Annotated in this window: 41 protein-coding genes and 3 pseudogenes (2 of these 44 cut by a window edge); 27 read left to right on the top strand and 17 right to left on the bottom strand. The window is 57.2% G+C overall.

The features are described from left to right. Positions 1–623, bottom strand: the 5' portion of a protein-coding gene (locus RYC17_RS15255; protein WP_011168082.1) for a VacJ family lipoprotein. Its footprint begins 190 nt before the window's first position; only the first 623 of its 813 coding nucleotides appear in the window; it begins with the start codon at positions 621–623; its stop codon lies off the left edge, out of view. Continuing rightward, a pseudogene (locus RYC17_RS15250) lies at positions 616–1,914 on the bottom strand (serine/threonine protein kinase). Before RYC17_RS15250 ends, RYC17_RS15255 begins: the two are co-directional and overlap by 8 nt. Positions 1,915–3,087: 1,173 nt before the next feature. On the opposite strand from RYC17_RS15250, the gene RYC17_RS15245 reads away from it, so the two are divergent. From RYC17_RS15245 to RYC17_RS15235, 3 genes are all read left to right on the top strand, one after another. Next, positions 3,088–3,942 (top strand): glycine betaine ABC transporter substrate-binding protein, encoded by an 855-nt coding sequence (locus RYC17_RS15245; RefSeq protein WP_002552551.1) that lies wholly within the window; start codon positions 3,088–3,090, stop codon positions 3,940–3,942. Between the two features lie 236 nt (positions 3,943–4,178). Continuing rightward, positions 4,179–4,490 (top strand): DUF485 domain-containing protein, encoded by a 312-nt coding sequence (locus RYC17_RS15240; RefSeq protein ID WP_002552552.1) that lies wholly within the window; start codon positions 4,179–4,181, stop codon positions 4,488–4,490. Then, entirely contained in the window at positions 4,487–6,145 is a 1,659-nt protein-coding gene (locus tag RYC17_RS15235; protein WP_058400151.1) for a cation acetate symporter, read from the top strand. The genes RYC17_RS15240 and RYC17_RS15235 overlap by 4 nt, the downstream gene beginning before the upstream one ends. 105 nt (positions 6,146–6,250) lie before the next feature. Here the strand turns inward: RYC17_RS15235 and RYC17_RS15230 are convergent, their stop codons facing one another. Further along, entirely contained in the window at positions 6,251–6,409 is a 159-nt protein-coding gene (locus RYC17_RS15230) for a DUF3309 family protein (RefSeq protein ID WP_002552554.1), read from the bottom strand. 314 nt (positions 6,410–6,723) lie between these two features. On the opposite strand from RYC17_RS15230, the gene RYC17_RS15225 reads away from it, so the two are divergent. From RYC17_RS15225 to csrA, 4 genes are all read left to right on the top strand, one after another. Continuing rightward, on the top strand, positions 6,724–7,101 hold the full coding sequence (locus RYC17_RS15225; RefSeq protein WP_316890833.1) for a DUF2784 domain-containing protein: 378 nt from the start codon (positions 6,724–6,726) through the stop codon (positions 7,099–7,101). 103 nt (positions 7,102–7,204) lie between these two features. After that, positions 7,205–8,020: an SDR family oxidoreductase gene (locus RYC17_RS15220; RefSeq protein WP_054071108.1), complete on the top strand. Its 816-nt coding sequence runs from the start codon at positions 7,205–7,207 to the stop codon at positions 8,018–8,020. Between the two features lie 363 nt (positions 8,021–8,383). Further along, complete coding sequence (locus tag RYC17_RS15215; RefSeq protein ID WP_011168084.1) at positions 8,384–8,716, top strand: YnfA family protein; 333 nt, start codon at positions 8,384–8,386, stop codon at positions 8,714–8,716. A 170-nt stretch (positions 8,717–8,886) separates the two neighbouring features. Beyond that, positions 8,887–9,081, top strand: a complete 195-nt coding sequence (csrA, locus tag RYC17_RS15210) for a carbon storage regulator CsrA (protein WP_002552557.1) — start codon at positions 8,887–8,889, stop codon at positions 9,079–9,081. 47 nt (positions 9,082–9,128) lie between these two features. On the opposite strand, the gene RYC17_RS15205 is transcribed toward csrA, so the two are convergent. The 4 genes from RYC17_RS15205 to RYC17_RS15190 all read right to left on the bottom strand — a co-directional run bounded on the left by RYC17_RS15205 (position 9,129) and on the right by RYC17_RS15190 (position 14,225). Next, a complete protein-coding gene (locus RYC17_RS15205; RefSeq protein ID WP_316903641.1) occupies positions 9,129–9,356 on the bottom strand; it encodes a YheU family protein in 228 nt (75 codons plus the stop codon). Between the two features lie 67 nt (positions 9,357–9,423). Next, the gene (locus RYC17_RS15200; protein WP_002552559.1) at positions 9,424–10,620 is read right to left on the bottom strand and encodes an osmoprotectant NAGGN system M42 family peptidase; all 1,197 of its coding nucleotides are present in this window, start codon (positions 10,618–10,620) and stop codon (positions 9,424–9,426) included. 80 nt (positions 10,621–10,700) lie between these two features. Then, positions 10,701–12,449 (bottom strand): N-acetylglutaminylglutamine synthetase, encoded by a 1,749-nt coding sequence (ngg, locus tag RYC17_RS15195; RefSeq protein ID WP_054071106.1) that lies wholly within the window; start codon positions 12,447–12,449, stop codon positions 10,701–10,703. A 3-nt stretch (positions 12,450–12,452) separates the two neighbouring features. Next, positions 12,453–14,225, bottom strand: a complete 1,773-nt coding sequence (locus tag RYC17_RS15190; protein ID WP_044322414.1) for an N-acetylglutaminylglutamine amidotransferase — start codon at positions 14,223–14,225, stop codon at positions 12,453–12,455. Between the two features lie 283 nt (positions 14,226–14,508). Here RYC17_RS15190 and RYC17_RS15185 point away from each other — a divergent pair, with 283 nt between their 5' ends. Next, a complete protein-coding gene (locus tag RYC17_RS15185) occupies positions 14,509–14,691 on the top strand; it encodes a type II toxin-antitoxin system HicA family toxin (RefSeq protein WP_003434313.1) in 183 nt (60 codons plus the stop codon). A 35-nt stretch (positions 14,692–14,726) separates the two neighbouring features. After that, a complete protein-coding gene (locus RYC17_RS15180; protein WP_058400155.1) occupies positions 14,727–15,131 on the top strand; it encodes a type II toxin-antitoxin system HicB family antitoxin in 405 nt (134 codons plus the stop codon). A 16-nt stretch (positions 15,132–15,147) separates the two neighbouring features. On the opposite strand, the gene RYC17_RS15175 is transcribed toward RYC17_RS15180, so the two are convergent. The 4 genes from RYC17_RS15175 to mnmC form a co-directional block, all read right to left on the bottom strand. Next, positions 15,148–16,227, bottom strand: coding sequence for a lipocalin-like domain-containing protein (locus RYC17_RS15175; protein WP_316889553.1), 1,080 nt, complete (start codon positions 16,225–16,227; stop codon positions 15,148–15,150). After that, complete coding sequence (locus RYC17_RS15170) at positions 16,217–18,697, bottom strand: ABC transporter permease (RefSeq protein ID WP_316889551.1); 2,481 nt, start codon at positions 18,695–18,697, stop codon at positions 16,217–16,219. The genes RYC17_RS15175 and RYC17_RS15170 overlap by 11 nt, the downstream gene beginning before the upstream one ends. Further along, positions 18,697–19,365, bottom strand: a complete 669-nt coding sequence (locus RYC17_RS15165) for an ABC transporter ATP-binding protein (RefSeq protein WP_058400158.1) — start codon at positions 19,363–19,365, stop codon at positions 18,697–18,699. The genes RYC17_RS15170 and RYC17_RS15165 overlap by 1 nt, the downstream gene beginning before the upstream one ends. Positions 19,366–19,539: 174 nt before the next feature. Beyond that, positions 19,540–21,522, bottom strand: coding sequence for a bifunctional tRNA (5-methylaminomethyl-2-thiouridine)(34)-methyltransferase MnmD/FAD-dependent 5-carboxymethylaminomethyl-2-thiouridine(34) oxidoreductase MnmC (gene mnmC, locus RYC17_RS15160; RefSeq protein ID WP_316903639.1), 1,983 nt, complete (start codon positions 21,520–21,522; stop codon positions 19,540–19,542). Between the two features lie 163 nt (positions 21,523–21,685). Here mnmC and pap point away from each other — a divergent pair, with 163 nt between their 5' ends. Next, on the top strand, positions 21,686–23,182 hold the full coding sequence (gene pap / locus RYC17_RS15155; protein ID WP_058400160.1) for a polyphosphate:AMP phosphotransferase: 1,497 nt from the start codon (positions 21,686–21,688) through the stop codon (positions 23,180–23,182). A gap of 52 nt (positions 23,183–23,234) precedes the next feature. Here pap and RYC17_RS15150 read toward each other — a convergent pair whose 3' ends face one another. Both RYC17_RS15150 and RYC17_RS15145 read right to left on the bottom strand, forming a co-directional pair. Further along, complete coding sequence (locus RYC17_RS15150) at positions 23,235–23,639, bottom strand: YbaN family protein (RefSeq protein ID WP_058400161.1); 405 nt, start codon at positions 23,637–23,639, stop codon at positions 23,235–23,237. Positions 23,640–23,649: 10 nt separating this feature from the next. Next, complete coding sequence (locus RYC17_RS15145; protein ID WP_002552569.1) at positions 23,650–24,237, bottom strand: YecA family protein; 588 nt, start codon at positions 24,235–24,237, stop codon at positions 23,650–23,652. 176 nt (positions 24,238–24,413) lie between these two features. Here RYC17_RS15145 and recQ point away from each other — a divergent pair, with 176 nt between their 5' ends. From recQ to RYC17_RS15130, 3 genes are all read left to right on the top strand, one after another. Next, positions 24,414–26,543 carry a DNA helicase RecQ gene (gene recQ, locus RYC17_RS15140; RefSeq protein WP_005746239.1) on the top strand — a complete coding sequence of 710 codons (2,130 nt, stop codon included), beginning with the start codon at positions 24,414–24,416 and terminating at the stop codon, positions 26,541–26,543. Between the two features lie 93 nt (positions 26,544–26,636). After that, positions 26,637–27,071, top strand: a complete 435-nt coding sequence (locus RYC17_RS15135) for a MarR family transcriptional regulator (RefSeq protein WP_002552570.1) — start codon at positions 26,637–26,639, stop codon at positions 27,069–27,071. 95 nt (positions 27,072–27,166) lie between these two features. Continuing rightward, entirely contained in the window at positions 27,167–29,374 is a 2,208-nt protein-coding gene (locus tag RYC17_RS15130; RefSeq protein ID WP_316889546.1) for a FimV/HubP family polar landmark protein, read from the top strand. A 39-nt stretch (positions 29,375–29,413) separates the two neighbouring features. Here the strand turns inward: RYC17_RS15130 and RYC17_RS15125 are convergent, their stop codons facing one another. Next, on the bottom strand, positions 29,414–29,758 hold the full coding sequence (locus RYC17_RS15125) for a topoisomerase DNA-binding C4 zinc finger domain-containing protein (protein WP_219169875.1): 345 nt from the start codon (positions 29,756–29,758) through the stop codon (positions 29,414–29,416). A gap of 248 nt (positions 29,759–30,006) precedes the next feature. Between RYC17_RS15125 and RYC17_RS26970 the strand changes: the two are divergent. The 5 genes and pseudogenes from RYC17_RS26970 to RYC17_RS15105 all read left to right on the top strand — a co-directional run. After that, positions 30,007–30,288: pseudogene (locus tag RYC17_RS26970) on the top strand (PAS domain-containing protein); the annotation flags it as partial. A gap of 249 nt (positions 30,289–30,537) precedes the next feature. Continuing rightward, positions 30,538–31,572 carry a methyl-accepting chemotaxis protein gene (locus RYC17_RS15120; protein WP_410478316.1) on the top strand — a complete coding sequence of 345 codons (1,035 nt, stop codon included), beginning with the start codon at positions 30,538–30,540 and terminating at the stop codon, positions 31,570–31,572. A gap of 1,458 nt (positions 31,573–33,030) precedes the next feature. Next, entirely contained in the window at positions 33,031–36,036 is a 3,006-nt protein-coding gene (locus tag RYC17_RS15115) for an autotransporter domain-containing protein (protein ID WP_316903637.1), read from the top strand. A gap of 105 nt (positions 36,037–36,141) precedes the next feature. After that, entirely contained in the window at positions 36,142–39,258 is a 3,117-nt protein-coding gene (locus RYC17_RS15110; protein WP_316903636.1) for an autotransporter domain-containing protein, read from the top strand. A gap of 358 nt (positions 39,259–39,616) precedes the next feature. Next, positions 39,617–39,907: a hypothetical protein gene (locus RYC17_RS15105; protein ID WP_057404088.1), complete on the top strand. Its 291-nt coding sequence runs from the start codon at positions 39,617–39,619 to the stop codon at positions 39,905–39,907. 52 nt (positions 39,908–39,959) lie between these two features. Here RYC17_RS15105 and RYC17_RS15100 read toward each other — a convergent pair whose 3' ends face one another. Then, entirely contained in the window at positions 39,960–40,535 is a 576-nt protein-coding gene (locus RYC17_RS15100; RefSeq protein WP_316903635.1) for a Bro-N domain-containing protein, read from the bottom strand. A gap of 430 nt (positions 40,536–40,965) precedes the next feature. Here RYC17_RS15100 and RYC17_RS15095 point away from each other — a divergent pair. The 8 genes and pseudogenes from RYC17_RS15095 to RYC17_RS15060 all read left to right on the top strand — a co-directional run. Next, positions 40,966–41,157: pseudogene (locus RYC17_RS15095) on the top strand (ATPase); the annotation flags it as partial. 143 nt (positions 41,158–41,300) lie between these two features. Next, positions 41,301–41,483, top strand: coding sequence for a methylation-associated defense system helix-turn-helix domain-containing protein MAD1 (mads1, locus tag RYC17_RS15090; RefSeq protein ID WP_316891722.1), 183 nt, complete (start codon positions 41,301–41,303; stop codon positions 41,481–41,483). 97 nt (positions 41,484–41,580) lie between these two features. Continuing rightward, positions 41,581–43,107, top strand: coding sequence for a DNA cytosine methyltransferase (locus RYC17_RS15085; protein ID WP_316903634.1), 1,527 nt, complete (start codon positions 41,581–41,583; stop codon positions 43,105–43,107). A 2-nt stretch (positions 43,108–43,109) separates the two neighbouring features. Further along, on the top strand, positions 43,110–43,541 hold the full coding sequence (locus RYC17_RS15080) for a very short patch repair endonuclease (protein ID WP_316891726.1): 432 nt from the start codon (positions 43,110–43,112) through the stop codon (positions 43,539–43,541). Further along, positions 43,519–45,033 carry an ATP-binding protein gene (locus tag RYC17_RS15075; RefSeq protein WP_316891727.1) on the top strand — a complete coding sequence of 505 codons (1,515 nt, stop codon included), beginning with the start codon at positions 43,519–43,521 and terminating at the stop codon, positions 45,031–45,033. The genes RYC17_RS15080 and RYC17_RS15075 overlap by 23 nt, the downstream gene beginning before the upstream one ends. Next, positions 45,034–47,796, top strand: coding sequence for a Z1 domain-containing protein (locus tag RYC17_RS15070; RefSeq protein WP_316903633.1), 2,763 nt, complete (start codon positions 45,034–45,036; stop codon positions 47,794–47,796). It abuts the gene before it with no gap. Beyond that, entirely contained in the window at positions 47,786–48,802 is a 1,017-nt protein-coding gene (locus RYC17_RS15065; RefSeq protein WP_316903631.1) for a PD-(D/E)XK motif protein, read from the top strand. Before RYC17_RS15070 ends, RYC17_RS15065 begins: the two co-directional genes overlap by 11 nt. Continuing rightward, positions 48,802–50,862, top strand: a complete 2,061-nt coding sequence (locus RYC17_RS15060; RefSeq protein WP_316903630.1) for an AIPR family protein — start codon at positions 48,802–48,804, stop codon at positions 50,860–50,862. Before RYC17_RS15065 ends, RYC17_RS15060 begins: the two co-directional genes overlap by 1 nt. Positions 50,863–52,003: 1,141 nt before the next feature. Here the strand turns inward: RYC17_RS15060 and RYC17_RS15055 are convergent. Further along, on the bottom strand, positions 52,004–53,251 hold the full coding sequence (locus RYC17_RS15055; protein ID WP_002554639.1) for a ribonucleotide-diphosphate reductase subunit beta: 1,248 nt from the start codon (positions 53,249–53,251) through the stop codon (positions 52,004–52,006). A gap of 253 nt (positions 53,252–53,504) precedes the next feature. Then, entirely contained in the window at positions 53,505–56,417 is a 2,913-nt protein-coding gene (locus tag RYC17_RS15050) for a ribonucleoside-diphosphate reductase subunit alpha (RefSeq protein ID WP_122281885.1), read from the bottom strand. Between the two features lie 685 nt (positions 56,418–57,102). Here RYC17_RS15050 and RYC17_RS15045 point away from each other — a divergent pair. Beyond that, on the top strand, positions 57,103–57,671 hold the 5' portion of the coding sequence (locus tag RYC17_RS15045; RefSeq protein WP_161796206.1) for a response regulator transcription factor. It continues 199 nt past the right edge of the window; only the first 569 of its 768 coding nucleotides appear in the window; the start codon lies at positions 57,103–57,105; its stop codon lies off the right edge, out of view.

The following is a 57,671-nucleotide window of genomic DNA, read 5'->3' as shown; positions in this document are numbered from 1 at the left end:
GTGTAGTCGAACAGCATGCCGCCAGTGTCACGCAGGTTCGATGGGCCGAACAATGGCAACACCAGATAAGGGCCGGCGGGAACACCATAGAAGCCCAGCGTCTGACCGAAGTCTTCGCTCTGGCGCGGTAGCCCCATCATGGTCGCCGGGTCCCACAGACCGGCGATGCCGATGGTGGTGTTGAGCAGCAGACGGCCAGTGGTGTCCAGCGAACGCTCGCCCTTGAACTGCAGCAGGCTGTTCAGCAGGTTGGAGATGTCGCCCAGGTTACTGAAAAAGTTGCTCACGCCGCTGCGCACGAAGCCGGGTGTGATGTAGCGATAGCCGTCCACGACCGGCAGGAACACCCATTCATCAAAGCGGTAGTTGAAGTGGTACACCCGACGGTTCCAGGATTCCAGCGGGTCGTAGACTTCCAGCGCGTTGATGGAGGCGCGCTCGAACTCACGCTGATCCAGCCCCGGGTTGAATTGCAACGACTTCAGCGGCTGGGTGAAACCGTCAGCATCGGTCTGACGGGCCACAGTGGCCGGGTGCTGAGCCTTGTTGCTGGTATCCGCGTCAGCGGCCTGGACTGTGCCGGCACAGAGCAGAGCGGCAAGAAGTAAAAGACGTTTAGCCACGGAAAAACTCCAGCATGGCGTCGGTGTTGACGCGGTAATTAAGGTTGCCGCAATGCCCGCCGTACGGATAAACGGTCAGACGATCCCCGAAGGTCTTGCGCAGGAAGCCCAGATCACCCGAGCCCAGAATCACATCGTCAGCGTTGTGCATGACGGCAATCTTGGTGTTGCTGTGCAGGTAATCCTTGAGGGCGTAAAGGCTGACCTGATCGACCAGCTGCAGCAGGCTACCGCCGTCAGTGCGGGCGCGCCACATCGGAATGACCTGTTCGGTCAGGTAGCAATCGAAGTCTCATTGCAGGGCACGCTTGAGGAACGGCGTCAGGCTGGTGCCTTCAGAAATAGGGAATTTCGGTGGCGTGATCAGACCGCGGCGGTTGATCAGGTCCGAGGTGAACGCGATGTCGGCAGACGAGAAGCGGAACGAGGTACCGATCAGCATCGCCATCTGCTCGTTGGTCAAATGCTGCTTGGACTGCTGGAAGTCGAACAGCAGTGCATCGTTAAGGTCGATGTAACCCTTTTGCCGGAAGTAACGGGTCAGCTTGGCCAGCACCAGTTCATAGAACGTGGTGGTGTTGTTGATGCCCTTGACGTTGGTTTGCACCAGTTTGTCGAGGTTGCTGATCGAGGTGTAAAGGTTGACCGGCGGGTTGAGCAGCAGCACTTTCTTGAAGTTGAAGCTGCGGCGGGTTTCATCCAGCTTGCTGACGAAGGCGGCATTCAGTGCGCCGAGGCTGTAACCGGTCAGGTAATAGTCGGTCACCGGCAATTGCGCCTGCTGGGCACGAATGGCCTGCATGACGCGATAAATGTCTTCTGCGTCGTCGGTGGACACGCCAGGAGTGGCAAAGCGCGATGCCGAACTCATGAAGTCGTAGCTGGTGGGCGAAGACAGCTGTACGACGTGGTAGCCCGCGCCGTAATAGAGCTTTTTCAGGAATTCATTGATGGTGCTGTTATACGGCGCGCCGGTGCCGGCGATCAGGAAAATCAGCGGGGCAGCGTGGTCCTGCTTCGCCAGGCGATAGTGCAGCTTTTTTACCGCCCAGAAGTTGTCCGGCAGGGTGAATTCGCGCTCGGGATGCAGGTTCAGGGTGTAGACGTCCTGATCGATGTCTTCATCGTCAGGCAGATCGGGGCGCAGATCGGGCGGGGTGGTCGCAATGGTCGCTTCAAACGGATTAGTCAGCGGGTAGCCATAGGTGGCAGAGTCGACGGTGGTTGCCAGAGCGGACGCACTTAAACACAAGCCACCTATAACGGTAGCGAAGCGCAGAAAACGGAGCATGACTAAATCCCTTGGGAAAGAAGTGCTGATGAGATACGCAGGCTATGACCAAGGTGTAGTGCCAAAGTGCCGCATCCACCGGTTAACCGTGTAAATTATGACGGAACAATACACGTTCTTTGGAATTTGCAATGCAGTTATGCGGTTTATTTTTCGCAGACGACGTAGATTGGCTCGGTTTGACCATACAGGCGGGGGACTGACTGCCGCTACATCCCGCTACGCTGCAGCTTCCTGGTGACGAAAAACACAAAGGAGAGCCGTAGCTCTCCTCCAATGTGTTTTACCTGCTCTTTTTATTGTTGTAGGGCGGCCTGTTATTGTTGTTGATGGCCAGTCCCTTTACAGCGTTGTTGGGCGACCCCCATTCGGGGTCAAGAGCAAACGTATTTTTTTGAGCGCTGACTCGCTTTAATCACCTGTCTGCACAACATCGTGATCCCACCGGTTCGGGAGCTACCTGAAGGTAGTTTTATTGTTCTCTGTCCGGTCGCGAGGCCTTTCACCGAAAGGTCCCTGTAAAGCTGATCCACTCCAAAAAAATCTGTTAGCTGCGCCTCTGTCCGTTTTGTTCTTGTTATGTCAGAGCCGTTACGTCTTGTTCTTATTGGTTTGCCGCTTCGTTTCTTGTTTTTGTTGTACAAGAGATATAGCAGAAGCTGTGCCAACTTTTTAAAGTTCTTTTAAATCATAAGCTTACGATTATTGGCATCGCTCATGCGGGCCTGACGCCGTTAAAAATGTTTCCGTGTTACCCGTTCGAAGCGTGGTTTACGAGGCTGCGGTAACACATCCTGTTTCCTTTGCTGAATGAGCCAGAGTGGTGCGCCGCAGATCTCCTGCGTCTATACGACGATCGTATCGGTGTATGGGGGGCGTGTACGCAAACCGTTCTGAAAGGTACAGGCAGGGTCGGGCAAGACGTTTTTAGGTGGGCGTTGTCGCTGATGGCTCGTTGTTGTCGTTTCCCGTTGCCCCGGTGTCGCAGACAGAGCATGTCTGCTTGCGCAGCAAGTCGATGATCAAGGTGGCGTTGCGGTGCGTGTCACTGCGCGTGGCAGCGATCAAAACGTGCAGGGCGCAGCGTGCCCCAAAGCCGGGCGTGGGTGCGGTCTTGAAAACAACGTTAACCAGTGCCGACAACCGTCGGTGCAGACTTCCGGGGAAGCGACAATGATGATGCGAAAAATACTGGGGGCGGGTGCCGCTCTGGTGCTTGCTGTCAGCTCCACGCTGGCGATTGCTGAAACCAAGACCCTGACCATCGGCTATGTGGAAGGCTGGTCCGACAGCGTCGCCACCACCTTCGTGGCTTCCGAAGTGATCAAGCAGAAGCTTGGCTACGACGTCAAACTGCAATCGGTCGCGGCCGGGATCATGTGGCAGGCCGTGGCCACCGACAAGCTCGACCTGATGTTGTCTGCCTGGCTTCCGGGCACCCACGGCGAGTACTACACCAAGTACAAGGATCAGGTCGTCAACTACGGGCCCAACTTCAAGGACGCCAAGATCGGCCTGATCGTGCCTGAATACGTGAAAGCCAAGACCATCGAAGACCTCAAGACCGATGCTTCCTTCAACAAGAAGATCACCGGGATCGATGCAGGTTCAGGGGTCATGCTCAAGACGGACCAGGCCATCAAGGACTATGGTCTGGACGGCTACAAACTGCAGGCGAGTTCCGGCGCAGGCATGATTGCCGAACTGACTCGTGCGGAGAAAGCGCAGAAAGCCATCGTCGTCACCGGCTGGGTACCGCACTGGATGTTCGCCAAGTGGAAACTGCGTTTCCTGGAAGACCCTAAAGGCGTTTACGGTGCAGCTGAAACCGTCGACAACGTCGCCAGCCTTGGCCTGGAGAAAAAAGCCCCCGAGGTCGTGGCCTTCCTGAAAAAATTCCAGTGGGCATCCAAGGATGAAATCGGAGAGGTGATGCTGGCGATTCAGGACGGTGCCAAACCTGAAGCTGCAGCCAAGGACTGGGTAGCCAAGCACCCGGATCGGGTAGCTGCATGGACCGCTAAATAGTTCTACAGCCCTCTGTAAAAGCCGTTTCAAGGCCGTCTGGTGCCATCGCCAGACGGCCTTTGGCGTTTCTGGATCACGGTATTTTCTGCACAGGCTGACTGATGGCGGACCTGTGCCGTGCAAAGAGGTTCATCTGCGGCTAATGTCGTTCTAATACTAAGGTCGTCTGGAGTGCGCGCAGGACCCGACTAAAGTGCGTTACGTGACATCTCATCTGTGCTGCGAGGACAAAAACAATGAACGACAGCATTTACCTCTCGATTCAAAACAGCCCGCGTTTCAAGGAGCTGGTATCCAAAAGAGAGCGGTTCGCCTGGATTCTCTCGGCGATCATGCTTGGCCTGTATGCGGCCTTTATTCTTTTGATTGCGTACGGACCCCATATTCTGGGGGCCAAGTTGAGTCCGACTTCAACCATTACTTGGGGAATGCCGATAGGCGTAGGGCTTATCCTCTCCGCGTTTGTGCTGACCGCCATCTATGTTCGCCGTGCCAATGGCGAATTCGATGACCTGAACAACGCCATCCTGAAGGAGGCTCAGCAATGATCCGGCGCCTATCAGCAGCACTTGGCCTGGCCACATTCGCGCCGACTCTCTGGGCGGCAGACGCATTGACGGGCGCCGTGCAGAAGCAACCCCTGAACATCGCCGCGATTATCATGTTCGTGGTATTTGTCGCCTTCACGCTGTACATCACTTACTGGGCGTCGAAAAAGAACAAGACCGCATCGGACTACTACTCGGCAGGCGGCAAGATCACCGGCTTCCAGAACGGTCTGGCAATTGCCGGTGATTACATGTCGGCAGCGTCCTTTCTGGGTATTTCCGCACTGGTCTACACCTCCGGTTACGACGGCCTGATCTACTCGATCGGCTTCCTGGTGGGCTGGCCGATCATTCTGTTCCTGATCGCCGAACGCTTGCGCAACCTGGGTAAATACACGTTTGCCGACGTTGCGTCGTATCGCCTCAAGCAAAAAGAGATTCGCACCTTGTCCGCCTGCGGCTCGCTGGTGGTAGTGGCGTTCTACCTGATTGCGCAAATGGTCGGTGCCGGCAAGCTGATCCAGCTGCTGTTCGGTCTGGACTACACGGTTGCGGTGGTACTGGTCGGTATCCTGATGTGCCTTTACGTATTGTTCGGCGGCATGCTGGCCACTACCTGGGTGCAGATCATCAAGGCGGTCATGTTGCTGTCCGGTGCGTCGTTCATGGCCCTGATGGTCATGAAGCACGTTAACTTCGACTTCAACATGCTGTTCTCCGAGGCGATCAAGGTTCACCCTAAAGGTGAAGCGATCATGAGCCCTGGCGGTCTGGTGAAAGACCCGATTTCAGCGTTCTCGCTGGGTCTGGCGCTGATGTTCGGTACTGCTGGCCTGCCGCACATTCTGATGCGCTTCTTCACCGTGAGCGATGCCAAGGAAGCCCGCAAGTCTGTGCTGTACGCGACCGGCTTCATCGGCTACTTCTACATCCTGACCTTCATCATCGGTTTTGGCGCGATCCTGCTGGTCAGCACCAACCCGGCGTTCAAGGATGCAGCGGGTGCCTTGCTGGGCGGTAACAACATGGCAGCGGTTCACCTGGCCGATGCGGTCGGTGGCAGCCTGTTCTTGGGCTTCATCTCTGCAGTCGCCTTCGCCACCATTCTGGCAGTGGTTGCCGGTCTGACCCTGGCAGGTGCTTCGGCGGTCTCCCATGACCTGTATGCCAGCGTGATCAAGGCGGGCAAGGCCAACGAGAAAGACGAGATCCGTATCTCGAAAATCACCACTATTGCGCTGGCAGTCGTGGCGATCCTTCTGGGTATTGCCTTCGAAAGTCAGAACATCGCGTTCATGGTGGGCCTGGCGTTCTCGGTCGCTGCAAGCTGCAACTTCCCGATCCTGCTGCTTTCCATGTACTGGAAAAACCTGACCACCCGTGGCGCCATGATTGGCGGCTGGATGGGCCTGATCAGCGCCGTGGTGCTGATGATCCTGGGGCCAACCATCTGGGTGCAGATCCTGCATCACGAGAAAGCCATTTTCCCTTACGAATACCCGGCGCTGTTTTCTATCGCCATCGCCTTCGTAGGTATCTGGTTCTTCTCCATCACCGACAAGTCGAAAGCGGCAGAGGGCGAGCGCGCCTTGTTCTACCCGCAGTTCGTCCGGTCACAAACAGGCCTGGGTGCCAGCGGTGCGGTTTCGCACTAAGTGCTGAGGCAGTGAACGAAGCAGCCTTCGGGCTGCTTTTTCATGGGCCATAAAAAAGCCCCGCCTGGAGAAGCGGGGCTTTTGCCTGTTGCTTGAAGCAACAGGTTATATCTTGCCGAGCAATACCAGAATCAGCAGGATCACCAGGATAGTACCGATGATGCCCGACGGACCGTAGCCCCAGCTGCGCGAGTGCGGGAATACCGGCAGACCGCCAACCAGCAACAGAATCAGAACGATGATAAGAATAGTGCCGATGCCCATAATGAGTTCCCTCTTTCATTTAAGTTAGTTAACAGATGCAGTAAAAACTTTCATACCCAACGGTATTGAATTTGCCTGCTTGATTCATCCGACTGCGGTCGCTCAAGAAAGGTTTCATCTATTTTTAATAATTTCTTACATATCTAAAAAATCATTAAAATCATGGGCTTGATGTGTTTTTGTCGGACAATAATTCGGTTCCAATTGACAGAAAATACCTGAAATAGTCTTAAAAATAATTGAACTAAACGACGTGAAAAATTTCGGCTGATTTGCACAGGTGACCTGATTGAAGTCCAGCAGAGGGTACGCAGATGTTTTATCGAGTGACGGCAGATGCCGTGGTCGCGTTTCATCTACTGTTCATCGTATTCGTCCTGTTCGGCGGTCTGCTGGTAGTGAGCAGGCCGTGGCTGGCATTACTGCACGTTCCGGCAGTTGCGTGGGGGGCTGCGGTCGAGTTTCTGCACCTGTATTGCCCGCTGACACCGCTGGAAAACTCACTGCGCAGCACAGCCGGTGAGCAGGGATATGACGGCGGCTTCGTCGAGCATTATCTGATTCCGCTGATCTACCCGGCCGGGCTTACGCCGGGCATACAGCTGTGGCTTGGGGGCATTGTGCTGTTGGTCAATGTGTCGGTGTACGGCCTGTTGTTGATGCGTTTTGTATCACGCGTGCGGCATTCATAAGCTGCGGGTTTGCTCCAGGCATTCAGCGCCTTGATGGTGGGGTTATAGGGCCCCGGCTGTGATTACACTCAGGCAACTCCTGCACATCACAAGGCACTCGGCTATGCAAAACCGCATCATGATTACTGGCGCCGGCTCAGGTCTGGGTCGTGAAATTGCACTGCGCTGGGCGCGCGAAGGCTGGCGGCTGGCGCTGTCTGACATCAACGATGCCGGTCTGCAGGAGACCCTGACGCTGGTGCGCGAGGCGGGTGGTGACGGGTTCGTTCAGCGTTGCGATGTTCGCGATTACAGTCAGCTCACGGCGTTTGCTCAGGCATGTGAAGAGCGACTGGGCGGCATCGACATCATCGTCAACAACGCTGGCGTGGCGTCGGGTGGCTTCTTTAACGAGCTGTCACTGGAAGACTGGGACTGGCAGATCGCAATTAACCTGATGGGCGTCGTCAAAGGCTGCAAGGCGTTTTTGCCTATGTTGCAGGCCAGCAAAGGCAAAATCATCAATATTGCGTCGATGGCCGCGCTGATGCAGGCCCCGGCCATGAGCAATTACAACGTCGCCAAGGCAGGGGTTGTAGCGCTTTCCGAAAGCCTGTTGGTTGAACTGCATGATCAGGGCGTCGGCGTGCATGTGGTCTGCCCGTCGTTCTTTCAGACCAACCTGCTGGATTCGTTTCGAGGCCCGACACCTGCCATGAAAGCGCAGATCGGCAGACTGCTGGAGAAGTCACCGATCACTGCCGCAGATATTGCCGACTACATCTTCAGGCAGGTAGCCGAAGGCGAGTTCATGATCCTGCCCCACGAAGAAGGCCGAATGGCCTGGGACCTGAAGCGCAAACAGCCACAGGCGATGTATGACGAAATGACCGTCATGTGCGCAAAGATGCGCGCCAAGGCGCAGAAAGGGCACGCCTGACGCCGCCCAGAAGCGGACGCGAGCATCTCACTATCGTGCGACGCTCCCACGCTGGAGCGTACGGAACGATATGACTATCGTGCGACGCTCCGCGTCGCATGCGTTTCCGGACGCTCTGCGTCCTCCTGCGACGCAGAGCGTCGCGACCTGCATTCCCACGCTGGAGCGTGGGGAACGATAACCTCAACTATGACTATCGTGCGACGCTCCGCGTCGCATGCCGTTCTGGACGCTCCGCGTCGCATGCCGTTCTGGACGCTCTGCGTCCTCTTGAGCGACGTGTTCAAGGTCATCAAGGTCATGACCGCGCTGTTTTCTGATAGGGTTACGCCCCTCTTTTAAGCCCCTTTCAGCGAGTCCATCGTGCTCAATTACCTGTGGTTCTTTCTCGCAGCCCTGTTCGAGATATTTGGCTGCTATGCCTTCTGGCTATGGCTGCGCCAAGGCAAAAGCGCGCTGTGGGTCATTCCGGCACTCATCAGCCTGACACTGTTCGCGCTGTTGCTGACACGTGTGGAAGCGGCCTATGCAGGCCGAGCCTATGCGGCGTATGGCGGGATTTACATCGTAGCGTCGATTGCCTGGCTGGGGCTGGTCGAGCGGGTCAGGCCGCTGGGCACGGACTGGCTGGGGCTGGCTTTCTGCGTGATCGGCGCCACCATCATCCTGCTGGGGCCGCGCTGGTCTGCTGCATGAAAAACTGCAGCTGCCAACGATATTTCCTACAGATCCAGCTAGAAAGTAAGACCCTTCCTTCAGTCTTTTCCGATGCGCTTGAAGGGCGTTACTGATTTGCCATCAGCGCATTGAAGCGCTCGGTTTCGCGATGCACCCTGCCTTTTTGCGCAACGAGAAGGGTGGGAAAAATGCTGGTACTGACGCGGGAAATTGGTGAAACGTTTTCAATCGGTGATGACATCACCGTGCAGATTCTGGGTATCAACGGCAATCAGGTGAGGCTCGGGATCAACGCCCCGAAAGACATCAAGGTTCACCGAGCCGAGGTCTACAAGCGCATCGCCAACAAACTTTCGCAACAAGCGACAACGCCACTTCAATAGCCGACATTGTTCGCTTTATTGAAAACCCGATTCAGGCCCGCTCAAGGTTATTCAAAAAACTCCTTGGGCACATCGTGCTTGAGCATCAACTGACATTGCTGGCTCTCGAGATCGAAAAAGATCACTGCCTGCCCCTTGGTCAATGCATCACGCACGCGCAGTACACGCGTTTGCAGGGGCGTCTCGTCGCCATTGTCAGTGCCCTCACGCGTGACGAAATCCTCGATCAGGCGGGTGAGGGTGTCGGGTTCCAGTTGGTCGTAGGGGATCAGCATGGCGGTTCTCGTGTCGATGAGCAGCGATGATAGAACTGCGGTGCCAGGCACCGCAATTCACAGGCCCTCAACTTTCCTCGCGATTCTGCCCGATCAGGCTGTCGACCGGTGGCACACGGGTGTCGGATTCCATCTGCGCATCATGTTCGATCTGATGGCTGAACCGCTCCAGTGAACTCTGGGCCGGTTTGGCATCGCTGGCGAACACAGGTGGGCTCAATATGTAAGCACCCAGCAGCTTGCTCAGCGCTGCCAGGCTATCGATGTGCGTGCGCTCATAACCGTGAGTCGCGTCGCAGCCGAAGGCCAGCAGGGCCGTGCGGATGTCGTGCCCCGACGTCACTGCTGAATGCGCATCGCTGTAGTAATAGCGAAACAGGTCACGGCGTACCGGCAGTTCGTTCTCTACGCCCAGACGCAGCAAGTGGCGGGACAGATGGTAGTCGTACGGACCGCCCGAGTCCTGCATCGCCACGCTCACCGCGTGCTCGCTGGAGTGCTGGCCCGGTGCAACCGGCGCGATGTCGATACCGACGAACTCGCTCACGTCCCAAGGCAGTACGCCCGCTGCGCCCGTACCGGTTTCTTCGGTGATGGTGAACAACGGGTGGCAATCGATCAACGGCTCTGCACCGCTGTCTACAATGGATTTCAGCGCCGCAAGCAGCGCCGCGACACCGGCCTTGTCATCCAGATGGCGTGCACTGATGTGGCCGCTTTCGGTGAACTCCGGCAGCGGGTCGAACGCCACAAAGTCGCCGATACCGATGCCCAGCGATTCGCAGTCGGCACGTGTAGTGCAGTAGGCGTCCAGACGCAGCTCGACGTGATCCCAACTGATCGGCATCTCGTCCACGGCGGTATTGAACGCATGACCGGACGCCATCAACGGCAGAACGCTGCCACGAATCACGCCCGTGTCGGTGAATACACTGACACGGCTGCCCTCGGCAAACCGGCTTGACCAGCAACCGACTGCCGCCAGCGCCAGGCGGCCATTGTCTTTGACTTCCCGAACACTGGCACCGATGGTGTCCAGGTGCGCTGATACTGCACGGTCAGGGCTGTTCTGCTTGCCCTTGAGCGTGGCGCGGATCGTGCCGCGGCGGGTCAGCTCGAACGGGATGCCCAGTTCTTCAAGACGCTCGGCCACGTAACGCACGATAGTGTCGGTAAAACCGGTCGGACTTGGAATCGCGAGCATTTCCAACAGAACTTTCTGCAGGTATTTCAGATCCGGATCGGGGATATTTGCAGGGGTCATGGATGCTCCTTATGGAACAGTTGCAAGCCACAGGCTGCAAGGGCTGATAGCCCTTTTGCAGCCTGTGTCCGCAACTGCGATCAGATATGCACAGGCAGGCTGTGCGGAAACAACAGATCGACGAAACGTTCGGCGGTGGGTTGCGGTTCGTGGTTGGCAAGGCCCACGCGTTCATTGGCTTCGATGAACACGTACTCGGGCTGATCGGCGGCCGGCACCATCAGGTCCAGGCCGACGACGGGGATGTCCAGCGCCCGCGCTGCACGTACTGCTGCATCGCTGAGCACAGGGTGCAGAATGGCCGTGACATCTTCCAGGCAGCCTCCGGTGTGCAGGTTTGCAGCGCGGCGCACGGCCAGACGCTGATCCATTGGCAGGATATCGGCATAGTCAAAGCCGGCCTCGCGCACTGTGCGCTCGGTCTCCTGGTCCATCGGAATGCGGCTTTCGCCATCGGTCGCGGCGGCGCGGCGACGGCTCTGGGCCTCGATCAACTGTTTGATGGTATGGCGGCCATCACCAATGACCTCAGCCGGACGACGGATCGCTGCAGCCACCACCTGAAAGCCGATCACCACGATGCGCAGATCGAGGCCTTCATGAAAGCTTTCCAGAATGACGCGCGTGTCGAACTGACGGGCCTGCTCGATAGCGCTCTGAACGTCTTCAATGGTGCGTAGATCGACGGCAACGCCCTGGCCTTGCTCGCCATCCAGCGGCTTGACCACGATTTGCCCGTGCTCTTCAAGAAACGCCAGATTGTCGTCTGCACTGCCTGCCCGTTGCTGCGCGGGCAAGCGCAGACCGGCAGCCTTCAACGCACGATGGGTCAGGCTCTTGTCCTGACACAGGGTCATGCTCACTGCGCTGGTCAGATCGCTCAACGACTCACGACAGCGGATACGGCGACCGCCGTAGCTGAGGGTAAACAGGCCGGCATCGGCGTCATCCACCTGCACGTCAATACCACGACGATGGGCTTCCTCGACGATGATTCGCGCATATGGATTGAAGTCCGCCTGCGGGCCAGGGCCAAGAAATAACGACTCGTTGATGCCGTTCTTGCGCTTGATGGCGAAGGTCGGCAGGTTGCGGAAATTCAGCTTGGCGTACAGCGCCTTGGCCTGATCGTTGTCATGCAGCACCGACAGGTCGAGGTAGCTCAGACCGCGGCTCATGAAGTGCTCGATCAAATGCCGCACCAGCACTTCACCCACGCCGGGGCGTGTGCATTGCGGGTCAACCGCCAGGCACCAGAGGCTGCTGCCTTTTTCCGGGTCATTGAAGGCTTTCTGATGATCAAGGCCCATGACGCTGCCGATGATCGTGTTGCTGCCCTCATCTTCGGCCACCCAATACACCGGGCCACCTTCATGGCGCGGGGTCAGCAGCTCGGGGTCGATGGGCAACATGCCGCGCGCCAGATACAGGTTGTTGATGGCCTGCCAGTCGTTTTCATTGTGCGCACGGCGGATGCGGTAGCCGCGAAACACACGGTGCGCGGGGCGGTAATCGCTGAACCATAGACGCAACGTGTCCGACGGGTCGAGAAAAAGCTGCTGCGGCGATTGCGCCAATACCTGCTGCGGCGCAGCCACGTACAGGGCGATGTCGCGCTCGCCGGGTTTTTCGTTGAGCAGGTCCTGAGCCAGCGCGGCCGGATCAGGGTAGGTGTGACCGATCAGCAAGCGTCCCCAGCCACAATGCAGCGCCAGAGGGTCTGCATCTATCTGGCTGCCGTCTTCAGCGAGTCGTGCCTGCAGACGTTCGTACGAGGGCGACTGGCCGCGCAACAGGCGCTGGCTATAAGTCGTCGCGTTCTGTTTCATCGATCACAGTCCCTGTTCGCTGAGCCACAGGTTCAGCGCTGCCAGTTGCCACAGCTTGGAGCCGCGCAATGGCGTGAGCTGGCCCTCGGGGTTGGTCAGCAGCTTGTCGACCATGGCAGGGTTGAACAGGCCGCGGTCCTGACTGGAGTCGGTCAGCAGTTCGCGCACCCAATTAAGGGTGTCGCCCTGCAGGTGCTTGAGGCCGGGAACCGGGAAGTAACCCTTTTTGCGGTCGATCACTTCCGAAGGAATGACCAGACGCGCAGCTTCTTTCAGCACCTGCTTGCCACCGTCGGGCAGCTTGAATTTCCCCGGGATGCGAGCCGACAGTTCGACCAGACGGTAGTCAAGGAACGGCGTACGCGCTTCCAGGCCCCAGGCCATGGTCATGTTGTCGACACGCTTGACCGGGTCATCGACCAGCATCACCGTACTGTCCAGGCGCAAGGCCTTGTCGACCGCGGCGCTGGCACCGGGCTGGGCAAAGTGATCGCGAACGAAATCACCGGCTGCGTCGTTGGCTGTGCGCCACTTCGGCTGCACCGTCTCGGCGTATTCGGCGTAGCTGCGGTCGACAAACGCATCGCGGTAGGCTGCAACCGGGTCGCTCGCGCCGTCCACTTGCGGGTACCAGTGGTAACCGGCGAACAGTTCGTCAGCGCCCTGGCCGCTCTGTACCACCTTGCAATGCTTGGACACTTCACGCGACAGCAGGTAGAAGGCGATGCAATCGTGGCTGACCATCGGCTCGCTCATGGCGCGGAACGCCGCAGGCAACTGCTCGATGATCTCGCTTTCCTGAATACGCAGCTGGTGATGGCGTGTGCCGTAATGCTTGGCGATCAGGTCGGAATACTGAAATTCGTCGCCACGCTCGCCACCGGCATCCTGAAAGCCGATAGAGAAGGTCGACAGGTCTTCGACCCCCACTTCCCGCAACAGGCCGACCAGCATGCTGGAGTCGACACCGCCGGAAAGCAGCACGCCGACATCCACCGCAGCGCGCTGACGGATCGCCACCGCTTCACGTGTACTGTCCAGTACGCGGTCGCGCCAGTCTTCGAGCGTGAGGTTTTTCTCGTCTTCATGAGGACCGTAAGGCAGGGTCCACCAGACTTTCTGCTCGACCTTGCCGCTGGCGTCGATGCGCATCCAGCTGGCTGGCGGCAACTTCTCGACGCCCGCCAACAGCGTGCGCGGTGCAGGCACCACAGCGTGGAAGTTGAGGTAATGGTTGAGCGCCACTGGATCAAGCATTCCGCTGATATCACCACCCTTGAGCAGGGCAGGCAGCGAAGACGCGAAGCGCAGGCGCTTGTCGGTTTTCGACAGGTACAACGGCTTTACGCCGAGGCGGTCACGGGCGATGAACAGCTGCTTGCTGTCACGCTCCCAGATGGCGAAGGCGAACATGCCATTGAGCTTGGGCAGCATGTCTGCGCCCCAGGCGTGATAGCCCTTGAGCAACACCTCGGTGTCGCCACCGGAATGGAACTGATAGCCAAGGCTTTCCAACTCGGCACGCAATTCCGGGAAGTTGTAAATCGCACCGTTGAAGGCCATGGACAAGCCCAGATGACTGTCGATCATCGGCTGCGCCGAGCCATCCGACAGGTCCATGATTTTCAGACGGCGATGACCAAGGGCAACCGGCCCCTGGCTGTGAAACCCCCACGCATCCGGGCCGCGAGGCGCCAGCTCATGGGTAATGCGTTCAACAGCGGCCAGGTCCGCTGGTTGATGGTCAAAACGAAGTTCACCTGCTAATCCGCACATAAGTCCTTACCGGGTTTCCGTTGGGGAGGTGACTGAGAAAGTGCAGTCACCCAGAAACTGACCCAGTGAGGGCATGGTAGTTTTAGATCAAAAAGTTATAAGAGTTTGTTTTCAGCGGGTTTGGCTGCATTGGCTGGCTCCCTCGTCGAGCCAGGCAACCACAGGCTAGTCTTAGCGAAATAAGTTGTGAAGGAATAAAAAAGATAACTCTGGGTGCCTTTTTTGTATTGTCTTAACATGCGCCCAGGGTTATATTTTTTAAGTCGAATGACTGGAGGTGGGGGTGCAGAGCAGGCAATTGATAAAGGAGCTTGAAGCAGATGGATGGATTCTGGATCGTGTTTCAGGCAGTCACCATATGTTCAAGCATCCTGAAAAACTTCAGACAGTCCCCGTGCCGCATCCCAAGAAAGACTTGCCATTCGGAACGGTGCGGGCCATCAAAAAGCTTGCCGGGCTGGTTTAGTCCAGTTTTGCCCTGATACCCTTTTGGAGAAAAAAATGAAATATCCAATGTGCATAGAATGGGGAAGCGAAACCACGGCGTTTGGTATCCAGATTCCCGATATCCCAGGTGCCGTAACCGCAGGCGATACGTTCGAGGAAGCCCACGCCGCGGCGGTGGAGATTGCTCATATCATGCTTCAGGAAATAGCAGCTGGCGGTGGAACCATACCCAAGGCCGGCACTGTTGCTCAGCACGCCAGGAATGCCGATTTCGCCGGAATGGGCTGGGGCATGATCGAGATTGACGTAACGCCTTATCTTGGTAAGACGGAGAAGGTCAACGTCACACTGCCTGGTTTCGTGATCAAGCAGATCGATCGCTATGTACGGGATCACAGCATCAAGAGTCGTTCCACCTTCCTGGCCGACGCGGCGCTGGAAAAACTGGGCCGGGCATGACGGCTAATCGGAGTGCTCAATACCCGGTCATCTCCAGATACCCCACGCCTTCCTGACTCCCGCTGAACCTCACCGGCCCCTCCCAGTAGGGAATGCTCACGCCCATCCAGGCGGCCGGGTTCAGCGCATCGGTGGTGATGTCCAGGTTTTTGCCGGGGACCCTGACTCTCCAGCGGGTGGGCACTTTATGCTCGCCGATCAATGTTTCTTTCAGTGGCTCCAGGCTGATCTCATTGGCGTGCAGCATCCGGGTGGTGCCATCGGCGCTGATCCAGTTGCCGGTCAGGTAGGGTGTACTTTCCTTGTGGCGGATGCGGTAAAGCATCAAGCGGTCGCCGCCTGCCAGTTGCAGCGAGAACCAGTCCCAGCCGCTCTGATTGGCGGTCAGTGGCTGGCTGCTCCACTCCCGGTCCAGCCAGGCATTACCGGTGACCTGATAGGTTTTTCCTTCAATTACTACGCTGCCTTTGGCGTCGAAGAATGGCTGGCTGTAGTAGTACGACGCCTGGCCCGCTTCCGATTTCTGGCTGTAGCCTTGTTCGCCCTGCAACACCAGCGGCTTACTGGAGGTCAGGTGCAGGTTGTAGCGGAAGTCCTTGCCGCTTGCCTTGAGTTGCATCGATGCGAGCGGGTCTCCGGTTTGAGCAGTGCTGGTGAATGCCCAATCGTCGATCCACGCCGAGAAGGGCACCGACGTCACGTTTGCCTGGTCGACTCCACCCCGTGCGTAACGCTCTGCCACGTAATGGCCGCTGCTCGATGTGGCTGCTGCATGGCCCAGCCAGATCGTGCCGTCATTCCACCCGCTGCCGGTCTGTTGGCCGGGTCGCAGGGCATTGCGAAACAACGTCCACTGCACGCCGAACTGCTGGCCCGCGTCGTCCTTGAGGGTGGCGGTGATGTACCACCACTCGATACGAAAGCCGGGGTGCTGGCCGTGGTCCTGCGGGAATGAAAAGACCTTGCCGGGTGTCACCTGCGCATAGCTGTCGGCCGTATTGCCCAGACCGGCGAAACCGCTTTCAGGTTGCGGTTTGTCGTCGCAGGCGGTGAGCAGCATTGCGACGACCAGCGGCATCAGCCATTTATTGTTCATTGGCGAATGTCCTGATTAGATCCGCTGGACGGCTGCGATACAACTTCAGCAGCGGCCAGGCCGAGGCCAGCAAAGTCGCCAGCATCGCCAGTGCCATCAAGTGCATAAGTTGCAGCGGGAACACCTGCAGCGGCAGGCGCCAGCCAAAGGCGCGAACGTTGATCACCGCATCCAGGCACCAGGCCAGTAACAGCCCCAGTGGTAGCGCGAGCACCAGTGTCAGGACCGCCAGCAGCCAGGTCTGTCCCAGGTTGAGCAGCATCAGTTGCCGTCGCGTGACACCCAGCGCCCACAATGGGGCGAGCTGCCCCAGGCGGCTCTGGCTTTGAGTCAGCAGGCTGATGAACAGCGCCACGCCAGCCACGCCCAGTGTCAGGCTGTTGAGTGCGGCAGTGGCGGCAAATGTACGTTCAAAGACCTGGCTCGACCAGCCCTTGAGCTGGCTCTGATCGATGATGTGATTATCGTCCAGCTTGAAACGCTCTTGCAGCCGGGTGACCAGTGAGGGGATTGCCGCCTGATCGACTCTCAGGTTGAAACGCACCGGCATCGATTGCGGCCAGTGAGCGAGCAGGTGCCGGGAGTTGACCAGCAGATGGCCCTTGGGGTTGCCATAGTCGGCATAGATCCCGACGATGCGCGGGGTCCACTTGCCAGTGGGTACCGGGATACTCAGCGTATCTTCCAGCCCCAGTTGAAGGCGGCGGGCCAATTGTTCGCTGAGCATGACTGTGTCTTCATCGCGCAACAGATTCCACGGATCACCGGCGACGGATTCCAGCAACGCCCAGTGCTGGCGATAGGTGTCGTGATCGATCACGCCAAACAGGTCCGCTGGCCAGCCCTGGACTTGCACCGGCACTTGCCAGTTGGGCAGCACGGCGCCGATATCCTGTTGCCGGCTCAGCCAGGTGTTCAGCGGCTCGGCCTGCTCCGGATTCTGCGGGCTGACATACAGTTCGGCGGTCAGGCGTTGCTCCAGCCAACTGTTGAACGTCTGACGAAAACCCGACGTCATGCTGCCTGCGCCGATGTTCGCGGCCATCGCCAGCAGCAGGGCCATCAGCGCCAGACTCAGGGCGGGCAACTGTTGACGGCAATCCGCCAGAAACCATTGCCCAAGCACCGAGCGACTGCGCTTCAACAGACCGCCAAGCATGGCGTCCAGTAAAACCGGCAGGGCCAGCGCGGCACTGAGCAGCAGGGCGGACATCATCACAAACCCCAGCATCAGACTGGTGCCGAATAACAGCGCGCTCACGGCCACCAACGCGCCCAGCACCGCCACCCACGCCTGGCGCTGCAACCATCGCGCATGCGCTTGCTGCCATGCCTGGGCATCGGCCAGTGCCAACAACGGCAGGCGCGCAGCCCGCAACAGGCTATTGGCACCGGCCAGCAACGCGCCAAGCAGACTCAGGCCGATACCGCTCAGCCACCACCACAGACTGAGGTTCAACTGGCCGGCGACTTCCGCGCCGTACAAGCCGCGCAGACTGGCCGCGACATCCGGCAATAACAGGCTGGCCAGCAGATAGCCGCTGACCACGCCGAAAATACCGCCCAACAGAGCCAGTGCGCCCAACTCTACGCCCAGCGCAGCTATCAACAGGCGTGCGCTGACGCCACAGGCACGCAGGTTGCGCAGCAGGCCACGACGCTGTTCAAGGGCCAGGCCAATGGCCGCGTGGACAATAAACAGGCCGACGATAAAGGACAGCACCCCGAGCGCATTCAGATTCAGGTGGAAGCTTTCGGTGAGGCGCTCCAGATTGTTTTCTTCGCCGCTTTTCTTGATCACCAGCAGGTCATTCAGGGCTGCCGGTAGCGCAGGGTTCTGCCGGGCAAAATCCTTGGCCAGCAGCATTCCGGACAATTGCCCCGGCTGGCCCAGCAACGGTTGCGCAAAGCCTATGTCAGTCAGTAAAACGCCGGGCGCCATGTCGGGTTTGGCGTGCAAGGGGGGCAGCGGAACACCGGTTTCGGTCAACGGCTGCTGGCCTTCTTCGAGCCCCAGCGCTTGCAGGGTCTGCGGCGCAATCCAGGTCATGCCCGGCGGCGTGAGGAAGTCCACGACCTGTTCGGCGTTCAGCGTCTGCCCGGCCAGTGGCGAGCCGGTCGGCAAAGTCACCGGCTCGATACCCATCAGTTGCAGGCGACGGTCTTCGCGCCCTTGAAGCACGATACGGCCTTGCAGCATGGGCGATACGGGCCAGCCTTCGCGGCGCAACTCGATAAACAATGCCTGCGGGAACAGCCCGCCGCTGCTGGCCGTAATATGGGTCTGCGGCTCGCCGCCAATCAACTGGCTGGCACGCTGATAGCTTTCCCGCGCCTGGCTGTTGAGCGCCTGCACACCGGTAAGCAGCGCGGTGGCCAGCCACAAGCCGGTCAGCACACTGAAAAACTGCACCGGATGACGACGCCAATGGCTCAGCAGGGCGCGCAGGGTCCAATAGAAAACCCGCATCAGCGCTCGCCTTCGACAGCCAGACGTCCGAGATGCAGTACCACTTTGCGCCCCAGTCGGTCAGCGACCCGCGGGCTGTGGGTGACCATCAACAGGCTGGTAGGGCTGTCGGCGAGCACATCCAGCAGCAGTTGCAGCACTTCGTCGCTGGTGGTCTCGTCGAGATTGCCGGTGGGCTCGTCAGCCAGCAGCAGGCCGGGTCGAGAAGCGAGGGCGCGGCCTATCGCCACTCGTTGCTGCTGTCCGCCGGAGAGCTGTTCGGGATAGCGATTCAGCAGCGTGCCCAGACCCAGACGCTCGATCAAGTGCGTCTGCCAGAGCGCATCGAATCGCCCGGCCAGTCGTGCCTGGAACGCCAGATTGTCAGCGATTTTCAGGCTGCCGATCAGGTTGAACTGCTGAAACACCAGGCCGATTTCGGTCCGCCGCCAGTTCGCCAGCTGGCTTTCGTTCATCAAGTCCAGGCGTTGGCCGGCAACCTCGATGCTGCCGTCATCGACCTGATCAAGGCCCGCGACCAGATGCAGCAAGGTGCTTTTGCCACTGCCGGATTCGCCCATCAACGCCAGGCTTTCGCCCTGTATCAGATGCAGATCGACACCACGCAAGACATCCAGCTGTCCCTGTGCCGTGGTGTAGCGCTTGAATACGTTTCGCACTTGCAGCATGAGCGGCCCAATCGTTCTGACAGAAACTCAAGAGTAGCGCCTGAGCGCAAGCGCGTCGCGACTAGATATCAGCTATCGTGCGACGCTCCGCGTCGTCATGCCGTTCAGGACGCTCTGCGTCCTCTTTGCTACGCAGAGCGTCGCGACCAGCATTCCCGAACGACAATCATAAGGCTACTTCCCGCCGCCGCGAATCAACCCGCGCAGGGCAAACCGATTGGGGTGACAGGCTTCGGCAACGCTACGCGGCAAGGGCAGGGGTTCGTTATCGAGCCAGGCGGCGATCAGTTCGCCACACAGCGGCGCGGTGATAAGCCCGCGGGAACCATGGCCGCTGTTGACGTACAGGCCGTCCAGCCACGGGCAGGCGACGTCCGGCACCTGACGTGCGTCCTTGCCCAGCGCGGCATAGGCCTGCACGAACGCCTCGCGGTCGGCCAGCGGACCGACGATGGGCAGGTAATCCGGGCTGGTACAGCGAAAGGCTGCGCGACCCTGCAATTGCTCGGGCGACAAATCGGCGGTCTCGAGGCGCGAAGTGAGGTCTTCGGAAATCTCCCGCAACAGCCCCAGATTGTCCAGATGATCGGCCAGGTTCGGCGTCAGATCGGTGCTGTTGAAATCGAAACTGGCCCCGAGCGTATGTTCGCCTAGACGCGCCGGAGCCACATAACCCTCGGCGCACACCACGCTGCGCAATGCCGTGCTGGCCTGAGTCTGCGGCAAACGGGTGATCTGCCCGCGGATGCGTTTGAGCGGTAAGTCGGCGCTCTGCGAAAACTGCTGGATATCAGCTGCCCCGGCCAGCACCACGACCGGAGCACTGTCGATCAACTGTTCGTCACTCCAGACCTGCCACTGATCATCGACGCGTCTCAGCTCCAATGCCTGCTGATGAGCGATCAGACGGATATTGGCGTGCGCGGCCTGTGCGTGACACAGCGCAGGCGGATGAACCCAGCCGCCCTCGGGGTAAAACAGCCCGCCACTGTTCAGCGCAACGCCGCTTTGCGCCTCGGCCGCCGGTTGGTCGAGCAGGTGCAGGAGAGATTCGGGGAAGGCATCGGCCAGCTGTTTCTGACGCAGCGCTTCCTTGTCATCGAAGGTCAGTTGCAGCACCCCGCAAGCGTCCCAGTCGACTCCGCGCTGCAAGCGTTCAAGCAGCCTTCGCGTGTGGCCAAAACCGCTGAGGATCAACTGTGAAAGCGCTGTGCCATGCGCCGATAACTTCAGGTACAGCACGCCCTGCGGGTTGCCGGATGCTTCCTGCGCGGGTGCGGCGTGGCGCTCCAGCAGGCTGACCTGCCAACCCCGCTGCGCCAGGCTCTGCGCGGTGGCGCAGCCTGCCAGCCCAGCACCGATTACCAGTGCCTTGCGCTCGCCGCCAGTCGGCGCGGGGCGGGCGAACCAGGGCTTGGCAGCAGCCGGGTGCGCCACGTCTTCTGGCCAGGCGATAAACGTGCCGCGCAGCACTTCCCATTTATGGCCGATGCCCGGCACCCGCTTCATTTTGAAGCCTGCTGCGTTCAGCGAGCGGCGCACCCAGCCGGTGCTGGTAAACGTGCCTATTGTGGCGTTCGGTGCAGACAGCCGCGCCAGCTCGGCAAACAGTTCGGGTGTCCACATTTCCGGGTTTTTCGCTGGCGCAAACCCGTCGAGAAACCACGCATCAATCTGCCCATCCAACTGCGGCAGCATCTGCAGCGCATCGCCAATCAGCAGGGTCAGGGTCACGCGGCCGTTATCGAATATCAGGCGCTGAAAACCTTCATGCACGGCTACGTAATGGTCGAGCAATTGCCGGGCGAACGTTGATAGCTCCGGCCACAATGCCAGCGCGCGTTGCAGGTCGGCTCGGCTCAACGGGTATTTTTCGACGCTGACGAAATGCAGACGCGCCTCGGCTGGCGCGCATTCATCGAACAACTGCCAGGCACAGAGGAAATTCAACCCGGTGCCAAAGCCGGTTTCACCAATGATCAGCCTGCCGTCGTCCGGCAGCTCGCTGAAACGCCGACGCAGGTCGTTCTGCACCAGAAACACATGGCGCGTCTCGTCCAGACCGGACTCGGTGGAAAAGTAGACATCGGAGAAATCGCGGGAACGCGGGTTGCCTTGTTCGTCCCAGTCTATCCGGGCTTGGCGGGTAATGGTCATGTCAGGCTCAGCGGTGGCAGTGGGCGCATTTTAGCCGTGTGAGAGGATAAAAGTGCGATCACTGCTGCGCGGATTGACCGATGCCCGCAATCGGTGGTCAGAATGCTCACTGAGGGTTGTCCACCGGGCGTTCTCTGAGCCATCCCCCAATCAGGAGTTGTGCATGTTTGAATCCGCTGAAATCGGTCATGCCATTGACGACGAGACCTACGAAGCTGCTTTGCCCGAGTTGCGCGAAGCCTTGCTGGAGGCGCAGATAGACCTGCACGAGCAGGCCGGTCGGCAGATCATCGTACTGATCAACGGCATAGAGGGCGCAGGCAAGGGCGAGACCGTCAAACTGCTCAGCGAATGGATGGACCCGCGCCTGATCGAGGTGCGCACCTTCGATCAGCAGACCGACGAAGAATTGGCTCATCCGCCCGCTTGGCGTTACTGGCGACAACTGCCTGCCAAGGGGCGCATGGGGATTTTCTTTGGTAACTGGTATAGCCAGATGTTGCAGGGCAGGGTCCACGGCCGTTTCAAGGACGCGGTGCTCGACCAAGCCATCAGCGGTGCCGAGCGCCTGGAAAAGATGCTCTGTGACGAAGGCGCGCTGATCTTCAAATTCTGGTTTCACCTGTCCAAGAAGCAGATGAAGCTGCGCCTCAAAACCCTCAAGGATGATCCGCTGCACAGCTGGCGCATCAGCCCGCTGGACTGGCAGCAGTCCAAGACTTACGACAAGTTCGTGCGCTTCGGTGAGCGGGTGTTGCGTCGCACCAGCCGCGAATATGCGCCCTGGCATGTGATCGAAGGCGTGGACGCCAACTACCGCAGCCTGACGGTTGGCCGCCTGCTGCTGGAAGGCATGCAGGCTGCACTGAAAAAGGTCGAACCCGAGCCCGCTGCGCTGACCGTCGGCCCGCTGGCGATCCATGACAATGAGCTGACCCTGCTGGACAGCCTCGACCTGAGCCTGCACCTGAGCAAGGACGACTACCAGCAGCAGCTCATCACTGAGCAGGCGCGCCTGTCCGGCAACATGCGCGACAAACGCATGAAAAGCCATGCGCTGGTGGCCGTGTTCGAAGGCAACGACGCGGCAGGCAAAGGCGGTGCGATACGCCGTGTTGCAGCGGCACTCGACCCGCGCCAATACGCTATCGTGCCGATTGCCGCGCCGACTCAGGATGAGCGCGCTCAGCCGTATTTGTGGCGTTTCTGGCGGCAGATACCGGCGCGCGGCAAATTCACCATCTTTGACCGATCGTGGTACGGCCGGGTGCTGGTCGAGCGGGTCGAGGGTTTTTGCAGCGAGTCCGACTGGAAGCGCGCCTACGCCGAAATCAATGACTTCGAAGAGCAGCTCACGGACGCAGGCATTGTGGTGGTCAAGTTTTGGCTGGCCATCGATCAGCAGACCCAGCTGGAACGTTTTCAAGAGCGCGAAAAGATCCCGTTCAAGCGTTACAAGATCACCGAAGACGACTGGCGCAACCGCAAGAAATGGCCGGATTACCGCCAGGCAGTGGGCGACATGGTGGATCGCACCAGCACCGAAATTGCGCCGTGGACGCTGATCGAGGCCAACGACAAGCGCTGGGCGAGGGTCAAGGTGTTACGCACGATCAACGAGGCGCTGGAAAAGGCGTTTGGTAAAGACAAGAAGAAGTGATCGTCTGAACCGCGTGCCTGTCTGCATCGGCACTGGCGGGCGCAGCGGGGCATCATTTGCGAGGCGGGCGCGTTTTCTGCCTGATGATGTAAATGGTCACCAGCACCGCGCTGGTCAGCATGAACGCTCGTGCCCAGGGCTGTGCGATCAGGTAGCACGACAGGCCGATGCTCAACCACATCAGGCCGATTGCGTACACCTTGCCCTTGAGCGGGATGCCGTTGCCTTCAAGGTAGTCTCGAATCCACGGGCCGAGCTGCGGGTGGTTGACCAGCCAGCGGTAGAAACGCGGAGAGCTGCGGGCGAAGCAGGCGGCGGCCAGCAGCAGAAAGGGCGTGGTGGGCAGCACCGGCAGGAAAATACCGATGACGCCCGATACCACGCTCAACCAGCCAACTGCTATCAGCAGATAGCGCACCGACCGGTGACGGCTGGTGCGCGGTGGGTCTTGCGCCATAGGCGCAGACTCAGTGGTGGCGGGGCTTGAGGATCGCCGGCTTTTCGTCCGGAGCCTGGCAGAGCAGGTACAGGGCGGTCAGTGCTTCGGGGATTTGCACGATCATGTCGTCCATCAGGTTGGCGTCCTGAGCAATGTCGGCGAACTCCGGCTGCTCATCGAACAGGCCCGAACCGACCATGATCGGCAGGAGCATTTCGCTGACTTCTTCCTCGGCACTTTCGAACCAGGCGTTTTCACGCAGGAACACGCCTTCCATGAAGCCGATGCACCAGCCACGCAGGTCCGAATCATCCGGATCGTCGCCCAGGTCGAGATCACACGGCAGTTCGAACTCTTCGTCCGACGCCAGCTGGCGGGCAATATGTGCCTTGAGTGCGATCAGCGTGGCTTCGACTTCTGTCTGTTGCGCCTCGCTGCTGTACTGCGGCGGCTCGGAGAACAGCGCGTCGATCCACTCGCGCTCCGGCACGTCTTCGGCACAGATGGACAGGGCGGTCAGGTAGCCATGAGCGGCCACGTAGTCCAGTGCTTCTTCGTGCAGTTCATCTGCATCGAGGAAGACTTGCAGGCGGGTTAATTGCTCAGCGAAGGACATGGAAGCGCTACCTTGAAAATAAACGATGCTGGATTCTAGGCCCTGAGCGTCCTTGGCGCCAGCGCGCAGGCCAATTGCGGTTAATTTCGACCGCTCATGTCCGAGCCATCCATTGCTCTCGAGTGCTCGGGTATACTCCCCCGTTTTGCAGTGCAGCAGGATATTCCGGGGTTTTTATGCTTGAGCAGGCACAACGCGTACTTAAAGACATCTTCGGTTACGACAGCTTTCGTGGTCGCCAGGGTGCCATTATCGAGCGTGTAGCCAACGGTGGCGATGCACTGGTGCTGATGCCGACCGGTGGTGGCAAGTCCCTGTGTTTTCAGGTGCCGGGGCTGTTGCGTGAGGGGCTCTGTGTGGTCGTCTCGCCGCTTATCGCGCTGATGGACGATCAGGTTGCCACACTGGATGAACTGGGTGTGTCCGCTGCTGCACTCAACTCCACCCTCAGTGCCGAGCAACAGCGCGAACTGGCTAACCGCATTCGCCTGGGCGAAGTGAAAATGCTCTACCTCGCCCCGGAGCGCTTGGTTCAGCCGCGCATGCTGTCGTTCCTGCAAAACCTTCAAATCGCCCTGTTTGCCATCGATGAAGCGCACTGCGTATCGCAGTGGGGTCATGATTTCCGCCCTGAGTACCTGCAACTGGGGCAACTGGCCGAGCTGTTTCCGGATGTGCCGCGCATTGCGCTGACTGCCACCGCCGACAAGCGTACCCGCGAAGAAATCGTCACGCGCCTGCACCTGCAAAACGCCGAGCGCTTTCTGTCCAGCTTCGACCGGCCAAACATCTTCTATCGCATCGTGCCCAAGGAACAGCCGCGCAAACAGCTGCTGGCGTTCCTCTCCGAACGGCGCAGCGATGCCGGTATCGTCTACTGCCTGTCGCGCAAGAAAGTCGATGAAGTGGCCGTTTTTCTGAGCGAAAACGGCTATCCCGCGCTGCCGTATCACGCCGGGCTGCCATCGGAAACCCGTGCTGCCAACCAGAAACGCTTCCTTAATGAGGAAGGGCTGATCATGGTCGCGACCATCGCGTTCGGCATGGGCATCGACAAACCCAACGTGCGTTTTGTTGCGCACATGGACCTGCCCAAATCGCTCGAGGCCTACTATCAGGAAACCGGCCGGGCCGGGCGTGATGGCCTGCCTGCCGATGCCTGGATGGCCTACGGTCTGCAAGACGTGCTGATGCTCAAGCAGATGTTGCAGAACTCCGAAGGCGACGAGCGCCACAAGCGTCTGGAGCAGCACAAGCTCGACGCCATGCTCGCCCTGTGCGAAGAAACCCGTTGCCGTCGGCAGACCCTGCTGGCCTATTTCGACGAAGACATGCCCAACCCGTGTGGGCATTGCGACAATTGCGTCGATGGCGTGCAGACCTGGGATGCCACCGAACCTGCGCGTCAGGCGCTGTCGGCCATCTACCGTACCGGCCAGCGTTATGGCGTCGGTCATCTGGTCGATGTGCTGCTGGGCAAATCCAACGACAAGGTAGAAAGCTTCGGCCATCAGCACCTGTCGGTGTTCGGGGTGGGCAAGGCACGCACCGAGGCCGAATGGCGCTCGTTGTTCCGCCAACTGGTGGCGCGCGGGCTGGCAGACATCGACCTTGAAGGCTATGGCGGCCTGCGCCTGAGCGACACGTGCCGGCCTTTGCTGCGTGGTGAAGTTACTCTGGAACTGCGCCGCGACCTCAAGCCACAAACCACTTCAAAGAGCAGTTCCGGCAGCCCGGCGAGCCAACTGGTGCGCGGCGAAGAGCGCGAGCAGTGGGAAGCATTGCGTGCCTTGCGGCGCAAACTGGCCGAGGAACATGCCGTGCCGCCTTACGTCATTTTCCCGGACTCGACCCTGCTGGAAATGCTGCGCAGCAAACCCGGATCGATGGCCGAGATGGCCAGGGTGGGCGGCGTGGGCGCACGCAAGCTGGAGCGTTACGGCGAGGCCTTTCTTGAAGTACTCAGTGGCAAGGCCGAGGCACCACGGGTGGTGGCCGATGTACGCCACGAGCTGATCAGCCTGGCGCGTGCCGGCATGACCCCTACGCAGATTGCCGGTCAGTTGCAGTGCTCGGAAAAGAATGTCTACACCCTGTTGGCCGAGGCCATCGGCAAGCAGCAGCTGTCCATCGAGCAGGCACTGGACTTACCGGAAGACCTGTTGGGCGAGGTTCAGGATGCCTTTCTCGATGGCGAAGGAGAACTGCCACCGGTGTCGGCGATTGCCGAGCAATTTGCCGGGCGGGTGCCGGAGGGCGTTTTGTATTGCGTGCGAGCGGCGTTGCAATCGGAATTTGAGGTATAACAGCGTGCGACGAAACGTCACCGTCCCGCGCTTGCCTGAACATAAGGACCATGCTTAGCTCGCTAATAATTAGTTTGAATCATGAGTTTCCTTATGCCATTGACTGATGAACACCGTTTCGGGATGCAACTCGGACATCTCACCCGGGGCTGGCGCGCCGAACTGGATCGTCGGCTTGCCGATCTTGGCCTGTCTCAGGCGCGCTGGCTGGTCCTGCTGCACCTCGCCCGTTTCACCGAACCGCCGACCCAGCGCGAGCTTGCGCAAAGCGTGGGCGTCGAAGGGCCGACTCTGGCGCGTTTGCTCGACAGTCTTGAAAAGCAGGGCCTGGTTCAGCGCCAGGCGGTGGTCGAGGATCGACGCGCGAAAAAGATCCTGCTCAGTGATACTGCCTTGCCACTGATTGAAAAGATTGAAACCATCGCCAATGTGCTGCGTATCGAGCTGTTCGAGGGCGTGAGCGAGGAAGATTTGCGCGTCAGCATGCGGGTGCACTCGCAGATTCTGGCCAATCTGGAAAGATCCTGAGACGAAGCCGGGCGTTCTCAACCATAATCGTGCAACGGATACTGAAGTCCAACTGATTACGTGAGAAGCCTGCTGTGGTTTCTATAAGGGTTCGCATGCTGAAGAGTTCACTGGCTGCTGTCGAAGGTGCAGGTCGCAGGGCGCGCGTGGTGTTTTGCAAGAGCGTCATAGCGGCGTCATTGCTGGCCTGCTCTACGCTGGCGTCTGCGCTGGGGCTGGGTGAAATCACCTTGCACTCGGCGCTCAACCAACCGTTGAATGCCGAGATCCAGTTGCTGGAGACCGGCGGTCTGAGCAACGAAGACGTTGTCGCCAGGCTCGCGTCGCCCGAGGCTTTTGCCAAGGCGGGCATAGAGCGGGTGTTCTTTCTCAACGACCTGCGCTTCACCCCAGTGCTGCGCGGCGATCGCGGCGTGATCCGGGTGGTTTCCACCAAACCGGTCACCGAGCCCTACCTGAGCTTTCTCGTCCAGCTGGCGCGCCCGAATGGCGATTTGCTGCACGAATACACCCTGCTGCTCGATCCTGCCACCTCACCGCAAGGTCTGGCCGCCACGCGCAGTCGCAATACGCAACGTTCGACGGCCTCGGCACAGGAAAGCCGCATGCCGGTCGCGCCACCGGCCGCCGTGCAGGGCAAGCATTACACGGTTGCCAATGGCGATACCCTGAATGGCATTGCCAGCCGCTTGCAAGGGCCGGGTAACAAGGTTTCGGCAAGCCAGCTGGCAGACGGCATTCGTTTGCTCAACCCGCAGGCGTTCGCGGCGGGTGCCGGTTCTGCGCTTAAAGTTGGCCAGGATTTGTTGCTGCCCGATTCCGCTGTATTGCCAAGTGCCGCTGCGCCTGCCGCCAGCCTGGAGGCGTCGTCACCCAAGCCTGCCGAGCTGCAGCGCACCGCCGAGCAACTGTCGGCGGCGGCCATCGAAAACCAGCAACTGGTTCAATCGCTGGAGGCGCTCAAAGCCCAGACTCAAGAACTGCAAGAGCAGATGAGTGGCAAGGACAAGCAAATCACCGCGTTGCGCAGTGATCTTGCCGTTGCGCAATCCGCTGTCCGACCTGCCACGCCTGCTACACCTGCAATAACCCCGGCCACTCCCGTTCAGCCGGCTGTTGCCGATACGCCGGGCACCGATTCATTCCTGAGCCTGCCGATACTGCTTGCTGCCGTGTTGATTGTGCTTCTGCTTGTGGCGTTTGCTTATTCGAAACGACGCCAGCAGCGCAAACAGTCCGCAGCGCCTGCTGTTGCGCCCGATGAGCAACTGATCAAGCCTGCTCAGGCGACCATGCTTCCGGTGTTCGAAGTGCCCGCCGTTGCGCCACAGCCTGCGGTGCAGACGCCACCCACCCCGGCAGCAACCAAGCCACCGGCAGCGCAGCGTTCGGCTGGCTCTACGCCGGATGCGCTGGACGGCGTCAGCATTTACATCGCCTACGGGCGTTTCACCGAGGCGATGGGCATTCTGCGCAGCGCCCTGGAAAAGCAGCCGGAGCGTGATGACATTCGCATCCGCTTGCTGGAATTGCTGGCGGAGCAGGGCGATGGCAGCGGTTTTGTTCGGGAAGAGCAATCAGCGCTGGAGCACGGCGTTGATCCGCAGACCATTCAAGACATCCGCGACCGCTTTCCACAAATCAAGGCCGCCGAAGTTGCGCCTTTGGCGGCAGTCATCCCCGCTGCTGCGGTCGCGGCTACCGCGCTGTCTTTCGAGAAAACCGAGCCCGAGCCAGAATCTGCGGCCTATCTGCAGCCCGACCTGGAGCCTGAACCTGCGGCGCAGCTGGACGAAACCGCCGCAGCGGCGCTGAATCCGCAGGACGAGTTTCAGTTGAACCTCGATGACCTGTCGATGGATGCCGACTGGGATCTGGTCGATCCGTTCGACAGCCCGCCGCCGCGCATCAAGCCAGCAGCGGCGACTGCTGCGCCAGCGCCCGCTGACGTCGACCCTGGTTTTTCTTCGGACCTGACTCAACTGCCGGAAGTCTTTGAACTCTCGGATGAGCAGTTCCTCAGCGATTTCTCCGAGCCCGATGTCATCGAGCCCATCGAAGTGGTGGCACCTGCCGCTGCTGACGACCTGAGCGATGACTTTCTCGACAGTTTCATGAGCGACGACGCAGAGTTCGACCTGCTGGACCTTGAAGAACCACCGCTTAGCCAGATCAATCAGGCGCAGGTGCTGATCGAGGAGGGCGATCTCGAGTCGGCTCGTGAAATTCTGCAACAGGTCATTGCCGAATCCGACGAGGAGCATCAGCGCATGGCGCGGGAACTGTTGGCGGGCATCAGCTGACCCCGTTGTTTCCCTGAGCAGGCGTGACCGGTCTGGCGTTTAACGAAAGATTGGTCGAATGCCCCGGCATTTCGGATACGCCACACAGCCCCAAAACTCACCGGCATTCTTGCCGGTGCGGGCCACCTTGATCACCATGGTTTTTTTACAGTGCGGACACGCAGGCGCTGCGGGCTTTGCTGGCGGCTTTGGTGTGGCCGGTTCGCGATGCTTTTCCGGGCGTTTGGCGGGGTTGGTTTTGACAGGCGGTTGCGATGAGCGCGCTGCGGGTTTGGTGGGCTGCGCATGCTTTTGCTGATCCGCTGTCTGACCGGCAACCCTGCGCAGTAGCCTGCGAAACGTGCGGATCAGTGCTGCCAGAGCAGATGTCGTGTTGCGTGCCATAAGGTGCCTTGAGTCGCGTTGCGTTCAGGGGCGGCATGGTGCAGGCATCCTCGTCAGGACGCAAACTTCGGCGTGGCAATCATGCCCGTCTGCTGTTCTGCGACACGCGCAATTGCCGCCTGTGATTAAAGCCCTGCGTTTTGTGGGCGATAACAGTGCACGAGGACTGCCGGTTGCCACCCTGAAGGGTTGTGCTACACCTTCAACACACGCCCGGCATATCAAGCATTATCACGGAGTGAATTTTAATGCGCGTCAACATGCCTATCACACAGACTGAACGGACTTTTCCGGCATCTGAACGCCTCATCTCCACCACCGACCTCAATAGCCACATCACCTACTGCAACGACGCCTTCGTCGCGTTAAGCGGTTTTACCCGCGAAGAACTGGTCGGGCAGCCGCATAACCTTGTGCGCCACCCGGATATGCCGGCTTCGGTGTTCGCCCATATGTGGGAAACCATCAAGCAGGGCAAACCGTGGATGGGCGTGGTCAAGAATCGCTCCAAACAGGGTGACTATTACTGGGTCAGCGCCTACGTGACGGCGGTGTATGAAAACGGTCGGATCGTCGGCTATGAGTCCGTCCGCTCGTTGCCGACCCGCGATCAGGTTCGTCGTGCAGAAGCATTGTATGCACGGCTGCGTGCCGGCAAATCGGCGGTGTCGGCAACCAGCTCGGCGGCCTATCACTTGGTTCGCCAGCTACCGATGATCCTCTGCGCCCTGGCACTCGCTGTCGGCGTCTACCTGCTGGACGATCTGCCTTCGATCATCATGATTCCGATCGTGATGGTGGTGTTGGGCGGTTTTCTGGAAATGCGTCAGCGCCGCAGCATTCGCAGCACCCTCGAAGAACACCCCAAAGCGTTCACCAGTTCTTTGGTTGCGCTGACCTACAGCGACAACCGTGGCCCGCAGGCGCAACTCGATCTGGCCATGCTCAGCGAAGAAGCCCGCTTGCAAACTGCCCTGACGCGCCTGGCCGATACCGGCGAGAGCGTACGCCAGCATGCCGGGCGTTCTGCGCAGTTGTCGTTGCGTCAGGCCGAGTCACTGGACCAGCAGCGCAGTGAGGCGGATCAATCGGCCACGGCCATCAATCAGATGGCGGCGACCATTCAGGAAGTGACCCACAATGTACAGAACACTGCCCACGCCGCCGAGGAAGCCGACAAACTGGCGCAGCAGGGGCGTGGTCTGGCCGATGAAAGCCTGTTGGCGATTCGGCACATGGCCAACTCGGTCACCGATATCGGCAACGCTGTGGGTGAACTGGCCAGCGCCACACAATCAATCGGCAGCGTGGTCGATGTGATCACCTCCATCGCTCAACAAACCAACCTGCTGGCGCTTAACGCAGCCATCGAAGCGGCCCGTGCCGGTGAGCAGGGGCGTGGCTTTGCGGTGGTGGCCGACGAGGTTCGTTCGCTGGCTTCCCGTACGCAGTCCTCGACCGAGCAGATCCAGCAAATCATCACCTCGCTGCGTGATGGTGCCGACCGTGCGGTGCAGACCGCCAACAAAGGCGAGCAGATCTCCCAGGAAAGCGTTGCCAGCGTCGAAGCCGTGCAGAAGGCGCTGGACGGCATCAGCCAGTCGGTGACCCGCATCACCGGCATGAGCCAGCAAATGGCCTCGGCGTCTGAAGAGCAGAGCCACGTTGCGGAAAACATCAGCCAGCAGATTACCCGTATCGCGCAACTCTGCGACGAGAGTGCCAGCCAGGCGCAGCAAGGCTCGCAGATCAGCGGCGAACTGGAAGAAATGGCGCAGTACCTGCACAGCCTGGCCGAACGGTTCAGTCGCTAAGCATACGCAGAGGACGCAGAGCGTCCGGAACGGCATTACCACGCGGAGCGTGGTAACGATGATCTGGGTTGGATTTGGCCATGTGCGCTGATCGCAGACCCCAGAATCTATCTGCGCTGTTCCGCGCTCTCTGGATCGGACGCAGAGCGTCCAGAACGGCATTACCACGCGGAGCGTGGTAATGAGAATGGGGGGTATTGCGCCTGGGTGCGTTCACACAGCAACCCCGCTACCCAGACCCCAGCCTGACCTCAGAAGACGTAGCCTGGAGAGGACGCAGAGCGTCCGGAACGGCATTACCACGCGGAGCGTGGTAACGAGAGTCGGGGGTATTGCGCCTGGGTGCGTTCACACAGCAACCCCCCTACCCAGACCCCAGCCTGACCTTAGAAGGCATAGCCCGGGGAGGACGCAGAGCGTCCAGAACGGCATTACCACGCGGAGCGTGGTAACGAGAATTGGGGGTATTGCGCCTGGGTGCGTTCACACAGCAACCCCGCTACCCAGACCCCAGCCTGACCTCAGAAGGCGTAGCCCGAAGAGGACGCAGAGCGTCCAGAACGGCATTACCACGCGGAGCGTGGTAACGAGAGTTGGGGTATTGCGGCTGCGTGCGTTCACACAGCAACCCCACTGTCCGGACCTAAGCCTGACCTCAGAAGGCGTAGCCGGAGAGGACGCAGAGCGTCCGGAACGGCATTACCACGCGGAGCGTGGTAACGAGAATTGGGGGTATTGCGCCTGGTTGCGTTCACACTACAACCCCACTGTCCGGACCCCAGCCTGACCTCAGAAGGCGTAGCCCGAAGAGGACGCAGAGCGTCCAGAACGGCATTACCACGCGGAGCGTGGTAACGAGAATTGGGGGTATTGCGCCTGGTTGCGTTCACACAGCAACCCCGCTACCCAGACCCCAGCCTGACCTCAGAAGGCGTAGCCCGAAGAGGACGCAGAGCGTCCAGAACGGCATTACCACGCGGAGCGTGGTAACGAGAGTTGGGGTGTTGCGTCCGTGTGCGTTTACACAACTCTCAACCCCACCACCTATCGTGCCCATCGCTCCGCGTGGGCATGCAGTTCATGACGCTCTGCGTCATCGGTTTGCCGTAACGTAGGCTCCATTTGGGTGGTTATCCATTATTGTCGGACAATTATTCTTTCGTCCGAATAAATAAGGCGCTTAACTGAAGTTGCTGAAAGTATTGGCTGGAAAACTGAAGACAAGAGAATGGCGTGCAACTAAATGGCCACTACGAAATTCGGTTACCTCCATATCAAAAAACCAAACAAACTCAATACATTCAATCAGATATCACTGAACTATATATCCAGTGATGCATTATCCTTATGTCCTTAAACTTGTATCAGAATTGAAATAAATCTGTTGCCAAGTGCATAACTGCAGACTATGTTCTGGAATCGCTCAATGAAGAGCCGACCATTATCAGGTGTGCAGGGATGCGAAAGTCCAAGCGTTTGGGTGCTGTCCGTTATTCGTTTAAACCAGTAACAAGCGGTGCTCTTTGTGCGTTGTCTTTTACGTTTGGCTGCTCTGCCTATGCGGATTATGTCGAGCAGGGCAAACCGGGTGACGCTGCCAGTTGGCGTTCGGCAGAATTTCAGAGCGACTGGGGCCTGGGCCGTATTCAGGCGGATCAGGCATACGCCGCCGGCATCACCGGGGCAGGCGTCAAGATCGGTGCGCTGGACTCGGGTTTCGACCCGTCCCACCCGGAAGCCACGCCGTCCCGCTACCACGCAGTCACCGCTACCGGCACCTACGTTGACGGTTCGCCCTTCAGCATCACCGGCGCCATCAATCCGAACAACGACACCCACGGCACGCACGTCACCGGCACCATGGGCGCAGCGCGCGATGGCGTCGGCGTGCATGGCGTGGCGTACAACGCACAGATCTACGTCGGCAATACCAATCAGAACGACAGCTTCCTGTTCGGCCCGAGCCCGGACCCGCAGTATTTCAAGGCAGTGTATGGGGCGCTGGCGGATGCCGGAGTACGCGCCATCAACAACAGCTGGGGCAGCCAGCCATCCGACGTGACCTACGCCACCGAGGCAGGTGTGCGTGCTGCCTACGCTCAGCACTACAACCGTGGAACCTGGCTGGACGAAGCAGCGAACGTCTCGCGCAAGGGCGTGATCAACGTGTTCAGTGCAGGCAACAGCGGTTACGCCAATGCCAGCGTGCGGGCGTCGTTGCCGTATTTCGAGCCAGACCTCGAAGGCCACTGGCTGGCTGTGTCTGGCCTCGACAGCAGCAACGGTCAGCGCTACAACCAGTGCGGCCTGTCCAAATACTGGTGCATCACCACGCCGGGGCGACTGATCAACGGCACCGTGCCCGGCGGCGGTTACGGGATCAAGTCCGGCACCTCGATGTCTGCGCCTCACGCCACCGGGGCGCTGGCACTGGTGATGGAACGCTTCCCGTACCTGAATAACGAGCAGGCGCTGCAAGTGTTGCTGACCACCGCCACCCAGCTCGATGGCTCGGTCACTCAGGCACCGACCAACAGCGTTGGCTGGGGCGTGGCCGATCTTGAGCGGGCGATGCGCGGTCCCGGTCAATTGCTCGGCACCTTCGACGCCAACCTGGGTGCCGGTGTGAGTGATGTATGGAGCAACGATATTTCCGATCAGGCGCTGCTTCAGCGTCAGGCCGAAGACACTGCCGAGCAGGCCACCTGGCAGCAAACCCTGATCAGCAAAGGCTGGCAGAACGGCGTTGCCAGCACCGCCAGCCAACAGGACCAAGCCGACTACGCCACCGGCACCGCTCGCGCCGCCGCAGCGGCACAGCGTCAGTACCAAGGTAGCCTGGTCAAATCCGGTGCCGGTCGACTGATTCTGCAAGGCGCCAACACCTACCGTGGCGATACCTTGGTCAATGGCGGCTTGCTGTCGGTCAACGGCTCGCTGGTTTCCGCTGTGCAGGTCAATGCGGGCGGCACGCTGGGCGGTAACGGCCAGATCGGTGGGCTGACAGCGCGCAGTGGCGGTATCGTTGCGCCGGGTAATTCCATCGGTACGTTGCAGGTCAACGGTGATGTCACCCTGCAACCGGGTTCGACCTACGCCGTTGAGCTTTCGCCCACCGCCAGTGACCGCATCGTCGCCACCGGAAGCGCCACCGTGTCAGGCGCGAACATGACGCTGGCGCTGGAGAGCGCGACGCCGGTGGCCTTGAGTTCTGCACCGATCCAAAGCGTCGTAGGTCGCCAGTACAACGTGCTGCAAGCCGCCAATGGCGTGAACGGCCAGTTCGGCTCAGTGACTTCGAACTACGCGTTTCTGGGTGGCCGACTCGACTACGCAGCCAACGGCGTCGCGCTGAACGTCGAGCAAACCAGCGCATTTAGCAGCGTCGCCCAAACCCCGAATCAATCTGCCGTAGCAACCGCTGCCGAACAGCTTGGCGCAGGCAACGCGGTGTACGAAAACCTGTTGCTGACTCAAAGCGCAACTGCTGCCCGAGACAGCTTTCAGCAACTGTCCGGCGAGATCTACCCGGCCATTGGCAGCGTGCTGATCAACGACAGCCGGCAGATCCGCGATGCAGTGGGTGAGCGTCTCGGGACCAGCGTATTCGGCACTGATGGCAATACGGCCGCGCAAGACAATGTCTGGATCAAAGCCCTGGGTGCCTGGGGCAAGACCGACTCGCGTGACGATACCGCCGGTTACACCACCTCGATTGGCGGCCTGCTGGCCGGTGTCGATGGCAACCTTACCGATGACACACGTCTGGGCGTGGTCGCGGGCTACAGCGACAGCTCATTGAACATGGGCTCCGGCACGCATTCCCGGGCTTCGGTGGACAGCTACCACCTGGGCGCTTACCTCGGCCATGAAATCGGCGCACTGCGCCTGACCCTCGGCGGCGCGCACAGTTGGCATCGTATCGACGTACAACGCGACGTGCAGGTCGGCGGTGCTGCTGGCAAAGAGAAAACCAAACACGATGCCCAGAGCACGCAAGTGTTTACCGAGGCGGCGTATCGCATCCACTTGCAACCCGCGACCCTCGAGCCGTTCGCCAATCTGGCGTACGTCCACCTCAACACCGACAGCTTCACCGAGAAGGGCGACGCGGCGGCGCTGTCTGCCGGTAGCGATAACCGCGATGCGGTGCTGAGCACTCTCGGCGTGCGGGCACTGAAAACCATCGCGATCAGCGACCGACAGAAAATCGACCTGTCGGGCAGCCTCGGCTGGCAGCACAACCTGAGCAACACCGATTCCGAGCAGCACCTGGCATTTGCCTCGGGCGGTGGCAGTTTCGGTATCGAAAGCTCGCCGCTGGTCCGTGACGCCGCGCTGGTCGGTGCTCATGCCAGCGTAGCGTTGAGCAAGGACGCCAGGGTCAGCCTCGACTACAGCGGCCAACTGGCCAGCCGGGAAAAAAGCCACGGTGTCGGCCTGAGCCTTAACTGGCAGTTCTAAACCCGGCATTACCCAACCCAAACCAACCCTCAAACCAAAAAAACGACGCGCATGCAGATGCATGTGCGCGGAGATTCGTGCGCGTTAACTAAGGACGGTCGTTTCATGAAAGATGCATCCACCACCCGACACACCTCTGTCAAACCCCTCGGTCAGGCCATTCGCGCCATCAACCGCGCCTCTTGCGGCGCACTGGCCTGCTACTTGGCGACCTTGGGCGTGGCACATGCCGCACCCTATGTGGAAGCAGGGCAGGCGGGCAATGCGGCCAGCTGGCGCAGTGCCGAATTCAATGCCGACTGGGGCCTGGGCGCGATCAATGCGGATCAGGCCTACGCTGCAGGCTACTCGGGCAAGGACATCAAACTGGGCATCTTCGACCAGCCGGTCTACGCCCCGCATCCAGAGTTTTCCAGCACCAACAAGGTGATCAACCTGGTCACCAGCGGTATCCGTGAATACACCGACCCGTACATCCCGGTGAAGGCGGGCGACGCGTTCCGCTACGACGGCGCACCGACTCTGGACTCCGGCGGCAAACTCGGGAACCACGGTACCCACGTGGGCGGCATCGCCGGTGGCGATCGTGATGGCGGGCCGATGCATGGCGTGGCTTACAACGCGCAAATCATCAGCGCCGACAACGGCGACCCAGGCCCGGAAGACGGCATCGTGCTGGGCAACGACGGCGCGGTGTATCAGGCTGGCTGGAACGCGCTGGTCAACAGCGGCGCACGGGTCATCAACAACAGCTGGGGCATCGGCATTACCGACCGTTTCAGCAAGGGCGGTCGCGATCCGGCGTTCCCGCACTTCACCGTGCAGGACGCGCAAGTGCAGTTCGACCAGATCCGCCAGATCCTCGGCACGCGTCCGGGTGGCGCGTATCAGGGTGCCATCGACGCGGCACGCAGCGGCGTGGTGACCATCTTCGCCGCAGGCAACGACTACAACCTCAACAACCCCGACGCAATGGCCGGACTCGGCTATTTCGTACCGGAGATCGCCCCCAACTGGCTGACCGTCGCCGCCCTGCAACAAAACCCCGACGCCGCCGCAGCTGCAACCACGCCGTATACCCTGAGCACCTTCTCGTCGCGCTGCGGCTACACCGCCAGCTTCTGCGTTTCGGCACCGGGCACGCGCATCTACAGCTCGGTCCTTAACGGCACCAGCCTGGCAGACCTCACCGTCGGTTGGGCCAACAAGAACGGCACCTCGATGGCCGCACCTCATGTCGCAGGCAGTATGGCTGTGCTGATGGAGCGCTTCCCGTACATGACCGGCGCGCAGGTCGCCGACGTGCTGAAGACCACCGCCACCGACCTTGGCGCACCGGGCGTCGACGCGCTATACGGCTGGGGCATGATCAACCTCGGCAAGGCTATCAACGGCCCGAGCATGTTCGTGACCGAGGCAGATATTCCTGCCGAATTCCGCATCGACGGCGCCTACGGCGACAGCCAGTTCGTGGCTGACCTGCCCGGTGTCGGCGCGATTGTCGACGCAGGCAAACCGACCCAACGCACCTGCACCGGGCCGCAATGCGGGCTGGATGTGTGGAGCAACGGCATCTCCGGTCACGGCGGACTGACCAAGCAAGGCATCGGCACCCTGGTGCTGAGCGGGGCCAACAGCTACAGCGGCCCGACGCTGGTCAATCAAGGACGCCTGGCCATCAACGGCTCGCTGGCCTCTGCCGTCACCGTCAACAATGGCGGCATTCTGGGTGGCAACGGTAGCATCGCGTCGCTGAACGCCAACCGTGGCGGCACAATTGCACCGGGCAACTCCATCGGCACCCTGCAAGTGGCGGGCAACCTCAACCTGGCACCGGGCTCGACCTACGCGGTTGAATTCTCGCCCACCGCCAGCGACCGCATTGTGGTCGGCGGCACCGCGACCGTGAGTGGCGCCAACATGGCCCTGTCTCTGGAAAACGACAACGCAGCACTGCTCAGCAGCAACCAGACCCGCAGCGTTCTGGGTCAGCAGTTCAACGTACTGCAAGCGGCTGGCGGCATTCAGGGTCAGTTCGGTTCGGTGACGGATAACTACGCATTCCTCGACGGCAACCTGAATTACACAGGCACTGGCGTAACCCTGGCCCTGGAGCGCAATGGCGACAGCTTCGCCAGCGCGGCGCAAACGTCCAATCAACGCAGCGTGGCCCAAGCCATTGAGCAACTGAGTGCGGGCAACTCCGTCTATGAGAGCATCATCCTCAGCCAGGACGCCGCCAGCGCACGCCGCGCATTCACCCAACTGTCCGGCGAAGTGCACCCGGCCATCGCCACGCAATTGATCAACGACAGCCGCCAACTGCGCGACGCCGTGGGTGATCGCCTGCGCGTCGAAGGCCTGTACGACCAGCCAGCACCGGGCACTGAAGATAACTCGGTGTGGGTCAAAGCGCTGGGTGCCTGGGGCAAAAATAGCGGCAGTAGCGACAGCGCCAGCTCGACCTCATCGCTGGGCGGCCTGCTGGCAGGCGTCGACGGCCTGATCAGCGAACACACCCGTCTGGGCGCGATGGCAGGTTACAGCGATACCTCGCTGAGCCTGGGCGACGACACCCACTCGCGGGCCTCGGCAGACAGCTACCACCTGGGCGCCTACATCGGCCACGAACAGGGCGCACTGCGCCTCACCGCAGGCGCGTCGCACAGCTGGCACCGCATCGACGTGAAACGCGATCTGCAATTCGGCGCGTTCTCCGACCGCCAGAAGGTCAAGCGTGACGCCCAGTCAAGCCAGGTCTTCACCGAAGCCGCCTACCGCCTGAACCTGCAACCGCTGGCACTGGAGCCATTCGCCAACCTGGCCTACGTACACTTCGACAGCGACAGCTTCACCGAAAAAGGCGGCGCCACAGCCCTCAAAGGCAGCGACGACACCCGCGACACCGTGCTCTCGACCCTGGGCATGCGCGCCGGAAACCGCTTCAACCTCAACGACACACAAAAACTCGACGTCTCCGCCACCCTCGGCTGGCAGCACAACCTGAGCGCCACCTCGGCCGAACAACACCTGGCCTTCGCCAGCGCCGGCAACAGCTTCAACGTACAAAGCGTCTCCATGGACCGCGACGCCGCCGTAGTCGGTGCCCGCGCTAGCTTGGCGTTGGGCAAGGATGCACGCATCAACCTGGACTACAACGGCTTGCTCGGTGCACGGGATAAAACCCACGGCGTGGGTCTGTCGCTGGATTGGCAGTTCTAATGGAGGATGCCTGCGGGGTGTAGTAGCCCCGCAGGCACTCGGTAATACCTATCGTGCCAATGCTCCGCGTTGGCACGCATTTCGTGACGCTCTGCGTCACATCCAAGCCATCACGCGAATGCTGGGTCACTCACAAATCCAGGCTTCTGCCCGGAGGGCGTAGGAGCGAACTTGTTCGCGATCTGCCGGGAACCGGCAGCAAAACCTATGTATGCGGTACATCATTTGCGAACCAAATTTCAGGCTCGGCCTAGCCATGCCTCCACCAGATCACCTCAATAAACAAAATTTGATGGCCTAATAGCATCATGGTAAAACTTTGCAACAGACACTCGTCTGCACTCGCTAAGGAATAGCCATGAAAAAGACAGGGACAGGCTTCGTCGCCATACTCGCATTACTCTGTGCCTTCTCCGCAAACGCCAGAGAAGCCCAGGTAACAGACGCCTCAATCGTCAAAGCCATCATCCAGGAATCCATCGACAGCTACCCCGGCAATTGTCCGTGCCCCTACAACTCCGCTCGCAATGGCAGCCAATGCGGCAAACGCAGCGCGTACAGCCGCAAAGGCGGTTACGCACCGATCTGCTACAAGGAAGATGTCACCAAAGAAATGATCAGCGACTACCGCCGCCGCCTGAAAGACTGATCCCACGAGACACAATGGCCGTTACCCACACGGCACGGCCATCACCACGCATTCAACCCAGCCGAGAAGCAGGCAGCACCGCCCGCCACCAGGACCTGCCCAAACTATGTGGTCGCCCCTCAACCTGCATCTGCGGATGCGCCAACAGCATCGGCATATCCCGCAACCTTATCCACGGCTCGCTGTGCCAGTGCAACATACTCACCGACAACCCCGGCCACTGCAGCATGCTCAGGTGCGGCGTGCAGTCATCAAACGGCACCTGCCCATCCCGCAACGCAGGCACCACCTCGTTGGTAAGCCACTGCCGCAACCCACGATTCTCCGCGTGATAGTGATGTAGCATCATCGCGTACGCCCCTGACTCACTGACCATCAGCTCTGGCTGTGCTTCGCCGTGCAGGTCGAGCGTGATCATCCGGTGCTGGTCAGCATCCAGCTTGCGCAGCGTTCGCTCGTTCAACGGCCAACCGATCATACGACCGAGATCTCGGGCGCTGAACCAGGGCTGGTTTTCGAGGAGGAGGGCGAGGAGTTGACGGTTGTGGCGGTGGAAGGGGGTTGGGGTGAAACCGGCACACACCTCGCGCGGCTGACGAGCACTGGCCTGAAATAGATTGCTTAACATGCTGACCTCTACGTATGAACTGAAATGACGTTAAAGACCAACGTAGAGCGGGCGTAAGAAAACCCAACTGAGCGAATCAGCAAAGCCGAGATTCCCGTTTGATTAGAACGATTGGAATCTGAAGCTATGCGTGAACTCACTGCATCTACGTTGGGTGTTTCTTAGGCACCGGCGTACATGATGCTGGCGCTGGCAGCGTGTCGATATCGGACCAAGGAGGGAGAGGCTGTCAGGGGTTTCCGATCTTCAGGCGAGGTATCGGGCTCAGCAACCCATATCGTTCCAACGCTCCGCGTAGGAATCCAGTTCGCGACGCTCTGCGTCGCATTCTCAAGGCTGCCACATAAACACCACACCACCGAGGCTTCGCTTTACCCATGCTGGCAATCTAGATACTGTTGTCGGACTTTTCCTACAAGGACGTTCGGCAATGCCTTCGCTCAATCAGATTTTCTTCGGTCCGCCCGGTACGGGGAAAACCTACGCCACAGTCGAAGCGACGTTGCAGATCCTTGATCAGCCTTTTCTTGTTAAGAATGCTGGTAGCCGATCAGCGCTGAAAGCTCGATTTGACGAGCTGCTTGCAGCAGGTGACGTGCGCTTTGTGACCATTAACAGGGCTTCAGCTTGATCTGGCTAGCTCAAATGCTCCCTATCGTCATCACGTTAGAGAACCCAGCCAAGAGGCGCAGAGGTTCACGTTTATAATTGGTCATTTCCCGATTTTCCTCTATTCTCTCAATTATCAAAATAGAGGCGCATGGGATGCCTGAAGAGATAATGACCCTTAAAGAAGTCGCTGAGTACCTCAAACTCGCGGAGAAGACGGCCTACCGGCTTGCCGCTGAGGGAAAGATTCCCGGCTTCAAAGTGGGAGGTAGCTGGCGGTTCAGAAAAGAGGCGATAGAGAACTGGATTGATCAGCAAACCGAAAGCAGGCGGCCTTGATCAGAAGCTCGCTAGGTGACGTATCGGTGAGGAAGCCGATCAGGCCAGACTGCAGAGCCTATGGTCGGACAAAATTAAAGATTTATATGGAATGAGAGTGACTAACATTTCTTACCCAATAGTTGATCTCTTCGCCGGTCCTGGTGGGCTGGGGGAAGGCTTTTCCGCTCTGCACAATGGAAATGGGGTTTCGTCGTTTCACAGCATTGTGTCGATAGAGCATAACGAGGTTGCCCATAAAACCCTCACGCTCAGACATTTCTTCCGCTTGTTTGGAAAAGGTAAGGCTCCGAAAGAGTACTATGAATACATTAGCGGAAAATTAACTAAAGAAGAGCTGATTGCAGCATATCCAGAACAATGGAAAAAAGTTGAAGGTTCGGCACTTTGCATTTCCCTCGGGCCAGAAAACCATGATACCGTTCAAAAAATTATAAATACACGATTAGGAAATACAAAAAAATGGGTCCTGATTGGTGGTCCTCCCTGTCAGGCATACTCTCTCGTCGGGCGCTCCAGGATGAGTGGCTCTCCTGAGTTTGAAGACGATAAAAGACACTTTTTGTACCGTGAGTATTTGAAGATCATTGTTGATCACAATCCGCCAGTGTTTGTGATGGAAAATGTAAAAGGGCTGCTTTCTGCAAGCGTAAAAGGCGAGCCTGTAATCCAAAAGATTCTGCGCGATCTGACGCATCCAAAATCCGCCATTGGGAAAAGTGATAACGGGCTTACATATCGCCTCTACTCTCTCAGCGAAAAAGGTGAGTTCAGTATAGGAGCTGACCCCGCTTCATTTCTCGTCAAAGCTGAAGAGTATGGAATTCCGCAGGCAAGACACCGAATCTTCATCATTGGGATTCGTGACGATATAAAGGTAGTGCCAGAGATCCTGACAAAACGAGAATCTCCAAGTGTTCAAGCCACTATCGGAGGTTTGCCGCGCCTTCGAAGCGGTGTGACAAAGGATGAGGACAGCGCAGAGCGGTGGCAGCAGATAGTTCGGTCGGCAAGCACGACACTTTGGTACAAAATGTCTACCGGCTCAGATTATGCTGTTTCAGAAATAATGAAAAATTACGTTTCTCCGACATCGCGCCTCCCATCGCAAAAATGCTCGAATCGATACGTAATGCCAGAGACAATGACCAGCTGGTATGGGGATGACCGGCTTATGACGCTGACCCATCATGATGCGCGCTCTCATATGAGAGATGATCTTTACCGATACCTGTTCGCAGCCTCCTATGCGAAAACATTCGGAACCTCTCCTGTGCTTGCGGATTTTCCGACGCTTCTATTGCCCAATCATAAAAACGTAAAAGTTGGCGTTAGCGGGAAAATGTTTAATGACCGCTTCAGGGTTCAGCTTGCGCATAAGCCATCAACAACCGTGACTTCTCATATATCAAAAGATGGACATTATTTCATACACTATGATCCATCTCAGTGCCGAAGCCTTACGGTCAGAGAGGCAGCCAGACTACAGACTTTTCCGGATAACTACTTTTTCGAAGGTCCGAGAACCGAGCAGTATCATCAGGTTGGGAATGCAGTCCCGGCATATCTAGCCTTAAAGATTGCAATTATAGTTAGAGATGTTCTAGAAAGAATTAAGGACTAACAATGGTAGACAGGCTGACCAGCCAAAAGCGCAGTTGGAATATGTCCCGTATCAGGTCACGGGACACCGCTCCGGAACTGGCAGTGCGAAAAGTACTTTTTCGAATGGGGTATCGATACAGACTGCATAGCGCAATCGTGCCGGGAAAGCCAGATATTGTATTAGCCAAGTTCAAGTCCGTTATTTTTGTTCATGGCTGTTTTTGGCACAGGCATCCTGGATGCAAATTTGCGTATACGCCAAAATCCAGAGAAGAGTTCTGGACAAAAAAATTTGAAGCAAATGTTCGTCGTGACGAAGTAGTAAAAAAACAACTTTCAGAATTAGGTTGGAGACACCTCATAATCTGGGAGTGCGAAACAAAAAGCAGCGATATAATTGAAAACCTGCTGAGAGGGTTCTTGGGTGAAAATGGAAAGAGCTCCCGACATTGAGCTGTCACCGGATGATTATGATGTGGCACAGCCAGAGCCCTCTGCTCTCGTCGAGTCACTGAGGGCCTTCGGATACAGTCTGCGTACTGCTGTTGCTGACCTTGTAGATAACAGCATTTCTGCCATAGCAAAAAACGTTTGTATCAGGTTTGAGTGGGATGGTGCTCAATCCTTTATATCCATTAGAGATGATGGCAGAGGAATGACCGAAAATGAGTTGGTGGCGGCGATGAGGCCTGGCTCAAAAAGCCCGCTAGAGGACCGAGAGCCGCGAGACCTTGGCAGGTTTGGACTGGGGCTCAAGACTGCTTCATTCTCTCAATGCAGGCGAATGTCTGTTATATCCAAGACAGAAACCGGCACCTCTGCTGCTCGCTGCTGGGATCTTGATTACATCAATTCTGCAGGGGAATGGCGTCTCCTGAAAAAAGTTAACCGAGACCGGCTCATGGAGGTGGGAGAGCAGATAGCTCAGCAGGGCACGATAGTTTTATGGGAAGAGATGGATCGCGTTACCGGCTCTACGGGAGCTGATGACAATAAGGCCTACAAGCGTTTTCTTGAAGCCATTGAAGAAGTCAAAGAGCATCTTGCAATGGTATTTCATCGTTACTTGGAAAAGCGGGGCGGCATTAACATCTTCATTAATGGCCGCAGGATTGAAGGATGGAACCCATTCCTGAAGGGAGAAAAGGCAACTCAGGAGCTCCCCTCGGAAAAGCTCTTCTGCAATGGCGCACAGCTCTCCGTCACTCCTTACGTGCTTCCGCACCTATCTAAGCTGACTCAGGATACGCACCGCGCGGCTTCGGGCCCCCAAGGTTGGAATGCTCAGCAGGGCTTCTATATTTATAGAAATGAACGTCTCCTCGTTTCTGGTGACTGGTTGGGGCTCGGTTTTCAGAAGGAAGAGCACCATAAGCTTGCAAGAATCCAGATCGACCTGCCCAACAGCATGGATGATGAGTGGCAGATAGACGTTAAGAAATCTCGGGCCAGACCTCCTGGCTATCTCCGAGCAGATCTGAAGAGAATTGCCAAACTGACGCGAGAGCAGGCTGTTCAGGTATATCGCCATCGAGGAAAGGTCATTGCCAGAAGGTCATCTCAGGGCCATGTCTTTCTTTGGCAGCAGAAGACAAGGCACGGAAAATATTTCTACGAGATAAACCGTGAGCACCCTCTTATTAAGTCTTCTCTCCGCGAAATCGGGGCCGACAAAATTGAGCCCATTCTGCGCCTGCTGGAGGAGACCATTCCTGCGTCCCATATTATAATCACCAGTTCTGAAGAGCCAGACAGGATGGGCGGCCCGCTGGAGGGCGCAAAATACTCAGAGGTAAGGCCTCTCCTGCAGAAGATTTACAGCTCATTCCAGAAAAACGGCTTCAGCCGGGAAGAAATATTTGATCGTCTCGTAACGATGGAGCCATTCAGCCAGACACCTGAGTTTGTAGAAGCCTTTAGAGAAGAGCCCGAAGGAGGTATTTAGATGGATAAGTACGGATACGATGAAGTCAAGGCAACGGTTATGAAAAGGCTTCGAAAAGAAGAGACCGTCACTTCTGAACAAATCTCAAAAGAAATTAATGCTCTACTCGACGCTTTTGAAGCGGCAGGACTGGTTGAGGAAATTGACCGCAATCTGCTGTTTCGGGAAATTTCCAGTCAGGTCAGCGTATGGCAGCCTGATCCATCTGTATTGCGTGATAAAAAACATAAAAACTGGCTTCCAGAACGTAAAACCGAGATCAGCTGGGGGTTCTGGAAGCGTTATCGCCAGTATCTGGAAGAAGAGAAGAGCTGGTCTTCTGTTGTCACCGGAAAACTGGATCAAGTCACAGATGCTACCTTGGGTGACATCGGAAACCCTGCGCAGTCAGGTGCATGGGACCGGCGCGGAATGGTTGTCGGTGATGTACAGTCAGGAAAAACAGCAAACTACACTGGGCTCATCTGCAAGGCCGTAGATGCCGGGTACAAGCTCGTCATTGTGATGGCTGGTATGACGAATGACCTCCGCAGCCAGACGCAATCCCGACTCGATGCTGAATTTCTTGGTTTTGAAAGTGAAATCGGAAAGTTTCATGAGAACGGAAGCCGCATTGGAGTAGGAAAGATTGAAGACCATGGACAACTGATTGTTCAACCCCTTACTTATAGTGCTCACGGTGGTGATTTCAGGGCTAGGAAGGGCACAAACTCCCAGTTGGGAGGGAATCCTCTTCTTCTTGTCGTCAAAAAAAACACATCCGTTCTCAACCGAATACTGACTTGGGTCGAAGGGCAGGGGCAAACCAATCCCGAAACAGGGGGTAAAATTGTTAATGGTATTCCTCTGCTGTTACTTGATGACGAAGCTGATAACGCATCCGTAAACACCAAAGATCCTGAAGAAGACCCTACTGCAATCAACCAAGCTATTAGGAAAATACTCAAGACGTTTTCCCAGAGTTCATACATTGGGTATACAGCCACACCTTTCGCTAATATTTTTATTTTGCCACCTGATGATGGGAGTGAGAAATCGAAATATGGCGAGGATCTGTTCCCACGAAATTTTATTTACTATATCAATCCGCCGGATAATTATATCGGGGCGACCAAAGTTTTTGGGCTTTCAGAAAGCATCGACGGCCTGGCTTCCGTAGATAAGAGCCTTCCACTGATCAAACACGCCGAAGATGCCGAGCAGTTTTTCCCTGCCAAACACAAAAAGAATCTTCCGGTAGATTGCCTTCCTTACACGATGATCGAGGCGATCCGGATGTTCATTCTGTCCTGCGCTGCCCGCCGAGTCAGGGGACAGAAGAATGTTCACAACACAATGCTTATTCATGTCACCAGATTCAATGACGTCCAAGAACAGGTCATTGGCCTAGTTGGAGATGAGCTTGTCAGTATTCAAAGAACCTTGGAGTTTAATACGGGGCCGCAATGTAAGGATCTTCTCGCAGAATTGAAGAGGCTCTGGGAAGATGATTTTGTTAAAAAAACCTCTTCTATTATTGAGCTGACGGGTGATTCTCTTATAACTCCGATCCAGTGGAGCGAGGTGTTTAGAGAGCTTACAGAGGCTGCACTGAAAGTCCAGGTCAGAGGTATTAATGGCTTGGCTGAAGGTGTACTTGACTATGCGGAGCATCCCAAAGGACTGAATGTTATCGCAGTTGGAGGTGACAAACTCTCACGAGGTCTTACTCTTGATGGGCTGAGTGTTAGTTATTATAGTCGTCCGGCCAAAAACTATGACACCCTACTTCAGATGGGGCGCTGGTTCGGATATAGACCAGGGTATCTCGATTTGTGCCGTCTTTATACTACTAAAGAAATTGAAGGCTGGTATCAGCATATCGCAGTAGCAACCGAAGAGTTGAAGCGCGAATTTAAACTTATGGAGCTTAGTAATCTTGATCCTGAGGCTTACGGTCTAAAAGTCAGAACGCATGCCAATGGGCTGAGTATTACAGCCGCTAACAAGATCAGAAGCGGCAAAAAAATGCAGGTCACATTTTCCGACAGCTTGGCTCAGACGATAGTTTTTGATAAAAATAAAAACACACAGGCAAATAACTTCAGACAAGTCGATGAATGGATTAGCGGTCTTGGCCTATTCAGTGCTCAGAAGAAGAATAATTACCTGTGGAACGACGTCAAACCAGATCTAATTCACAAACTACTGGCTGGATTTAAAATACATCCCTTTTCGCGCGGTGCTGACCCCGAACTCATCAGCAAATACATCGAGAAGGTCAATGACTTTGGAGAGCTTAAGGGCTGGACAGTTGTTCTGATATCGAGTGGCACGGCCAAGACCAGTCTACCAATCGGCGGGCATCAGACCGGACTGATCGAGCGTAATGAGGTTCAGTCAGATAAAGATCTTTACTGGCTGCGTAATGCCAACCTCATTAGTCCTGAGGACCAGCATATAGATCTCACCGATCTCCAATTCGATGCAGCTCTGAATGCCACGATTGGCTCATGGGCAAAAGGTGAAACACGACATAAGGTACAGCCCACTTCGCCAAGTGGGCCCTTCATCCGTCGAGCAAGAAGTCCTGAGCGAGGGCTCCTTCTGATTTATCCGCTGGACTCCAGTAATGTGCTTTTGGATGGGAAGCGGTTCACAGACATGCCCATCATCGGCATGGCCATGAGCTTCCCTGCCAGCAGCAGCAAAACTACCGTCGAATATCAGGTCAACACTAAGTACTGGCTTGATCGTTATGGGGACGACGAAGATGATGTTTAAGGATCTATGGATCGACCTTCATGCATCCGCGCTCAACAAGATCGGGCCAGGTACTGCCAAGCGCCTAATCGGCCTGAATGCCATATGCCCCATGTTCATTGGCGTTAGAGCTCCAGGAATGCTGCGCACTTTCATTCTTGAGGTGCCAAGGGACAGCGCTCCGTTACCAGAAATCATCCCTGCGTCTCGTGGACTGTATTTCACTGTTCAGATTACGGGGGATGAAATACTTTCAAACCACGCGAGCCTGATACTTTTCTCTTCAGCTGTGGGGTACAACGATATATTCGCCTCTATAGCGGACGACATCTACAGCAAGCTTCATGCACTCACCAAACAAAGAGAAGTTATTGCTGGCTTTCTCAGTCGTGTACGCTTGTGGCAGGCATTTTTTGAAAAGCAGGGAGATGATGGCCTGTCTGAGGAGGCACAGAGAGGGCTGTACGGCGAACTCCGATTCCTTAAAAATCACGCTTTTGGCTCAGCCCATAATTTAGAGAAAGCAGTAATTTCATGGACTGGTCCCAGAAGCAGACAGCACGATTTTCAATTTGGACACGCAGCTGTAGAGATAAAAACCAGCGCATCGAAACAGCACCAGAAGCTCCAGATTACAAGCGAGCAGCAGCTTGACGAAACAACCGTGGGGAAGCTCTATCTTTATTATATTTCAGTCGCACTCATTGAAAGAGGGTCTGATACCTTGCCTTCCTTGGTAGATGACATACGCGCCCGCCTTTCTCTTCATACTGGAGCGTTGTCTGAGTTTAATAATCTGCTGATTGCAGCTGGGTATATAGACTCGCAGAGAAGCAAGTATGACTCTACTGGATACGCCACTAGGGAGTCTGCAGTATTTCTTGTGGAGAAAGATTTTCCGAGAATTCGCGAAAATGAGATTCGAGCAGGTGTTGGCGATGTCAAGTATTCAATTTCAGTCGCGCAGTGTAAGAACTATGAGATTCCCTTATCTGAGCTTGCTTTGTTGATTAAGGAGGCCTGCTGATGAGTGAAAAGGAGGGACTTAATTCATTCTGTGAGGATCTCATACAGGATATCCTAGCAGGTACAAGTGATTCTGAATACGGCGGCTTCAAGATAGATAAGTTCACGCGAACGGTTGCTGACTACCTAATTGAAGCAGGTGAAGTCGAAGACGTAAATATATGCTTCTATAAATCTCGGGGCATGCAGCTGAATGGTTACAACGTAAACCAGGATGAGGATGGTCTAGATATTTTTGTAGCTTTATTCAATCAGCAGACTCCCCCCGTTACTGTAACAAAAGCGCAGTGCGAAGCTGCTTTCAGGCAGGCCGAAACCTGTCTGCGCAAGGGCTTGACTGGTTTTCACAGCACCCTTGAAGAGTCGTCGGAAAGCTACGACGCCTTTCAGCGAATACATGAGCTAAGGGATAGCCTCGCCAGCTGTAGAATCTTTCTCTTGACGGATGGAGTCGTGAATCAGGATATCTTTCACCCGGAAGAAGGTGGAGACATCTCAGTTACACTGCATGTATGGGATGCTGCACGGCTATATCGCCTTGCCACCTCCGGAAAGAAGTTTGAACCCATCGAGATTGATTTTACGGAAGAGTTCGGAGAGAATATTTCCTGTCTTTCTCTGGTCGATCCAAATTCGGACTATAAAGGCTATCTCGCAGTAATTCCCGGGGACGTTCTAGCTGGTATCTATGAAAAGTACGGTCCACGTCTTCTTGAACGTAATGTCAGGTCTTTTTTACAGGCCCGTGGTAATGTCAATAAAGGGATTAGAAAAACTATTCTGGAAGAGCCTCATCGCTTTTTTGCTTACAACAATGGAGTGTCGGCCACTGCAGATAATATTGAGTTCGGCAAGGATGGCTTGTCAATTACAAAGATTCGTAACCTGCAAATTGTGAATGGAGGCCAGACTACTGCCTCCCTTTACTACACGGCAAAGAAAGACAAAGCTGACCTCCAAGGGATTTTTGTTCAAGCAAAAATATCTGTCATTCCTGAAGACCAGCTTGAGCATATTGTTCCGCTGATCTCCCGGTTTGCCAACAGCCAGAATAAAGTCAACGACGCCGATTTTTATGCTAATGATCCATTCCATGTAGAAATTGAAGGGCTCTCCAGAACTGTCTGGGCACCAGCAGTAGACGGTTCCAGCAAGCAATCCAAATGGTTTTACGAGCGGGCAAGAGGGCAGTATCTCGACGCCAAAGCGAGAGAAGGAACGCATGCCAGAAAACGACAGTTTGACGCGACGTTCCCCACACGTCAAAAATTTACAAAAACTGACTTGGCGAAATACGAAAATACTTGGATGCAGCTTCCACACGTTGTCAGCTTAGGGGCTCAGAAAAACTTTAATGATTTTGCCATCAGGCTTAAGGAGCGTGGGCGGGTTGACGTTGACGTACGATATTTTGAGCATCTGATAGCCAAGGCTATTATCTTTAATAAAGCTGACCGCATTGTGCGTGAAAAAAGTTTTGGTGGGTATAAGGCTAACATTGTTACATATACAATAGCTTGGATATCCAATCGTACATCTCAATGCATAGATCTCGACGGTATCTGGAAAAACCAAGATATTTCACCAGTGCTTCATGATGTTATTCAAGAAGTCTCAATGGCCGTGCACCGTATCATCGTAAGTCCGCCCAATGGAAAGAATGTTACTGAGTGGTGTAAGCGCAAAGAATGCTGGGAAAAGATCAGGGGTTCAAATTTTAATATTGGCTCCGCATTAGGGAAAGAACTTATCGATTTTTCAAGAAAAACGGGTTCGTTGAAAGGAAATCAAGGCGTAAGTGCTCCTAATGAAAATGAGCAGCAATTAATCACATCCGTTACAGACGTTCGCGCTGACATGTGGTATCAAATTGCCAAGTGGTCAAAGGAAACAAATAATCTCCAGCCTTGGCAGAGAAGTCTTGCTTTTTCGATAGGTAGGCTGGTGGGTACATCGGGTAATGTAAGTATTAAGCAGGCAAAACACGGTGCAGCCATCCTTGAGGAAGTAAAGCGCCTAGGTTTTAAAGAGCAAAAAGATGCAGAGATCGATGATGCATAAAATAACATCGAGGGCACGATTGTAGTGTTTAACTTATCCTAGATACGAAGTTATGTCTTTTCGTATTGAGCGGTGTAGGGCCATCATGAACTGGTGTGGCCGAAATTGCGCCCCTGCTGGAGCTGGCTCATCCTCAACGTAGCGTAGACTCGATTATCTCAAGCGAGCGCGAGGCTTCGACACGGCTATAGCACTGATCGAGCAATAGGTCCGCGGCCTCATGTTTGAACTTAGTGGCGAAGGTGCAGCGTTATTGGGGCATCAGACATCTCTATGTGGCGATGTTCTCGCCTAAATGAGTGTCCGGAATTATTAGGTCATTACAATGGCGTTGTTGAGGTTCTGTAGGATTAAAGCTCTAAGTGGCGGAAGTTGTGGGGGTATTTGAATTTAAGATGCGTGATATTTCATGGTTCTTAATTTTTTAATAATTTATTGGTTTTTATAAAGGTTATGATTTTTTTGAGAATTGATATTTTTGGTGGTGTTAAAGTTTAGGCTCTCTAAGCTTGTATGGCTTTAGTTGTAGAGTTCTTTGTATTTGTAAGTTCTTCAGTTGATTGTCTGGAGAGGTATTTGGCTAGCTATATTATTGATATGTAGGCAGTGGTTATAAGCTGTATCTCTGTGAGCGAGCGACCCCCAAAGTTTTTTACGCCGATACTAGTTTCTCCGGAAGTAGTCATTGTGAATATGCATCAAATAGATGCAGTCTAAAAAAGCCATTGCTATATAAAGGCTTTGTTCTATAAGGCTTTTATAGCACTTTTGGTTCATGTATATTGTTTCGACTCCATAAATTATTTTCTCTTTAGAGTCCTTTGTAGAGTCAAAAAATATGCTTAAGCAAAAAATAATATTGCATCAATGTATAAAGCTAGGAAGCCTTCAAGCGATTTTGAGCTTTCGGCATAAGCTTTAGTGAGACTAATTGTGGATAAAAAGAAATTCTGTACAGTACAATTGCGGCTATGAATAAAACATCTTTAAAACAGGGGCTGCGTTTGGGCTGAGAATCGCATTTTTTTGTTGAGAGTGTCACAATGACTGTCGATTGTGCAGGTGTGATATTTTTCAATTTTTCTACTAAAAAAAGACCACATAAGTGGTCTTTTTTCTTTTCATATTATAATTATGAAGCTCAATCCCAGCTCAACGCCCCACCAGTCTGATACTCAATAACACGAGTTTCAAAGAAGTTCTTCTCTTTCTTCAGGTCCATGATCTCGCTCATCCAAGGGAACGGGTTGGTCGTCCCTGGATACTCTTCCTTCAAGCCAATCTGGCTCAAACGACGGTTAGCGATAAACTTCAGGTAATCCTCCATCATCGCCGCGTTCATGCCCAGCACGCCGCGGGGCATGGTGTCGCGGGCGTATTCGATTTCCAGCTGGGTGCCTTGCAGGATCATCTGCGTGGCTTCTTCTTTCATCTCGGCATCCCACAGGTGCGGGTTTTCGATTTTGATCTGGTTGATCACGTCGATGCCGAAGTTCAGGTGCATGGACTCGTCGCGCAGGATGTACTGGAACTGCTCGGCGACGCCGGTCATCTTGTTGCGGCGGCCCATGGAGAGGATCTGGGTGAAGCCGCAATAGAAGAATATGCCTTCCAGTACGCAGTAGTAGGCGATCAGGTTGCGCAGCAGCTCTTTGTCGGTTTCTACGGTGCCGGTTTCGAACTTCGGATCGGAGATCGAACGGGTGTACTTCAGGCCCCAGGCTGCTTTTTTAGCGACCGATGGGATCTCGTGGTACATGTTGAAGATCTCGCCTTCATCCATGGCCAGCGATTCGATGCAGTACTGGTAGGCGTGGGTGTGGATCGCCTCTTCGAAGGCCTGGCGCAGGATGTACTGGCGGCACTCCGGGTTGGTGATCAGGCGGTACACGGCCAGCACCAGGTTGTTGGCAACCAGCGAGTCGGCAGTGGAGAAGAAGCCCAGGTTGCGCATGACGATACGGCGCTCGTCGTCTGTCAGGCCTTCCGGGTTTTTCCAGAGGGCGATGTCGGCGGTCATGTTGACTTCTTGCGGCATCCAGTGGTTTGCGCAACCGTCCAGGTACTTCTGCCAGGCCCAGTCGTACTTGAAAGGTACGAGCTGGTTGAGGTCGGCGCGGCAGTTGATCATCATTTTTTCGTCAACGGCGACGCGGGCGCTGGCGCCTTCGAGTTCGGCCAGGCCTTCAGCGACGTCCAGTGCGTCCAGCGCTTTCTTGGCGCGGATCAGGGCAGCGGAGTCAGCGGCGGTAACGGCGCGGGCTTCTTGTGCAGCCAGGCCACCGGCGCTGTCGAGGCGGTCCATGTTGGCTTCGTTGGCGTGACCGGCGTTGGTCGCTTTGGCGACTACTTCGCCGTCTTCCTTATCGAATTCGTCCCAGCTCAGCATGGTGTAATTCTCCTGCTTGAGGGTCAGTCGGGTGGACTGGCCTGTTGGATCCAGAGGGGGTGTTGCTTGCTTTTAAGGTGTTGCGCGCAAGGAACATGAATTTTTGGCTTTTGAGGCCTTTGGGTGAGGAGGCGGGCGGTAAGGGTAGATTTCCCTTACCGGCCTCTTCGCGAGCAAGCTCGCTCCCACAGGTCTATCTCTCACAGGTATATCTCCAGATATACCTGTGCTGTGGGGGCGAGGTGCGGTTGCCTTACTGGCAAGCCTCACAATCCGGCTCGTCGATTGCGCAAGCCTTTGGCACTGGGGCCGGGCCGGCAGGTGCTGCTTCGGTTGGACGTGGGGCGGTGATCGCCGAGTCGTCCGGGCCGTGGCCGCCGCTCGATACTGCGTTGAGCTTGCCAGTGTTGACGGTGGACTTCTCGGTGCTGGTCGCGGCCAGGGCACGGAGGTAGTAGGTGGTTTTCAGACCACGGTACCAGGCCATGCGGTAGGTCACGTCCAGCTTCTTGCCCGAAGCGCCAGCGATGTACAGGTTCAGCGACTGAGCCTGGTCGATCCACTTCTGCCGACGGCTTGCCGCGTCGACGATCCACTTGGTGTCCACTTCGAAGGCAGTCGCGTAAAGCTCCTTGAGCTCCTGCGGGATGCGCTCGATCTGTTGTACCGAACCGTCGTAGTACTTCAGGTCGTTGATCATGACCGAGTCCCACAGGTCGCGAGCCTTGAGGTCGCGAACCAGGTACGGGTTGATCACGGTGAATTCGCCGGACAGGTTCGATTTCACATACAGGTTCTGATAGGTCGGTTCGATCGACTGCGACACGCCAGTGATGTTGGCGATGGTGGCGGTCGGTGCGATGGCCATGATGTTCGAGTTACGGATACCTTTCTGCACACGGGCACGAACCGGCGCCCAGTCCAGGGTTTCCTTCAGGTCGACATCGATGTACTTCTCGCCACGCTGCTCGATCAGGATCTGTTGCGAATCCAGCGGCAGGATGCCTTTGGACCACAGCGAACCCTGGAACGTCTCGTAGGCACCGCGCTCGTCGGCCAGGTCACAGGACGCCTGGATGGCGTAGTAGCTGACCGCTTCCATGGAGGTGTCGGCGAACTGCACGGCAGCATCGGAACCGTACGGGATGTGTTGCAGGTACAGCGCGTCCTGGAAGCCCATGATGCCCAGGCCGACCGGACGGTGGCGCAGGTTGGAGTTCTTGGCCTGCGGTACCGAGTAGTAGTTGATGTCGATCACGTTATCGAGCATGCGTACCGCTACATCGACGGTGCGCTTGAGCTTGTCGGTGTCCAGCTTGCCGTTGACGATGTGGTTCGGCAGGTTGATCGAGCCCAGGTTGCAGACCGCGATCTCGTCCTTGTTGGTGTTCAGGGTGATCTCGGTGCACAGGTTCGAGCTGTGAACCACGCCCACGTGCTGCTGCGGGCTGCGCAGGTTGCACGGGTCCTTGAAGGTCAGCCAAGGGTGGCCGGTTTCGAACAGCATCGAGAGCATCTTGCGCCACAGATCCTTGGCCTGGATGGTCTTGAACAGTTTGATCTTGCCTGGGTATTCGGTCAGCGCTTCGTAGTACTCGTAACGCTCCTGGAAGGCCTTGCCGGTCAGGTCGTGCAGGTCCGGTACTTCGGATGGCGAGAACAGGGTCCACGGGCCGTCGTCGAAGACGCGCTTCATGAACAGGTCAGGGATCCAGTTGGCGGTGTTCATGTCGTGGGTACGACGACGGTCATCACCGGTGTTCTTGCGCAGCTCGATGAACTCTTCGATGTCCATGTGCCAGGTTTCCAGGTAGGCACAGACAGCGCCCTTGCGCTTGCCGCCCTGGTTGACCGCAACGGCGGTGTCGTTGACCACTTTCAGGAACGGCACGACGCCTTGCGATTTGCCGTTGGTGCCCTTGATGTACGAGCCCAGCGCACGAACCGGCGTCCAGTCGTTGCCCAGGCCGCCTGCGAATTTGGACAGCATGGCGTTGTCGTGGATCGCGTGGTAGATGCCCGACAGGTCATCCGGCACGGTGGTCAGGTAGCAGCTGGACAGCTGTGGACGCAGGGTACCGGCGTTGAACAGCGTCGGGGTCGAGGACATGTAGTCGAACGACGACAGCAGGTTGTAGAACTCGATGGCGCGGTCTTCACGGGCTTTCTCTTCGATCGCCAGGCCCATGGCCACACGCATGAAGAAGATCTGTGGCAGTTCGAAACGCACGCCATCCTTGTGGATGAAGTAACGGTCGTACAGGGTTTGCAGGCCCAGGTAGGTGAACTGCTGATCGCGCTCGTGGTTGATAGCCTTGCCGAGTTTTTCGAGGTCGAATTCGGCCAGCACAGGGTTGAGCAGTTCGAACTTGATACCGGCGGCGACGTAGGCAGGCAGCGCCTTGGCGTACAGGTCGGCCATTTCGTGGTGGGTGGCGCTGTCGGCGACACCGAGGAAACCCAGGCCTTCGGCGCGCAGGGTGTCCATCAGCAGGCGGGCGGTGACGAACGAGTAGTTCGGCTCGCGCTCGACCAGGGTACGCGCGGTCATGACCAGTGCGGTGTTGACGTCTTTCAGCGCCACGCCGTCGTACAGGTTTTTCAGGGTTTCGGTCTGGATCAGGTTGGCGTCGACTTCAGCCAGGCCTTCACACGCTTCGGTAACGATGGTGTTCAGGCGACCCATGTCCAGCGGCGCAAAGCTGCCGTCGGCGAGGGTGATGCGGATCGACGGGTGAGCCTGGACCTGATCTTCAGGGGCGCGAACGGCACGCTCCTTGGCGCGCGAATCACGGTAGATGACGTAGTCGCGAGCCACTTTCTGCTCGCCGGCACGCATCAGCGCCAGTTCGACCTGATCCTGGATTTCTTCGATGTGGATGGTGCCGCCCGAAGGCATGCGCCGTTTGAACGTGGCGCTGACCTGTTCGGTCAGGCGTGCAACGGTGTCGTGGATGCGCGACGAGGCGGCAGCATTGCCGCCCTCAACTGCAAGAAACGCCTTGGTGATGGCAACGGTGATCTTGTCATCCGTGTAAGGAACGACAGTGCCGTTACGCTTGATCACGCGCAGTTGACCGGGAGCAGTGGCAGACAGGTCCTGTGGGGTCTGGCTGGCCTGCGGCGCGCCGGTCGGCGAGTTCTCGCGAGTTGTGTCTGTTTGCATGTGTGACTCCACGTTCCTTTAAGTTTGTTCGGGCATTGCTGCCCACCGTTTCGTTTCGAGCAGTAAGTCGCAAAAGGCGACTCAAGGGCTCCAAAACGAAGGTGGAAGCGGGAGGTGCAGCCGCTTCCAGGTTTTGAAGCCAAAAAGGACCGGGCTATGCCCGATCCTTTGAAAATCTGATGAAGAATGCGTGTTCGATGTTGCAAAACGTGTACGGGATGGCTCTGGCTCAAGCGCGAGCGGTTTGGGTACCTAAACCGGCTTGAAGTTCAACCCCTCAGACGCAACAAAAATGCTTGAATTTCCCATTTGAGTTGTGCTGGTGTTTTTGCGCAAAACCCCACATGTAGGGTGTGTCTCGTCGCCGGGCTACAAGATAATGCGTTTTGGACATGAATTGCAACGCACCGCCTGTGGATAAAGTGTGTGTAGTTTGTGTATGAATCGCACACCATGCGTGTAGGCCGCATAACTACTGGATCGTGACCGTTTGTCACCGATTTCTGTAGGTGCTGGCGACAGGTTGCTGATTTTTGAGGGCGCGAACCCTATCACAAAAAAACGCTGCTGCAAGACCTGTCTGGCATGTGATGTGCTAAGCCGCGTCGGGTGTCGTGCGAGGTGGGCGGCGGTTGCTACACTCGCCTGCGACGCGGTGCCGCAACCCTTGTTTTGAATAACAACAATGGGTCAACCACAACAAGGGGAGATTGCTTTGGAGCCACACACCTGGCATGTACTGATTGTCGAAGATGACCAGCGACTGGCCGAGCTGACCAGCGATTACCTGCACAACAACGGCCTGCGCGTGAGCATTGAGGGCAATGGCGCGCTGGCGGCGGCGCGAATCATCGCCGAACAGCCGGATCTGGTGATTCTCGACCTGATGCTGCCCGGCGAGGACGGTTTCAGTATCTGCCGCTCGGTACGTGACCGTTACGACGGGCCGATTCTGATGCTCACCGCGCGTACCGATGACACCGATCATATTCAGGGGCTGGATACCGGGGCTGACGATTTCGTCTGTAAACCGGTGCATCCGCGCGTGCTGCTGGCGCGTATTCATGCCTTGCTGCGCCGCAGTGAAGCGCCGCAGGTGCCTGCAGCAGAGCTGCGGCGGCTGGTGTTCGGCCCGTTGGTGGTGGACAACGCCCTGCGCGAGGCCTGGCTGCGCGAGCAGAGCATCGAGCTGACCGGCGCCGAGTTCGACCTGCTGTGGCTGCTGGTGGCCAATGCCGGGCGCACGCTGTCCCG

The sequence above is a fragment of the Pseudomonas syringae group sp. J248-6 genome, assembly GCF_032586995.1.
Lineage (GTDB): Bacteria > Pseudomonadota > Gammaproteobacteria > Pseudomonadales > Pseudomonadaceae > Aquipseudomonas > Aquipseudomonas amygdali.
The sequence above is the reverse complement of the archived record's forward strand: the minus strand, read 5'-3'. Positions and strand labels throughout refer to the sequence as shown.

What these genes read in the sequence shown, in the direction of transcription:
- RYC17_RS15245 (WP_002552551.1), top strand. Translation starts at nt 3,088, where the DNA reads ATGATGATGCGAAAAATACTGGGGGCGGGTGCCGCTCTGGTGCTTGCT.
- RYC17_RS15240 (WP_002552552.1), top strand. Translation starts at nt 4,179, where the DNA reads ATGAACGACAGCATTTACCTCTCGATTCAAAACAGCCCGCGTTTCAAG.
- RYC17_RS15235 (WP_058400151.1), top strand. Translation starts at nt 4,487, where the DNA reads ATGATCCGGCGCCTATCAGCAGCACTTGGCCTGGCCACATTCGCGCCG.
- RYC17_RS15230 (WP_002552554.1), bottom strand. Translation starts at nt 6,409, where the DNA reads ATGGGCATCGGCACTATTCTTATCATCGTTCTGATTCTGTTGCTGGTT.
- RYC17_RS15225 (WP_316890833.1), top strand. Translation starts at nt 6,724, where the DNA reads ATGTTTTATCGAGTGACGGCAGATGCCGTGGTCGCGTTTCATCTACTG.
- RYC17_RS15220 (WP_054071108.1), top strand. Translation starts at nt 7,205, where the DNA reads ATGCAAAACCGCATCATGATTACTGGCGCCGGCTCAGGTCTGGGTCGT.
- csrA (WP_002552557.1), top strand. Translation starts at nt 8,887, where the DNA reads ATGCTGGTACTGACGCGGGAAATTGGTGAAACGTTTTCAATCGGTGAT.
- RYC17_RS15205 (WP_316903641.1), bottom strand. Translation starts at nt 9,356, where the DNA reads ATGCTGATCCCCTACGACCAACTGGAACCCGACACCCTCACCCGCCTG.
- RYC17_RS15200 (WP_002552559.1), bottom strand. Translation starts at nt 10,620, where the DNA reads ATGACCCCTGCAAATATCCCCGATCCGGATCTGAAATACCTGCAGAAA.
- ngg (WP_054071106.1), bottom strand. Translation starts at nt 12,449, where the DNA reads ATGAAACAGAACGCGACGACTTATAGCCAGCGCCTGTTGCGCGGCCAG.
- RYC17_RS15190 (WP_044322414.1), bottom strand. Translation starts at nt 14,225, where the DNA reads ATGTGCGGATTAGCAGGTGAACTTCGTTTTGACCATCAACCAGCGGAC.
- RYC17_RS15180 (WP_058400155.1), top strand. Translation starts at nt 14,727, where the DNA reads ATGAAATATCCAATGTGCATAGAATGGGGAAGCGAAACCACGGCGTTT.
- RYC17_RS15175 (WP_316889553.1), bottom strand. Translation starts at nt 16,227, where the DNA reads ATGAACAATAAATGGCTGATGCCGCTGGTCGTCGCAATGCTGCTCACC.
- RYC17_RS15170 (WP_316889551.1), bottom strand. Translation starts at nt 18,697, where the DNA reads ATGCGGGTTTTCTATTGGACCCTGCGCGCCCTGCTGAGCCATTGGCGT.
- RYC17_RS15165 (WP_058400158.1), bottom strand. Translation starts at nt 19,365, where the DNA reads ATGCTGCAAGTGCGAAACGTATTCAAGCGCTACACCACGGCACAGGGA.
- mnmC (WP_316903639.1), bottom strand. Translation starts at nt 21,522, where the DNA reads ATGACCATTACCCGCCAAGCCCGGATAGACTGGGACGAACAAGGCAAC.
- pap (WP_058400160.1), top strand. Translation starts at nt 21,686, where the DNA reads ATGTTTGAATCCGCTGAAATCGGTCATGCCATTGACGACGAGACCTAC.
- RYC17_RS15150 (WP_058400161.1), bottom strand. Translation starts at nt 23,639, where the DNA reads ATGGCGCAAGACCCACCGCGCACCAGCCGTCACCGGTCGGTGCGCTAT.
- RYC17_RS15145 (WP_002552569.1), bottom strand. Translation starts at nt 24,237, where the DNA reads ATGTCCTTCGCTGAGCAATTAACCCGCCTGCAAGTCTTCCTCGATGCA.
- recQ (WP_005746239.1), top strand. Translation starts at nt 24,414, where the DNA reads ATGCTTGAGCAGGCACAACGCGTACTTAAAGACATCTTCGGTTACGAC.
- RYC17_RS15135 (WP_002552570.1), top strand. Translation starts at nt 26,637, where the DNA reads ATGCCATTGACTGATGAACACCGTTTCGGGATGCAACTCGGACATCTC.
- RYC17_RS15130 (WP_316889546.1), top strand. Translation starts at nt 27,167, where the DNA reads ATGCTGAAGAGTTCACTGGCTGCTGTCGAAGGTGCAGGTCGCAGGGCG.
- RYC17_RS15125 (WP_219169875.1), bottom strand. Translation starts at nt 29,758, where the DNA reads ATGGCACGCAACACGACATCTGCTCTGGCAGCACTGATCCGCACGTTT.
- RYC17_RS15120 (WP_410478316.1), top strand. Translation starts at nt 30,538, where the DNA reads ATGATTCCGATCGTGATGGTGGTGTTGGGCGGTTTTCTGGAAATGCGT.
- RYC17_RS15115 (WP_316903637.1), top strand. Translation starts at nt 33,031, where the DNA reads ATGCGAAAGTCCAAGCGTTTGGGTGCTGTCCGTTATTCGTTTAAACCA.
- RYC17_RS15110 (WP_316903636.1), top strand. Translation starts at nt 36,142, where the DNA reads ATGAAAGATGCATCCACCACCCGACACACCTCTGTCAAACCCCTCGGT.
- RYC17_RS15105 (WP_057404088.1), top strand. Translation starts at nt 39,617, where the DNA reads ATGAAAAAGACAGGGACAGGCTTCGTCGCCATACTCGCATTACTCTGT.
- RYC17_RS15100 (WP_316903635.1), bottom strand. Translation starts at nt 40,535, where the DNA reads ATGTTAAGCAATCTATTTCAGGCCAGTGCTCGTCAGCCGCGCGAGGTG.
- mads1 (WP_316891722.1), top strand. Translation starts at nt 41,301, where the DNA reads ATGCCTGAAGAGATAATGACCCTTAAAGAAGTCGCTGAGTACCTCAAA.
- RYC17_RS15080 (WP_316891726.1), top strand. Translation starts at nt 43,110, where the DNA reads ATGGTAGACAGGCTGACCAGCCAAAAGCGCAGTTGGAATATGTCCCGT.
- RYC17_RS15075 (WP_316891727.1), top strand. Translation starts at nt 43,519, where the DNA reads ATGGAAAGAGCTCCCGACATTGAGCTGTCACCGGATGATTATGATGTG.
- RYC17_RS15070 (WP_316903633.1), top strand. Translation starts at nt 45,034, where the DNA reads ATGGATAAGTACGGATACGATGAAGTCAAGGCAACGGTTATGAAAAGG.
- RYC17_RS15065 (WP_316903631.1), top strand. Translation starts at nt 47,786, where the DNA reads ATGATGTTTAAGGATCTATGGATCGACCTTCATGCATCCGCGCTCAAC.
- RYC17_RS15060 (WP_316903630.1), top strand. Translation starts at nt 48,802, where the DNA reads ATGAGTGAAAAGGAGGGACTTAATTCATTCTGTGAGGATCTCATACAG.
- RYC17_RS15055 (WP_002554639.1), bottom strand. Translation starts at nt 53,251, where the DNA reads ATGCTGAGCTGGGACGAATTCGATAAGGAAGACGGCGAAGTAGTCGCC.
- RYC17_RS15050 (WP_122281885.1), bottom strand. Translation starts at nt 56,417, where the DNA reads ATGCAAACAGACACAACTCGCGAGAACTCGCCGACCGGCGCGCCGCAG.